The sequence below is a fragment of the Pseudomonas fragariae (ex Marin et al. 2024) genome, from assembly GCF_059621105.1.
On sequence record NZ_CM184369.1, the window covers coordinates 5,015,645 to 5,072,314 of the forward strand.

General features: G+C 59.7%; 56 protein-coding genes (2 of these 56 only partly in view). 22 read left to right on the plus strand and 34 right to left on the minus strand.

From position 1 onward, the window contains the following. Together AC54XV_RS21685 and AC54XV_RS21690 are read right to left on the minus strand one after the other, a co-directional pair. On the minus strand, positions 1–937 hold the 5' portion of the coding sequence (locus tag AC54XV_RS21685; protein ID WP_011268853.1) for a tryptophan--tRNA ligase. 413 nt of this gene lie to the left of the window's left edge; the window shows 937 of its 1,350 coding nt (coding positions 1–937); the start codon lies at positions 935–937; its stop codon lies beyond the left edge, outside the window. Positions 938–976: 39 nt separating this feature from the next. Further along, on the minus strand, positions 977–1,606 hold the full coding sequence (locus AC54XV_RS21690; protein ID WP_024651836.1) for an alpha/beta hydrolase: 630 nt from the start codon (positions 1,604–1,606) through the stop codon (positions 977–979). 145 nt (positions 1,607–1,751) lie between these two features. Here AC54XV_RS21690 and AC54XV_RS21695 point away from each other — a divergent pair, with 145 nt between their 5' ends. After that, the gene (locus AC54XV_RS21695; RefSeq protein ID WP_003406053.1) at positions 1,752–2,195 is read left to right on the plus strand and encodes a Z-ring associated ZapG family protein; all 444 of its coding nucleotides are present in this window, start codon (positions 1,752–1,754) and stop codon (positions 2,193–2,195) included. A gap of 99 nt (positions 2,196–2,294) precedes the next feature. Here AC54XV_RS21695 and cysN read toward each other — a convergent pair whose 3' ends face one another. From cysN to AC54XV_RS21715, 4 genes are all read right to left on the minus strand, one after another. Then, positions 2,295–4,193, minus strand: a complete 1,899-nt coding sequence (gene cysN / locus AC54XV_RS21700; protein WP_496717217.1) for a sulfate adenylyltransferase subunit CysN — start codon at positions 4,191–4,193, stop codon at positions 2,295–2,297. A 53-nt stretch (positions 4,194–4,246) separates the two neighbouring features. Further along, positions 4,247–4,588 (minus strand): four helix bundle protein, encoded by a 342-nt coding sequence (locus AC54XV_RS21705; RefSeq protein WP_003340660.1) that lies wholly within the window; start codon positions 4,586–4,588, stop codon positions 4,247–4,249. Between the two features lie 58 nt (positions 4,589–4,646). Then, positions 4,647–5,564: a sulfate adenylyltransferase subunit CysD gene (cysD, locus tag AC54XV_RS21710; RefSeq protein WP_003313577.1), complete on the minus strand. Its 918-nt coding sequence runs from the start codon at positions 5,562–5,564 to the stop codon at positions 4,647–4,649. 153 nt (positions 5,565–5,717) lie between these two features. Continuing rightward, positions 5,718–6,476, minus strand: coding sequence for a Nif3-like dinuclear metal center hexameric protein (locus AC54XV_RS21715; RefSeq protein ID WP_003406058.1), 759 nt, complete (start codon positions 6,474–6,476; stop codon positions 5,718–5,720). Between the two features lie 111 nt (positions 6,477–6,587). On the opposite strand from AC54XV_RS21715, the gene algW reads away from it, so the two are divergent. After that, positions 6,588–7,748 (plus strand): Do family serine endopeptidase AlgW, encoded by a 1,161-nt coding sequence (algW, locus tag AC54XV_RS21720; protein ID WP_003340656.1) that lies wholly within the window; start codon positions 6,588–6,590, stop codon positions 7,746–7,748. A 630-nt stretch (positions 7,749–8,378) separates the two neighbouring features. Here the strand turns inward: algW and hisC are convergent. From hisC to AC54XV_RS21770, 10 genes are all read right to left on the minus strand, one after another. After that, positions 8,379–9,431, minus strand: a complete 1,053-nt coding sequence (gene hisC, locus AC54XV_RS21725; protein WP_032654328.1) for a histidinol-phosphate transaminase — start codon at positions 9,429–9,431, stop codon at positions 8,379–8,381. After that, positions 9,431–10,777 (minus strand): histidinol dehydrogenase, encoded by a 1,347-nt coding sequence (hisD, locus tag AC54XV_RS21730; protein ID WP_032654326.1) that lies wholly within the window; start codon positions 10,775–10,777, stop codon positions 9,431–9,433. Before hisD ends, hisC begins: the two co-directional genes overlap by 1 nt. Before the next feature lie 123 nt (positions 10,778–10,900). Beyond that, entirely contained in the window at positions 10,901–11,536 is a 636-nt protein-coding gene (gene hisG / locus AC54XV_RS21735; RefSeq protein ID WP_005739058.1) for an ATP phosphoribosyltransferase, read from the minus strand. A 153-nt stretch (positions 11,537–11,689) separates the two neighbouring features. Then, the gene (gene murA, locus AC54XV_RS21740) at positions 11,690–12,955 is read right to left on the minus strand and encodes a UDP-N-acetylglucosamine 1-carboxyvinyltransferase (protein WP_002555078.1); all 1,266 of its coding nucleotides are present in this window, start codon (positions 12,953–12,955) and stop codon (positions 11,690–11,692) included. 22 nt (positions 12,956–12,977) lie between these two features. Then, positions 12,978–13,217, minus strand: coding sequence for a BolA family protein (locus tag AC54XV_RS21745; RefSeq protein ID WP_002555079.1), 240 nt, complete (start codon positions 13,215–13,217; stop codon positions 12,978–12,980). Positions 13,218–13,332: 115 nt separating this feature from the next. Further along, positions 13,333–13,638 (minus strand): STAS domain-containing protein, encoded by a 306-nt coding sequence (locus tag AC54XV_RS21750; protein WP_003313585.1) that lies wholly within the window; start codon positions 13,636–13,638, stop codon positions 13,333–13,335. Continuing rightward, positions 13,635–14,285 carry an MlaC/ttg2D family ABC transporter substrate-binding protein gene (locus tag AC54XV_RS21755; protein ID WP_003400251.1) on the minus strand — a complete coding sequence of 217 codons (651 nt, stop codon included), beginning with the start codon at positions 14,283–14,285 and terminating at the stop codon, positions 13,635–13,637. The genes AC54XV_RS21750 and AC54XV_RS21755 overlap by 4 nt, the downstream gene beginning before the upstream one ends. 10 nt (positions 14,286–14,295) lie before the next feature. Beyond that, positions 14,296–14,763, minus strand: coding sequence for an outer membrane lipid asymmetry maintenance protein MlaD (gene mlaD, locus AC54XV_RS21760; protein WP_003313587.1), 468 nt, complete (start codon positions 14,761–14,763; stop codon positions 14,296–14,298). Next, positions 14,763–15,560: a lipid asymmetry maintenance ABC transporter permease subunit MlaE gene (mlaE, locus tag AC54XV_RS21765; protein ID WP_003313588.1), complete on the minus strand. Its 798-nt coding sequence runs from the start codon at positions 15,558–15,560 to the stop codon at positions 14,763–14,765. The genes mlaD and mlaE overlap by 1 nt, the downstream gene beginning before the upstream one ends. Continuing rightward, the gene (locus tag AC54XV_RS21770; RefSeq protein WP_003313589.1) at positions 15,560–16,369 is read right to left on the minus strand and encodes an ATP-binding cassette domain-containing protein; all 810 of its coding nucleotides are present in this window, start codon (positions 16,367–16,369) and stop codon (positions 15,560–15,562) included. The genes mlaE and AC54XV_RS21770 overlap by 1 nt, the downstream gene beginning before the upstream one ends. 304 nt (positions 16,370–16,673) lie before the next feature. Here AC54XV_RS21770 and AC54XV_RS21775 point away from each other — a divergent pair, with 304 nt between their 5' ends. From AC54XV_RS21775 to AC54XV_RS21820, 10 genes are all read left to right on the plus strand, one after another. Further along, a complete protein-coding gene (locus AC54XV_RS21775; protein WP_003418815.1) occupies positions 16,674–17,648 on the plus strand; it encodes a KpsF/GutQ family sugar-phosphate isomerase in 975 nt (324 codons plus the stop codon). Further along, positions 17,648–18,187, plus strand: coding sequence for a KdsC family phosphatase (locus AC54XV_RS21780; protein WP_003413390.1), 540 nt, complete (start codon positions 17,648–17,650; stop codon positions 18,185–18,187). The genes AC54XV_RS21775 and AC54XV_RS21780 overlap by 1 nt, the downstream gene beginning before the upstream one ends. A gap of 8 nt (positions 18,188–18,195) precedes the next feature. After that, positions 18,196–18,768, plus strand: a complete 573-nt coding sequence (lptC, locus tag AC54XV_RS21785) for an LPS export ABC transporter periplasmic protein LptC (protein WP_003400249.1) — start codon at positions 18,196–18,198, stop codon at positions 18,766–18,768. After that, complete coding sequence (lptA, locus tag AC54XV_RS21790) at positions 18,755–19,303, plus strand: lipopolysaccharide transport periplasmic protein LptA (protein WP_002555088.1); 549 nt, start codon at positions 18,755–18,757, stop codon at positions 19,301–19,303. Before lptC ends, lptA begins: the two co-directional genes overlap by 14 nt. After that, positions 19,304–20,029 carry an LPS export ABC transporter ATP-binding protein gene (lptB, locus tag AC54XV_RS21795; protein WP_002555089.1) on the plus strand — a complete coding sequence of 242 codons (726 nt, stop codon included), beginning with the start codon at positions 19,304–19,306 and terminating at the stop codon, positions 20,027–20,029. Between the two features lie 182 nt (positions 20,030–20,211). Further along, on the plus strand, positions 20,212–21,705 hold the full coding sequence (locus AC54XV_RS21800; protein WP_003340639.1) for an RNA polymerase factor sigma-54: 1,494 nt from the start codon (positions 20,212–20,214) through the stop codon (positions 21,703–21,705). Between the two features lie 75 nt (positions 21,706–21,780). Beyond that, the gene (gene hpf, locus AC54XV_RS21805) at positions 21,781–22,089 is read left to right on the plus strand and encodes a ribosome hibernation-promoting factor, HPF/YfiA family (RefSeq protein ID WP_002555091.1); all 309 of its coding nucleotides are present in this window, start codon (positions 21,781–21,783) and stop codon (positions 22,087–22,089) included. Between the two features lie 10 nt (positions 22,090–22,099). Further along, entirely contained in the window at positions 22,100–22,564 is a 465-nt protein-coding gene (ptsN, locus tag AC54XV_RS21810; protein ID WP_003400244.1) for a PTS IIA-like nitrogen regulatory protein PtsN, read from the plus strand. A 2-nt stretch (positions 22,565–22,566) separates the two neighbouring features. Continuing rightward, on the plus strand, positions 22,567–23,424 hold the full coding sequence (gene rapZ / locus AC54XV_RS21815; protein WP_003400242.1) for an RNase adapter RapZ: 858 nt from the start codon (positions 22,567–22,569) through the stop codon (positions 23,422–23,424). A gap of 15 nt (positions 23,425–23,439) precedes the next feature. After that, the gene (locus AC54XV_RS21820; protein WP_003400240.1) at positions 23,440–23,712 is read left to right on the plus strand and encodes an HPr family phosphocarrier protein; all 273 of its coding nucleotides are present in this window, start codon (positions 23,440–23,442) and stop codon (positions 23,710–23,712) included. A gap of 24 nt (positions 23,713–23,736) precedes the next feature. On the opposite strand, the gene AC54XV_RS21825 is transcribed toward AC54XV_RS21820, so the two are convergent. The 5 genes from AC54XV_RS21825 to pmbA all read right to left on the minus strand — a co-directional run bounded on the left by AC54XV_RS21825 (position 23,737) and on the right by pmbA (position 28,570). Beyond that, positions 23,737–23,871: a hypothetical protein gene (locus AC54XV_RS21825; RefSeq protein WP_003400238.1), complete on the minus strand. Its 135-nt coding sequence runs from the start codon at positions 23,869–23,871 to the stop codon at positions 23,737–23,739. Positions 23,872–23,898: 27 nt separating this feature from the next. After that, positions 23,899–24,510, minus strand: a complete 612-nt coding sequence (locus AC54XV_RS21830) for a superoxide dismutase (RefSeq protein WP_024640785.1) — start codon at positions 24,508–24,510, stop codon at positions 23,899–23,901. Position 24,511: 1 nt separating this feature from the next. After that, positions 24,512–24,973: a DUF2753 family protein gene (locus tag AC54XV_RS21835; protein WP_003400234.1), complete on the minus strand. Its 462-nt coding sequence runs from the start codon at positions 24,971–24,973 to the stop codon at positions 24,512–24,514. Between the two features lie 850 nt (positions 24,974–25,823). Next, a protein-coding gene (locus AC54XV_RS21840; RefSeq protein WP_239987110.1) for an IS3 family transposase occupies positions 25,824–26,965 on the minus strand; the annotation gives its coding sequence in 2 pieces (ribosomal slippage) (positions 25,824–26,713 and positions 26,713–26,965; 1,143 coding nt in all). Positions 26,966–27,223: 258 nt separating this feature from the next. Then, on the minus strand, positions 27,224–28,570 hold the full coding sequence (gene pmbA, locus AC54XV_RS21845) for a metalloprotease PmbA (RefSeq protein ID WP_054091375.1): 1,347 nt from the start codon (positions 28,568–28,570) through the stop codon (positions 27,224–27,226). A gap of 107 nt (positions 28,571–28,677) precedes the next feature. Here pmbA and yjgA point away from each other — a divergent pair, with 107 nt between their 5' ends. After that, positions 28,678–29,199, plus strand: a complete 522-nt coding sequence (gene yjgA / locus AC54XV_RS21850) for a ribosome biogenesis factor YjgA (protein WP_003364101.1) — start codon at positions 28,678–28,680, stop codon at positions 29,197–29,199. Between the two features lie 48 nt (positions 29,200–29,247). Here the strand turns inward: yjgA and tldD are convergent, their stop codons facing one another. The 8 genes from tldD to mreB all read right to left on the minus strand — a co-directional run bounded on the left by tldD (position 29,248) and on the right by mreB (position 40,530). After that, entirely contained in the window at positions 29,248–30,687 is a 1,440-nt protein-coding gene (gene tldD / locus AC54XV_RS21855; RefSeq protein WP_003400228.1) for a metalloprotease TldD, read from the minus strand. Between the two features lie 2 nt (positions 30,688–30,689). Beyond that, positions 30,690–31,535 carry a carbon-nitrogen hydrolase family protein gene (locus AC54XV_RS21860; protein WP_024651012.1) on the minus strand — a complete coding sequence of 282 codons (846 nt, stop codon included), beginning with the start codon at positions 31,533–31,535 and terminating at the stop codon, positions 30,690–30,692. 48 nt (positions 31,536–31,583) lie between these two features. Beyond that, complete coding sequence (locus AC54XV_RS21865; protein ID WP_058399406.1) at positions 31,584–35,399, minus strand: YhdP family protein; 3,816 nt, start codon at positions 35,397–35,399, stop codon at positions 31,584–31,586. A 180-nt stretch (positions 35,400–35,579) separates the two neighbouring features. After that, positions 35,580–37,037: a ribonuclease G gene (gene rng, locus AC54XV_RS21870; protein WP_003364105.1), complete on the minus strand. Its 1,458-nt coding sequence runs from the start codon at positions 37,035–37,037 to the stop codon at positions 35,580–35,582. Beyond that, positions 37,034–37,636, minus strand: a complete 603-nt coding sequence (locus tag AC54XV_RS21875; RefSeq protein ID WP_003400222.1) for a Maf family protein — start codon at positions 37,634–37,636, stop codon at positions 37,034–37,036. The genes rng and AC54XV_RS21875 overlap by 4 nt, the downstream gene beginning before the upstream one ends. Before the next feature lie 67 nt (positions 37,637–37,703). Further along, entirely contained in the window at positions 37,704–38,195 is a 492-nt protein-coding gene (mreD, locus tag AC54XV_RS21880) for a rod shape-determining protein MreD (RefSeq protein ID WP_003364106.1), read from the minus strand. Continuing rightward, the gene (mreC, locus tag AC54XV_RS21885) at positions 38,188–39,261 is read right to left on the minus strand and encodes a rod shape-determining protein MreC (protein WP_003400219.1); all 1,074 of its coding nucleotides are present in this window, start codon (positions 39,259–39,261) and stop codon (positions 38,188–38,190) included. The genes mreD and mreC overlap by 8 nt, the downstream gene beginning before the upstream one ends. Before the next feature lie 231 nt (positions 39,262–39,492). Then, the gene (gene mreB, locus AC54XV_RS21890) at positions 39,493–40,530 is read right to left on the minus strand and encodes a rod shape-determining protein MreB (RefSeq protein ID WP_002555108.1); all 1,038 of its coding nucleotides are present in this window, start codon (positions 40,528–40,530) and stop codon (positions 39,493–39,495) included. Positions 40,531–40,735: 205 nt separating this feature from the next. On the opposite strand from mreB, the gene gatC reads away from it, so the two are divergent. From gatC to AC54XV_RS21920, 6 genes are all read left to right on the plus strand, one after another. After that, entirely contained in the window at positions 40,736–41,023 is a 288-nt protein-coding gene (gene gatC, locus AC54XV_RS21895; RefSeq protein ID WP_003400217.1) for an Asp-tRNA(Asn)/Glu-tRNA(Gln) amidotransferase subunit GatC, read from the plus strand. Positions 41,024–41,037: 14 nt separating this feature from the next. Then, the gene (gene gatA, locus AC54XV_RS21900) at positions 41,038–42,489 is read left to right on the plus strand and encodes an Asp-tRNA(Asn)/Glu-tRNA(Gln) amidotransferase subunit GatA (RefSeq protein ID WP_024642665.1); all 1,452 of its coding nucleotides are present in this window, start codon (positions 41,038–41,040) and stop codon (positions 42,487–42,489) included. 10 nt (positions 42,490–42,499) lie between these two features. Then, the gene (gene gatB, locus AC54XV_RS21905; RefSeq protein WP_003313612.1) at positions 42,500–43,945 is read left to right on the plus strand and encodes an Asp-tRNA(Asn)/Glu-tRNA(Gln) amidotransferase subunit GatB; all 1,446 of its coding nucleotides are present in this window, start codon (positions 42,500–42,502) and stop codon (positions 43,943–43,945) included. 378 nt (positions 43,946–44,323) lie between these two features. After that, positions 44,324–44,692, plus strand: a complete 369-nt coding sequence (locus tag AC54XV_RS21910; RefSeq protein ID WP_024641676.1) for a septal ring lytic transglycosylase RlpA family protein — start codon at positions 44,324–44,326, stop codon at positions 44,690–44,692. Positions 44,693–44,770: 78 nt separating this feature from the next. Further along, positions 44,771–45,802 carry a calcium/sodium antiporter gene (locus AC54XV_RS21915; protein WP_496717218.1) on the plus strand — a complete coding sequence of 344 codons (1,032 nt, stop codon included), beginning with the start codon at positions 44,771–44,773 and terminating at the stop codon, positions 45,800–45,802. Positions 45,803–45,835: 33 nt separating this feature from the next. Next, a complete protein-coding gene (locus AC54XV_RS21920; protein ID WP_003400208.1) occupies positions 45,836–46,219 on the plus strand; it encodes a carboxymuconolactone decarboxylase family protein in 384 nt (127 codons plus the stop codon). Here AC54XV_RS21920 and AC54XV_RS21925 read toward each other — a convergent pair. Both AC54XV_RS21925 and AC54XV_RS21930 read right to left on the minus strand, forming a co-directional pair. Further along, positions 46,216–47,157, minus strand: coding sequence for an AEC family transporter (locus AC54XV_RS21925; protein WP_003400207.1), 942 nt, complete (start codon positions 47,155–47,157; stop codon positions 46,216–46,218). The genes AC54XV_RS21920 and AC54XV_RS21925 overlap by 4 nt on opposite strands. Before the next feature lie 107 nt (positions 47,158–47,264). Next, the gene (locus AC54XV_RS21930; protein WP_003400204.1) at positions 47,265–48,848 is read right to left on the minus strand and encodes an alkaline phosphatase D family protein; all 1,584 of its coding nucleotides are present in this window, start codon (positions 48,846–48,848) and stop codon (positions 47,265–47,267) included. Positions 48,849–49,005: 157 nt separating this feature from the next. Here AC54XV_RS21930 and AC54XV_RS21935 point away from each other — a divergent pair, with 157 nt between their 5' ends. The 3 genes from AC54XV_RS21935 to AC54XV_RS21945 all read left to right on the plus strand — a co-directional run bounded on the left by AC54XV_RS21935 (position 49,006) and on the right by AC54XV_RS21945 (position 53,468). After that, positions 49,006–50,022: a class I SAM-dependent rRNA methyltransferase gene (locus AC54XV_RS21935; RefSeq protein WP_053275465.1), complete on the plus strand. Its 1,017-nt coding sequence runs from the start codon at positions 49,006–49,008 to the stop codon at positions 50,020–50,022. Positions 50,023–50,145: 123 nt separating this feature from the next. Next, on the plus strand, positions 50,146–53,130 hold the full coding sequence (locus AC54XV_RS21940) for a DUF748 domain-containing protein (protein WP_496717219.1): 2,985 nt from the start codon (positions 50,146–50,148) through the stop codon (positions 53,128–53,130). Continuing rightward, the gene (locus AC54XV_RS21945) at positions 53,127–53,468 is read left to right on the plus strand and encodes a DUF2845 domain-containing protein (protein ID WP_032654304.1); all 342 of its coding nucleotides are present in this window, start codon (positions 53,127–53,129) and stop codon (positions 53,466–53,468) included. The genes AC54XV_RS21940 and AC54XV_RS21945 overlap by 4 nt, the downstream gene beginning before the upstream one ends. A 148-nt stretch (positions 53,469–53,616) precedes the next feature. Here AC54XV_RS21945 and AC54XV_RS21950 read toward each other — a convergent pair whose 3' ends face one another. The 3 genes from AC54XV_RS21950 to rpsO all read right to left on the minus strand — a co-directional run. Next, positions 53,617–53,970 carry a BON domain-containing protein gene (locus tag AC54XV_RS21950; protein WP_003400195.1) on the minus strand — a complete coding sequence of 118 codons (354 nt, stop codon included), beginning with the start codon at positions 53,968–53,970 and terminating at the stop codon, positions 53,617–53,619. Positions 53,971–54,258: 288 nt separating this feature from the next. Next, the gene (pnp, locus tag AC54XV_RS21955; protein WP_496717220.1) at positions 54,259–56,364 is read right to left on the minus strand and encodes a polyribonucleotide nucleotidyltransferase; all 2,106 of its coding nucleotides are present in this window, start codon (positions 56,362–56,364) and stop codon (positions 54,259–54,261) included. Positions 56,365–56,539: 175 nt separating this feature from the next. Continuing rightward, positions 56,540–56,670, minus strand: the final stretch of a protein-coding gene (gene rpsO / locus AC54XV_RS21960) for a 30S ribosomal protein S15 (RefSeq protein WP_002555121.1). 139 nt of this gene lie beyond the right edge of the window; only the last 131 of its 270 coding nucleotides appear in the window; its start codon lies off the right edge, out of view — the gene reads right to left on this strand; the stop codon is at positions 56,540–56,542.

Sequence of the window (56,670 nt, forward strand, 5' to 3'; positions counted from 1 at the left end):
CGCCAGCGAGCAGGATGTCTTCGAGGTCGGCAGGACGCTCGATCAGCCCCAGATACTTTTCACGGGGCTCGCTCAGCTGCGCATCCAGCAACGTGAACAGACGATTCTTGGCTTCACCCCAACCCAGGCCCTGCAACAGGTCGGAACGGAATTCAGCGCACTGCTCGGCGGTCGAGAAGGCCTGATACAGGGTAAACAGGTGCGAGGTGTCCGGGTCTTTCGCTTCGCCCGGCGCACGCGAGTCAGTGACGATGCGCGATATCGCGCCTTTCATGTCCTTGGCAGCGCTGAACAACGGGATGGTGTTGTCGTAGCTCTTGGACATCTTGCGACCGTCCAGACCGGGCAGCGTCGCCACGCTCTCTTCGATCAGCGCCTCGGGCATGACGAAGAATTCCTTGCCATTGCCGAACAGGTGATTGAAACGCTGGCCGATGTCGCGGGCCATTTCAACGTGCTGAATCTGATCGCGGCCTACCGGAACCTGATGCGCATTGAACATCAGGATGTCGGCAGCCATCAGCACCGGGTAGCTGTACAGCCCCATGGTGATGCCTGCATCCGGGTCTTCACCACCTTCCACGTTCTTGTCTACCGACGCCTTGTAGGCGTGGGCGCGATTGAGCAGGCCCTTGGCCGCGACGCAGGTGAGCAACCAGGTCAGTTCCGGGATTTCAGGAATGTCCGACTGGCGATAGAAGGTCACACGATCAACGTCCAGCCCCGCCGCCAGCCAGGTCGCGGCGATTTCCAGACGCGAGCGCTGAATGCGCAGCGGGTCATCGCATTTGATCAGCGCGTGGTAGTCGGCCAGAAAGTAGAACGAGTCGAAATCGCTCTGACGGCTGGCGACAATGGCCGGGCGAATGGCGCCCGCGTAGTTGCCCAGATGGGGAGTGCCGGTGGTCGTGATACCGGTCAGGATACGAGTGGTCATGGCAGGTCGCTTATCAATAGGATGCAATACGGGCTGCAATCAGCTGGAAAGTCGCGGCAGGAGCAGATCTTTCAGATCAGTCAGCTTGCCGTGAAAAAAGTGTCCGCATTCTGCCACTTTCAGCAGCTCATGGGGACGTTGCAACGCGGCGGACCATGCATAGACCGTCTCGGGATCGATCACTTCGTCGTTCTCCGGCTGAATGATCGTCAGCGGGCAGGCCTTGGGCAGTACGCTCTGATCCTCAAGGCGCGACGCCGCAGCCGCAATCAGAAACAGATGGGTGAGCGTTTCACCCTGCGCTTCCAGCCTGCCACCCAGATTGGCAGCGACGTAGCCGCCAAAGGAAAATCCGAACAGGGTCATCGGCAGATCTGGATGTTGCGCCCGCAGCCATTGGGCGGCAGCCTGGGCATCATCGATCTCGCCCGGCCCGGCAACCGAGGTACCGGCACTGGCACCGACGCCGCGATAATTGAAGCGCAACGTGATCAAACCCTGATCGCGTGCGGTACGCTGCAATGTCGAGACGACTTTATTGAGCATCGTTCCGCCCTGTATCGGGTTAGGATGGCAGATCAGTGCAACACCTCGGGCGTCGGGGACGTCCTGGTACAGCGCTTCGAGCTGGCCTTCAGGGCCATCGATAAATAATGGGGTTTCACGCATGAGCAAAACAGAACTCCGTGACCTCGAAATGGGTCGACTCGTCTAGCTGATTGTCTGCGGCATGCATATCAACGATACGTCGCGGGTATACAGCGCAGGTTCGAGCCGTTAACGTAAAGCAAAGCCGTTTATAGAGGAAGGACTCGTGGAACACTCGCTCTTAGTCTGGTTGTTGCCGACGCTCGCCCTGGTGGCCGGTGTCGTCATTGGTTTTCTGGTGGCACGCCTGCTGCCCAACACCGTTCCGAACAGCACCCAGCGCCAGCTGGATGACATTCAGGAGCGTTTCGACGCCTATCAGAACGAGGTAGTCACGCACTTCAACAGCACGGCCAATCTGGTCCAAAAGCTTTCACAGAGCTATCAGGATGTTCAGGAACACCTTGCCGAGGGCGCCAACCGCCTGGCTCTCGACGAGCTGACCCGCCAACGCTTGCTGGCCGCCCTGCACCCTGAGGCCAGTCATGCGCACCGCGATCATCGCGACCGCCTGACCCCGCCACGCGACACTGAAACACCCAAGGATTACGCCCCCAAGTCGCCCAATACCCCGGGCATGCTCGATGAGCATTACGGCTTGAAGAAGTAAGCTTTCGCAGCCACACAAAAAGCCCGCCGCAGAGAGCATCTGCGGCGGGCTTTTCTGTGGATCGAAACTGCAATCCCTTGCCCCGCTAGAGGCTATGAATCAGATCGCGCCGCGGCTGCGCAGCAGCTCCAGCACCTGCCTGACGCTTTCTTCGACGTTGAGTGTCTGCGTGTCGATCACCAGATCGGCATTCAGCGGCACGTCATACGGGAAGGACTCGCCAGGAATGTTGTCGCCATCGGCGGCATACAGGCCCTGTGGATCACGCTCGCGGCAGACCGCTGGCGATGCCTGCACATAGACGGTAAGCAGACGATCCTTGCCGATCAGCGCCTTGGCGCGCTCACGCCCTTCTGCATCCGGTGCAACGAATGCCGCCAGGGTCAGCAGGCCGGCTTCGTTGAACTGACGCGCCACATGAGCGGCACGGCTCCAGTTCTCGGTACGACCGGCACGGTCCTGTGGCAAGCCCTTGTTCAGGTCATGACGCAGGTTCTGACCGTCCAGCACATAGACCGCACGGCCCATGTCGAACAGCTTGCGCTCGACGGCATAGGCCAGGGTGCTCTTGCCCGCACCGGACAGGCCGCTGAACAACACGGTGGCCGGTTGCTGGCCGAAGCGCTGCGCGCGCTCCTCAGTGGAGACGTGAGCCCGTTCGCCATGGTGCTGCGAGCCACCACCTGAAACCGGCTTGGCGATGATCATGCCTGCAGCAACGGTGCCATTGGTCAAACGATCGATGACGATGAACGAACCCGTGGTGCGGTTGCTGCTGTAGCCGTCCAGCGCGATAGGCGCATCAAGGCTGACCTTGACCCGGCCGATCTCGTTCAGCTGCAACGAGCTGGCAGGGCCTTCCTGCAGCGTGTTCACTTCGACCCGGTGGGTGATGCTGGCGATGGAGCCCGGCACATAGCTGGTGGCGCGCTTGATGTCGTACTTCTTGCCCGGCAGCATCGGCTCTTCGGCCATCCACACCAGCATGGCATCGAACGCATCGCTGACCTGCGGAACGTTGTCGGCATGCACCAGCAGGTCACCACGGGAAATGTCGATCTCGTCTTCCATGGTCAGCGTCACCGCCTGACCCGGCCCCGCCTGCTCCAGCTCGCCCTCAAAGGTGACGATGGACTTCACACGGCTGCTTTTGCCCGACGGCAGCACGACGATCTCGTCGCCCTTGTGCACGATGCCGCTGGCCAGCGTACCGGCGAAACCGCGGAAGTTGAGGTTCGGACGGTTGACGTACTGCACCGGGAAACGCAGGTCCGCATAGTTGCGGTCGCTGGCGATTTCGACAGTTTCGAGAATTTCCATCAGCGACTGGCCGGTGTACCACGGCGAACGCTCGCTCTTGTTCACTACGTTGTCGCCCTTGAGCGCCGACATCGGCACAAAAGCCATGGTGGTCGGCTTGAACGCGATGCCCTCGGCAAACTTCAGGTAATCGGCCTTGATCGACTCGAAAACGCTTTCATCGAAGCCGTTGAGGTCCATCTTGTTGATGGCGACGACGATATGCTTGATGCCCAGCAGCGAGGCGATATAGCTGTGACGACGGGTCTGGGTCTGCACGCCATAGCGGGCGTCCACCAGAATGATCGCCAGGTCACAGGTCGACGCACCGGTAGCCATGTTGCGGGTGTACTGCTCGTGGCCCGGGGTGTCGGCGATGATGAACTTGCGCTTGGCGGTGGAGAAATAGCGATAAGCGACATCGATGGTGATGCCCTGCTCCCGCTCGGCCTGCAGGCCATCCACCAGCAACGCCAGATCGACGTCATCACCGGTGGTGCCGGACTTCTTCGAGTCGCGGGTGATGGCTTCCAGATGATCTTCGTAGATCATCTTGGAGTCGTGCAGCAAACGCCCGATCAGCGTGCTCTTGCCGTCATCGACGTTGCCACAGGTAAGAAAGCGCAGCATTTCCTTGCGTTCGTGCTGGCCCAGGTAGGCGAGGATGTCCTCGCTGATCAAATCAGATTGGTGACTCATAGCGGTTGAGCTCCAAGCTGTAAGCTTCAAGCGGCAAGCTTGTCGGCGTACAGCTATTCAGAAATTTTGTTGATCAGCCCGCACAGCATTTTCGAGAGCTCGCGGGTTTCAGTAATCAATGCTGCTGCAACGGCCTCAGGGATATAACCGATTTCACTGCCGATCATGAGCTGAGTTCTCAGCTCGCCGCACGAGGCTTTCGCAATATACAAAAAGCGACATTTGTCCTTGGCAGTGAATCGCTCCATGCCCTCAGCAATATTGCTTGGTACCGACAAACCAGAGCGTGTGATCTGGCTTCTGAAAGCCAGATCAGGGCAAGACGCCGTTTGCCTGTAGAGAATGACCGCCAGCGCCTTTGCTCTTTGCCATACCAAGAGTCTCTCGAAGTCCATTTCGATCCCCTGCTTTTAATTTTCTTGTAGCTTGCCGCTTGAAGCTAAAAGCTGCTCCTTAGAAATAACCCTGACGTTTCTTTTCTTCCATCGAACCAGCGCCGTCATGGTCAATGACCCGGCCCTGGCGTTCGGAAGTTCGCGTCAGCAACATTTCCTGAATGATGTCGGTCAGGCTGGTCGCTTCGGACTCGACGGCACCGGTCAGCGGGTAGCAGCCCAGAGTGCGGAAACGGACCTTTTTCTTGACGATGCGCGACTTCTCTTCATCGGTGAGATGCTCGAGGATGCGCTCGTCGTCGATCATGATCAGCGTGCCGTTCTTCTCGATAACGTCGCGCTCGGCGGCGAAATACAGCGGCACGATCGGGATGCCTTCCAAGTAGATGTACTGCCAGATGTCCAGCTCGGTCCAATTGGAGAGCGGGAACACACGAATCGACTCACCTTTGTTGACGTTGCCGTTGTAGACGTTCCACAGCTCGGGACGCTGGTTTTTCGGGTCCCAGCGGTGCTTGCTGTCACGGAACGAGTAGACGCGTTCCTTGGCCCGGGACTTTTCTTCGTCGCGTCGGGCACCGCCAAAGGCGGCGTCGAAACCATGCTTGTCGAGCGCCTGCTTCAGGCCCTCGGTCTTCATGATGTCGGTGTGTTTGGCGCTGCCGTGGGTGAACGGATTGATGCCCTGTGCCACGCCATCGGGGTTGATGTGGGTGATCAGGTCCAGGCCCATTTCCTCGACCATCTGGTCACGAAAGCGATACATCTCCTGGAATTTCCAGCGCGTATCGACGTGCATGACCGGGAATGGCAGTTTACCGGGGAAGAATGCCTTGCGCGCCAGGTGCAGCATCACGGCCGAATCTTTGCCGATCGAGTACAGCATCACCGGGTTATCGAACTCGGCGGCGACCTCGCGGATGATGTGGATGCTTTCCGCCTCCAGCTGTTTCAGATGCGTCAGTTTGTCAACCATGGCTACTCACGGATTGCGTTCGTTATGGACCGGGAAACCCCGGGGCGGCCAGCGGGCCGTATTCGAGCCGCGCACTTTAACATGCGTGATATCGCTAATCAGCGATGCAACTAGATCGAAACGATCTATGCATATGCCCTGCTGTTTGATCGTTCAAATCGGGTTCGGGCAGTCGATAAAGATATGTTCGAGCGCAAACCGCCGCGCCAGATAATCGCCCAGCGCCTGCACGCCGTAGCGCTCGGTGGCATGATGACCGGCGGCAATGAAGCTGATGTCATTCTCGCGTGCACTATGAAACGTCTGCTCCGACGCTTCGCCACTGAGGAACAGATCGACGCCTTCCAGCACCGCCTGATCGATATAGTTCTGACCACCGCCCGTGCACCAGCCGACACGGCGAATCATCTGACTGCCTTCAATGAGCAACGGCTCACGACCCAGCGCATCCTGCACGCGGCGGGCGAAATCCCGCGCAGTCACGGGCTCGGACAATGAGCCGATCAGCCCGACCACACGCGGGTTTTCAGGGTCCAGAGGGCCTTCGACCGTGATGTCCAGTTGACGCGCCAGTTGCACGTTATTGCCCACCTCGGGGTGCACATCCAGCGGCAGGTGATAGGCCAGCAGGCTGATGTCATGCTTGAGCAAGGTTTTCAGGCGACGCTGCTTCATACCGACGACGCACGGGTTTTCGCCCTTCCAGAAATAACCGTGGTGGACCAGAACCAGATCAGCCTGAGCGTCGACTGCCGCGTCCAGCAGGGCCTGACTGGCCGTCACGCCGCTGACGATGCGCATGACTTGCGGGCGCCCTTCGACCTGCAGGCCATTGGGGCAGTAATCCTGAATCCGGGCACTGTTCAGATAGCGGTCGGCTTCTTCGACCAGGGTGCTCAGGGCAACAGCCATAAAAGACTCCTAAATATGCAGTTCAGAGCTGCGTTGTACTCGTATAATGCCCGCCATTATGGCGCACCCGTGGCAAAACTTTCTGCGCCCGCAACCATCAGGACTTGTTAAATGTTCAAGGCACTGCGTTTTTTCGGCTGGCCATTGCTGGCTGGCGTGCTTATCGCCATGCTGATTATTCAGCGCTATCCGCAGTGGGTCGGTCTGCCGAGCCTGGATGTCAATCTGCAACAGGCTCCACAGACCACCAATGTCATGCAAGGTCCGTCTTCCTATGCCGACGCGGTCATTGCCGCAGCGCCCGCGGTGGTCAACCTCTATACCACCAAGATGGTCAACAAGGGCAACAACCCGCTTTTCGAAGACCCGCAGTTCCGACGCTTCTTCGGCGACAACACGCCCAAGCAGAAGCGTATGGAATCGAGCCTGGGTTCTGGCGTCATGATGAGCCCCGAAGGCTACATACTGACCAACAACCACGTCACCACCGGCGCTGACCAGATCGTGGTCGCGCTCAAGGACGGCCGTGAAACCATTGCCCGGGTCATCGGCAATGACCCGGAAACCGACCTGGCGGTGCTCAAGATCGACTTGAAAAATCTGCCGGCGATTACCATCGCGCGCTCTGACAGCATCCGCATCGGCGACGTGGCACTGGCGATCGGCAACCCGTTCGGGGTCGGCCAGACCGTGACCATGGGCATCATCAGTGCCACCGGGCGCAATCAGTTGGGCCTCAACACCTATGAAGACTTCATTCAGACCGATGCGGCCATCAACCCGGGTAACTCGGGCGGCGCACTGGTCGACGCCAGCGGCAATCTGATCGGTATCAACACCGCGATCTTTTCCAAGTCCGGCGGCTCGCAGGGCATCGGCTTCGCCATTCCGACCAAGCTGGCCATGGATGTCATGAAGTCGATCATCGAGCACGGTCAGGTCATTCGTGGCTGGCTGGGCATCGAAGTTCAACCCCTGACTCAGGAACTGGCCGAATCCTTCGGACTGAAGGATCGTCCAGGCATCGTTGTGGCGGGCATCTTCCGCGACGGCCCGGCGCAGAAAGCCGGACTGCAACTGGGTGACGTGATCCTGAGCATCAATGGCGAACCTGCCGGCGACGGGCGTCGTTCGATGAACCAGGTGGCGCGCACCAAACCCAAGGACAAGATTGCTATCGACGTGATGCGCAACGGCAAGGAAATGCGCCTGAGCGCCGAAGTCGGCCTGCGTCCACCGCCCGCCCCTACCCCGGTCGCAGCGCCGGAGTGATGCGCCAGTACCTCAAAATGAGGTACAGCACAGATCAGTGACGCCCGAAATAAAGGGCGTCCAGGCTTCTGCCCAAAGGACGTGGGAGCCAACTGCTCGCGAAGGCGTAGTCACGGATATAGATTTTCAGCGACTGCCCCGGCCTCTTCGTGAGCAAGCTCACTCCCACAGGTCCGGCGTGTTTTCAAGCCCTGTGGATCACTCCCGCAGGTCGGGGGTGTTTTCGAGCCACGTAGATGTTCTGCAGCAGCGCTGATCTTGTGAGAGCGAGCTTGCTCGCGAAGGCTTAGTCACGGATATATAGATTTTCAGCGACTGCCCCGGCCTCTTCGTGAGCAAGCTCACTCCCACAGGTCCGGCGTGTTTTCAAGCCCTGTGGATCACTCCCGCAGGTCGGGGGTGTTTTCGAGCCACGTAGATGTTCTGCAGCAGCGCTGATCTTGTGGGAGCGAGCTTGCTCGCGAAGGCGGTGTTTCAGTCGATGCATTTTCGGCGTTTGTGCAGACCCTTTCGCGAGCAAGCTCGCTCCCACAGGTCCGAGGTGTTTTCGAGCCATGTGGATTACTCACACAGGTCGGCGATGAGTGACGGCGCAGAGTCAGCCCGTTTTCGGGCTGACCGATCCACTTCTCAGAGGTCGCTCAGGCCTTCCAGCAATGCCTGATGCTGCTCTGGCGTGCCGATGCTGATGCGCAGGAACTGGGCGATTCGCTGCTGTTTGAAGTGGCGGACGATGACGCCCTGCTCGCGCAGTCTGGCAGCCAGTGCTGCGGCATCGTGTTGCGGGTGGCGGGCGAAGATGAAGTTGGCTGCCGATGGCAGCACCTCAAAGCCTTTGCCCTGCAGTTGCTCGACCAGTGCCTCGCGGCTTTCGATGACTTTGTTGCGGGTCGTCTCGAAGTGCTCGCGATCCTCGAAAGCGGCCGCCCCGCCCACATTGGCCATACGGTCCAGCGGATAGGAGTTGAAGCTGTTCTTGACCCGCTCCAGCGCCTCGATCAGGTCAGGATGCCCCACCGCCAAGCCGACGCGCAGGCCGGCCAGCGAGCGCGACTTGGACAGGGTCTGGGTGACCAGCAGGTTCGGGTAACGATCGACCAGCGTAATGGCCGTCTCGCCACCAAAGTCGATATACGCTTCATCGACGACCACCACCGAATCCGGGCTGGCCTTGATGATCTGCTCGACCTTGTCCAGACCGAGCAGGCAACCGGTCGGCGCATTCGGGTTGGGGAAGATGATCCCGGCATTCGGTCTGGCGTAGTCTTCGGCACGAATCTGGAACTGTTCGTCCAGCGGGACCGTTTCATAGTCGATGCCATACAGGCCGCAATACACTGGATAGAAGCTGTAGCTGATATCCGGGAACAGCAGCGGAGCATCGTGCTGAAACAAGGCATGGAAAATGTGCGCCAGCACTTCATCCGAGCCGTTGCCCAGGAATACCTGACTGGGCTGCACCTTGTAGTAATCGGCGACAGCGTGCTTGAGCAGATCGCTGTTGGGGTCCGGGTACAGGCGCAAATCGTCGGTCAGCGCAGTGCGCATGGCGTCGATGGCCTTTGGCGAAGGGCCATACGGGTTTTCATTGGTATTGAGCTTGACAAGTCGGGTCAGTTTCGGCTGTTCGCCCGGCACATAAGGCACCAGATCGCTGACAAAAGGGCTCCAGAATTTGCTCATTATTTGCCGTCCTCTGTGTTGCCTGCTGTCCAGTCAGGGTCAGTGATTCGATATTCGGCACTGCGCGCGTGGCCGCTCAGGGATTCGCCACGAGCCAGCACGGACGCGGTCTTGCCCAGCTCGGACGCACCTTGCGGCGAGCAATAGATGATCGACGAGCGCTTCTGGAAATCGTAGACGCCCAACGGCGAAGAGAAACGTGCCGTGCCAGAGGTCGGCAGCACGTGGTTGGGGCCGGCACAGTAATCGCCCAGCGCTTCGGAGGTATGACGCCCCATGAAGATCGCACCCGCATGGCGAATCTGCGGCAGCCAGACTTCCGGATCGGCGACCGACAGTTCGAGGTGCTCGGGCGCAATGCGATTGGCGACTTCGATGGCCTGGGCCATGTCAGCCACCTTTATCAGCGCGCCGCGACCGTTGATCGACGTTTCGACGATGGCCGCCCGCTCCATGGTCGGCAGCAGACGGGTAATGCTGGCCGCCACCTTGTCGAGAAATTCGGCATCCGGACTGACCAGAATGGCCTGGGCATCTTCGTCGTGTTCGGCCTGGGAGAACAGGTCCATGGCAATCCAGTCAGGATCGGTCTGACCGTCACACACCACCAGAATCTCGGAAGGACCGGCGATCATATCGATCCCGACTTGGCCGAACACGTGACGCTTGGCGGTGGCCACATAAATGTTGCCAGGGCCGACCACTTTGTCGACTTTCGGCACGCTTTCAGTGCCATAAGCCAGCGCTGCAACAGCCTGCGCCCCGCCGACGGTGAACACCCGGTCGACACCTGCAATGCAGGCAGCGGCCAGCACCAGCTCGTTGATTTCACCACGCGGCGTCGGCACGACCATCACCACCTCGGTCACACCTGCCACCTTGGCCGGTATGGCATTCATCAAAACCGACGACGGGTAGGAAGCCTTGCCACCCGGCACGTACAGGCCTGCACGGTCCAGCGGCGTGACCTTCTGGCCCAGCACTGTGCCGTCGGCCTCGGTGTAGCTCCAGGAGTCCTGCTTCTGCTTTTCGTGGTAGCTGCGCACACGCTCGGCGGCCTTTTCCAGGGCTTCGCGCTGAACCGGGGTAATGCGCGTCAACGCAAGTTCCAGACGCTCGCGAGGCAGGATCAGGTCGGCCATCGACGCGACCTGCAGCCCGTCGAACTTCTGGGTGAACTCGACCAGCGCCGCGTCGCCACGCTCACGCACCGCCTTGATGATGTCGAGCACGCGCTGGTTGACCGAATCGTCAGACACACTTTCCCAGCTCAGCAGATGATCCAGATGTCGTGCGAAATCCGGGTCAGCAGCGTCGAGTCGGCGAATTGCAGTGGGAGTGGTCATAGCGGGGCCTCAATAATTGGCGGATGCTCAGGAGCCTAAAGCTACCAAGCTATCCGCGCAGGCACCTGAGAAATCTGGCTATGACACGGATAGCTGGACGCAACTCAACGTTGCGTGAATGAATCAGCTACGGTGTCGCGACTCCACTGCCTTGCGCAGGGTGTCGATGAGGGCCTGAATGCGTGCGTGCTGCATCTTCATGGAGGCCTTGTTCACCACCAGACGCGAGCTGATGGTCGCGATCAGTTCCTGAGGCTCGAGGCCGTTGGCGCGCAAGGTGTTACCGGTGTCGACCACGTCGATGATCTTGTCTGCCAGACCAATCAGCGGCGCCAGCTCCATGGAGCCGTACAACTTGATGATATCGACCTGACGCCCCTGCTCGGCGTAGTAACGCTTGGCAACGTTGACGAACTTGGTCGCTACGCGCAGACGGCCCTTGGGCTCGACCGCCCCGATGGCACCCGCAGTCATCAGCCTGCATTTGGCAATCTGCAGGTCCAGCGGCTCATACAGGCCCTGACCGGTGTATTCCATCAACACATCCTTGCCCGCGACGCCCAGATCGGCGGCACCATGCTCGACATAGGTCGGCACGTCGGTGGCGCGCACGATCAGCAGGCGCACATCGGCCTGAGTCGTGGGGATGATGAGCTTGCGGCTCTTGTCCGGATTCTCGGTCGGCACGATGCCTGCTTCAGCGAGAAGCGGCAGGGTGTCGTCAAGAATGCGGCCCTTGGACAGTGCGATGGTCAACATGGGAAACGTAAGTCCTTATCAGGAAACTTTTATCACGACGCAAGCGGCGCATGACAACCCTCAGGCCTGTTGACCTGAAGTGAAACGAATCAGAAATCACACCCGCGACAGAACAGGCGGCCCCGATGCCAGCGGCATCAGGGCCGCGTGCTGCTAGCCCGGAACGCGGCGGATCTTGGCACCCAGCATTTGCAGCTTCTCTTCGATGCACTCGTAACCACGGTCTATGTGGTAGATGCGGTCGATCAGCGTGTCACCCTGGGCAACCAGCGCCGAGATCACCAGACTGGCCGATGCACGCAGGTCGGTGGCCATGACTGGCGCGCCCTTGAGTACTTCGGTGCCGGTAACAATAGCGGTATTGCCTTCGACCTGAATCTGAGCGCCCATGCGGTGCATTTCATACACGTGCATGAAGCGGTTTTCGAAGATGGTCTCGATGACCGCCCCCGTGCCTTCGGCAATCGCGTTGAGCGAGATGAACTGCGCCTGCATGTCGGTCGGGAACGCCGGGTAAGGCGCGGTACGCACATTGACCGCCTTCGGACGCTTGCCGTGCATGTTCAGCTCGATCCAGTCTTCACCGGTCGTGACTTCTGCACCCGCTTCCTGAAGCTTGAGCAGCACAGCTTCGAGGATGGTCGGATCGGTGTCCTTGACCTTGACGCGACCGCCGGTAACGGCAGCGGCCACCAGGTAGGTGCCGGTCTCGATACGGTCAGGCATGACCTTGTAAGTGGCCGGGCCCAGACGCTTGACGCCATCAATGGTGATGGTGTCGGTACCTGCGCCGTGAATCTTGGCACCCATTGCGATCAGGAAGTTGGCCAGATCGACAACCTCTGGCTCGCGCGCGGCGTTCTGCAGCACGCTGCGACCGTTGGCGAGGCTGGCAGCCATCATGATGTTTTCGGTACCGGTCACGCTCACGGTATCGAAGAAGAAGTTGGCACCGCGCAAGCCACCCTCAGGTGCCTTGGCCTTGATGTAGCCACCTTCTACGTCGATGATCGCGCCCATGGCCTCAAGACCGCGAATGTGCAGGTCTACCGGGCGCGAACCGATGGCACAGCCACCCGGCAGAGCGACTTCAGCCTCGCCGAAACGAGCGACCATCGGGCCCAGCACCAGAATCGACGCGCGCATGGTTTTCACCAGCTCGTACGGGGCGACCAGGGTCTTGATGGTGCGCGGGTCGATCTCGACACTGAGCTTTTCGTCGATCACAGGCTCGATGCCCATGCGACCGAACAGCTCGATCATGGTCGTGATGTCGTGCAGGTGCGGCAGGTTCTGAACGGTGACGGGTCCGTCCGCCAGCAACGTGGCGGCAAGGATCGGCAGGGCAGAGTTCTTTGCCCCGGAAATGCGAATTTCGCCATCAAGACGAACGCCGCCGGTAATAATCAGTTTATCCATTAGAGTCTCGACACCAATTGGCTCAGGAACGCTCGGCCCATGCAGCGCGGCTGAAAAATTTCATGGTCACCGCGTGGATGCTGCCATCGGCAATCCAGGGGTTCAGATGGGTATAAATCTGTTGCTGACGCTTGACCGGGCTCAGGCCGGCCAACTCGTCGCTGATGATATTCAGCTGGAAGTTACAGCCTTCGCCTTCGACTTCCACTTTGATTTCCGGCAGCTTTCCTTCAAGGAAGCTTTTAACTTCTACGGCCTGCATGCTTAACCTCGATCGGCGCTGTACGCGCGCGGGTCTGGCATCATACAAAAAAAGCCCATGTTATGCGAAGCCCGACAAGCAGGTCCCGGATAAAGGGCTTTTTCGATAGTGCCTTTCAGTGGGCGTCCAGCAGCTCGGTCAAACCTGATACGCGAGCTATCTGGCGCATGTCTTCGGGGAGCGAGCGGAGGGTCATCGACTTTCCCGCATCCCGGGCATCGCGCATGAACGCCAGCAACAAGGCCAGGCCGACGCTGCTGGACTTCTCGACCCCCGAGCAGTCAAGCGTGAGGTCTGCCAGATCACCGGATTTGATCAGTGCCGCACCCTGCTTGCGCAGTTGCGGCCCTGTGCGGTAATCCAGCACCCCGATCAGCCTGAGCTCACCCGGCCCGACAAGGCGAACGGCAGATTCGGTCATTGCACCGGCTTCTGCGTGGCATCAACGGTAGATTTGGTCTTGGCCACTTCGCCAGCCCAGTTGTTGATGGTGGTGTCCAGGTTGTTGCCGTTGCGCTGCATGGCATCGGCGAACTGGTCACGGAACAGCTTGCCGATATTGATGCCGTTGATGACGACGTTACGCACTTTCCACTCGCCGTTCAGCTTGACCAGCGTGTAGGAGACCGGATAGACCGCGCCGTTATTGCCCTTGACCTGCATGTCCACGCTGGTGCGGTCATCGCCTTCATCCTTGGCAGGTGCGACGGTGATGCCCTGGTTGTTGAATTCAAGCAACGCATTGCCATAGAACTGCATCAGGCTGCGCTTGAAGTTTTCCTCGAAACGCTTCACCTGTTCAGGGCTGGCCTTGCGGGAATACTTCACGGTCATGATGCTTTTGGAGATGCCGTCGGCATCCACGACAGGACCGACGATGCGGTTCAGGGCATCGTAGAACGCGCTTGGGTTGGATTTGTACTGCTCGCGATTGGTCGCCAGGTCACTCAACAGTTCCTTGGTGGTGCGCTCCACCAGGTCATGAGCCGACGGGGTCGCCGCGGCATTCGCCAGCATTGGCAGAGTGGCCAGCAATACCAGCAGACCACGGCGCAGAATAGAGATCATTTGAAGCTCCTCACTTGGCGTCTTTACTAACAGTATTGAGCAGGAATTTTCCGATCAGGTCTTCCAGCACCAGCGACGACTGCGTGTCATGGATAGTCCCGCCATCCTTGAGCAGCTTGTCATCACCACCGACGCTGAGACCGATGTATTTTTCACCCAGCAAACCAGCCGTCAGAATCGACGCAGTCGAGTCCGAAGGCAGGTTATCGACCTTCTTCTGAATCTCCAGCGTGACGCGACCGGTGAAGGTATCGCGATCCAGATCGATCGCCGTCACCTTGCCGATCGTGACGCCAGCCATGCTTACCTTGGCTCTGACAGTCAAACCGGCGATATTGTCGAAGTAGGCATAAAGTTTATAGGTGTCGGTGCTCGCGCTTGTGCTCAGACCACTGACTCGCAGGGCCAGCAGGAGCAGAGCCAGTATCCCCGCCAGCAGGAACAGACCGACTCCGGTTTCGATGGCACGGTTTTGCATCAGAAATCTCCAAACATCAAAGCGGTCAAAATAAAGTCCAGTCCCAGCACGGCCAACGAGGCGTAAACGACGGTTCTGGTCGTCGCGCGACTGATCCCCTCGGAAGTAGGCTCGCAATCGTAACCCTGGAAAACGGCAATCCATGTCACCACGAAGGCAAATACGACGCTTTTGATCACCCCATTGAGCACATCGTTCGTGAAAGAAACGCTGTTCTGCATGTTCGACCAGAAAGAACCGTCATAGACTCCCAGCCAATCGATCGCCACCCAGGAAGCGCCCCAGATACCGACCACGCTGAAGATCATCGCCAGAATCGGCAGCGAGATGAACCCGGCCCACAGACGCGGCGCCACGATGTACTTGAGCGGATCGACACCGATCATTTCAAGGCTCGACAGCTGCTCGGTGGACTTCATGTTGCCGATCTCGGCGGTCAACGCAGAGCCTGCACGACCGGCGAACAGCAAAGCCGTCACCACAGGGCCGAGTTCACGCAACAGCGTCAGGGCAACCATCTGGCCGACCGCCTGCTCCGAACCGTATTTGGTCAGGATGCTGAAGCCCTGCAGCGCCAGCACCATGCCGATGAACATGCCGGACACCACAATGATGACCAGCGACATGACGCCAACCGAATACAGCTGCCTGACCAGCAGTTGGAAACTGCTGCCCGCACCGCCACGACCGAGCAAGGCATGCACCAGAAACAGACCGGAACGCCCCAGAACAGTAACAATATCAATGGCCGAGCGCCCCAGCAGGCGAACCCGGTCCATGAGTGACTTATTGCGCATCAGCGCTTCCCCAATAGATCTTCGCGAAAATCCGGCGCCGGATAGTGGAACGGTACAGGGCCGTCCGGTTCGCCGGTCATGAATTGACGAATACGTGGATTGTCCGAGGACATCAGTTCCTGAGGCGTACCCTGCCCCAGCACCTGCCCGTCGCCGACAACATAGAGATAGTCGGCAATGCTCGCCGTCTCGCTGAGGTCATGGGACACCACGATACTGGTGATACCCAGCGCGTCGTTGAGCAGGCGGATCAGACGCACCAGCACCCCCATCGCAATCGGGTCCTGCCCGACGAAGGGCTCGTCATACATGAGAATCTGCGGATCGAGAGCGATTGCGCGCGCGAGCGCGACACGACGCTTCATGCCGCCCGACAATTCGTCCGGCATCAGTTCCACCGCACCGCGCAGGCCCACGGCCTGAAGCTTGAGCAGAACGATGTCGCGGATCATTTCTTCCGGCAGCTCGGTATGCACGCGCAGGGGAAAGGCGACGTTTTCGAAAACATCCAGATCGGTAAACAGCGCACCGCTCTGAAACAAAACGCCCATCTGCTTGCGGGCATCGAACAGATCACTGCGCGATAGCTCAGGCAGATTCTGGCCATTGACCCACACCTGCCCTTCGCTCGGGCGCAACTGGGCACCCATCAGGCGCAGCAGGGTCGTCTTGCCGCAGCCTGACGGCCCCATGATCCCGGTGACCTTGCCGCGCGGAATACGAATATCAACGTTATTGAAAATGCTGCGCGCACCGCGTTTGAAAGACACACCTTTCAACTCGACCGCATAGGCGTCATCAGGACTCATCTAAACTCCTTGCGATACAGCTTCCACCCCGAGCCGCCGGTTTTTGAACACCGACAGGCTGCCCAGGCGTGCCGAACAGGCCGCGAACTATATCACCGCAGCCACCCGCCCCCAAGAAGAGAACCGAGCGGTTCAGGTATTCGCTGAATTATTCTGTACCACAATGTTATGGCCACAGGCTTGAATACAGACCCGCAGGTGCGTAGGAAATTCGTTTAAAAACAACACAACGACGATCAGACGTGAGGGAATCGTTCATTACCGCTATAATCGCCGCCTTTCAGCAGGCTGACCCTCTCCAGACATGAACCAATCCAGTGACCTGATCCAATCGGCGCAACGCACCATTCGCCTTGAGATAGAAGCCATACAAGGCTTGCTTGAACGTCTTGACGGCGATTTCGTGCGCGCGTGCGAAATGATCCTCGCCAGCAAAGGGCGTGTGGTCGTGGTCGGCATGGGCAAGTCCGGACACATCGGCAACAAGATCGCCGCCACGCTGGCGAGCACCGGCACCACCTCGTTTTTCGTGCATCCGGCCGAAGCCAGCCATGGCGACATGGGCATGATCACCCGTGATGACATCATCCTGGCCCTGTCGAACTCCGGCAGCACCAACGAAATCGTCACCCTGCTGCCACTGATCAAGCGCCTGGGCATAAAGATGATCAGCCTGACCGGCGACCCCGAGTCCATTCTGGCCAAGGCTGCCGACATCAACCTCAACGCGCATGTCGTGCATGAGGCCTGCCCGCTCAACCTGGCACCGACGTCCTCGACAACCGCCGCACTGGTCATGGGCGACGCCCTCGCCGTGGCGCTGCTCGACGCGCGCGGTTTCACTGCCGAAGATTTCGCATTCTCCCATCCGGGCGGCGCACTGGGTCGCCGCCTGCTGCTCAAGGTCGAGAATGTGATGCACTCCGGCGAATCACTGCCCAGCGTGCAACGTGGCACCCTGTTGCGCGACGCACTGCTTGAAATGACTCGTAAAGGTTTGGGCATGACGGCCATCGTCGAAGCCGACGGCACACTGGCCGGCATCTTCACGGACGGTGACTTGCGCCGGACACTGGACCGCCCCGTCGATATCCGCCAGACCATCATCGACGAGGTCATGACGCTTCATGGCAAGACCGCCCATGCCGAGATGCTCGCCGCCGAGGCGCTGAAAATCATGGAGGACAACAAAATCAGTGCGCTTGTTGTCGTAGACCAGAACGACCGGCCGGTTGGCGCATTCAACCTGCAGGATCTCCTGCGCGCAGGCGTCATGTAATGGAAACCGAAATAATGACCCAGGATCTCATGCAACGCGGCAAGGCCATCAAGCTGGCAGTCTTCGATGTCGATGGCGTGCTGACCGATGGCCGCCTTTACTTCATGGAAGACGGCAGCGAGATCAAGACATTCAATACTCTCGACGGCCAGGGCATTAAAATGCTGATAGCCTCGGGCGTCACCACGGCGATCATCAGTGGCCGCAAGACCGCGATAGTCGAGCGCCGGGCAAAGAGCCTGGGCATTGAACACCTGTTTCAGGGACGTGAAGACAAACTGGTGGTACTGGACAAGTTGCTGGCAGAACTCAACCTGAGTTACGAACAGGTCGCCTATCTGGGTGATGATCTGCCAGACTTGCCCGTCATCAGACGCGTCGGTCTGGGCATGGCAGTGGCCAATGCTGCCGGCTTTGTACGCGAGCACGCACACGGGATAACCAGGGCGCGAGGCGGCGAAGGTGCAGCGCGCGAATTCTGCGAACTGATTCTGAGTGCGCAAGGCAACCTTGAAGCGGCTCACTCCGCCTATTTATAGAAGCCATTATGTTCACTAAAAAAATTCGCAAGTTCCTGCTTCTCGGGGTACTGGCGCTGCTGCTGGCAGCGGTCGGTTACTGGAACATCAGCCCGGAAAGCTTCATGGACCAGCCTGATGCGTCGCTTGACGACACGGCGATCGACTACTATGCGATCAATACTCGCAGCGTGCAGTACCTGCCAGACGGCACACTTCAGTACGACATGACCTCCGACAAGGTCGAGCATGTGAAGGCCACAGATGTGAGCCTGCTGACGACACCCAATCTGAACATGTACCGCGGCGGAGCATTTCCGTGGCACGTGCAAAGCAAACGAGGTGAAGTTTCGTCCGACGGCGATCAGGTCGAGCTGATGGATTCCGTTCGTGTTGAACGCACCGATGAAAAACAGCGCACGACCATTATTACCAGCAGCCGCATGACCGTATTTCCTCAGAAGGAATATGCGCAGACCGACCAAGACGTTAGAATCGACGGCGCGGGCGGTGTCACTACGGCCAAGGGAATGAAAGCGTATTTGAAAGACAGCAGGATGGACCTGCTGTCCAACGTAAGAGGACAGTATGAGGCTCGTTAAAACTCTTCCTTTATTGCTCGGCCTGGGCGCAGCACTGGGAAGCGCGAGCGCCTGGTCCCTGCCAACCGACCGAGATCAGCCTATCCACATCCAGTCTGACGATGCTCAGCTCGATGACAAGAAAGGCGTGGCGACTTACAAGGGCAATGTCATCATCACTCAGGGCTCGATGAAAATCACGGGCAACACCGTGACGATCACGCGTAATGCCCAGGGCGAAGTCGACGTATTTACCTCCGTCGGCAACCTGGCCTACTACGAGCAGAAGCCTGCCGTGGACAAGCCGATCGTGCAGGCCTATGCCGTCACCATCCAGTATTACGCCGGCCAGGACCGTATCGTCCTGATCGACAAGGCCAAGGTCATCAATGACGGCAACACCTCGGAAGGCGAGAAAATCGTCTACGACACGGTCAGACAGGTCGTCAGTGCCGGTCGGGCCAATGGCGGCGCCAAGGTGACCACGCCACGTCCGCGTATCGACATGGTCATCCAGCCGAAAAAGAAAACCGATCAACCTCAGAAGGCCCAGTAAATGGCGACGCTCAAAGCCCAGCATCTGGCTAAAAGCTACAAAAGCCGGCAGGTCGTGCGCGATGTGAGCATCTCCATCGACAGCGGCCAGATCGTCGGCCTGCTGGGCCCGAACGGCGCCGGCAAGACCACCTGCTTCTACATGATCGTGGGTCTGGTCCAGGCTGATCAGGGGCGCGTGCTGATTGACGATCTGGATGTCAGCCATCAACCCATGCACGGTCGCGCCCGCGCAGGCATCGGCTACTTGCCTCAGGAAGCCTCGATCTTCCGCAAGCTGTCGGTGTCCGACAACATCATGGCGATTCTCGAGACCCGCAAGGAGCTCGATGCCGGTGCTCGCCGCAAGGAGCTGGAAAGCCTCCTGCAGGAGTTCCACATCACCCATATCCGTGACAACCTGGGCATGAGCCTGTCGGGTGGTGAACGTCGCCGTGTGGAAATCGCCCGGGCTCTGGCCACCGCGCCTAAATTCATCCTGCTGGATGAACCGTTTGCAGGTGTCGACCCTATTTCGGTAGGCGACATCAAGCAGATCATTCACCATCTCAAGGCCAAGGGTATCGGTGTACTGATCACTGACCACAACGTCCGGGAAACGCTGGATATCTGCGAAACAGCCTACATCGTCAACGATGGACAGCTGATTGCGGAAGGCGATTCGGAGACCATTCTGGCGAATCAGCTGGTGAAAGAGGTCTACCTCGGCCACGAGTTCCGCCTTTAATCGACTGCCCTTTGCGCTTCGCAGCCGATTGATGCCTACGCAGTGTATTGACAACATTTTATTTGTCATATCACTCTAGGCAAACGCACAGGTTTCAGGCATATAATTTGCTTAAGTTGGCGCCACGGCGCCTGTAGTAGATGGCGCATGCGCGCCGGCGAATAAGGTGTTTAGCCCCTGCCATGAAACCATCGCTAGTCTTGAGAATGGGCCAGCAGCTGACGATGACACCGCAGCTGCAACAGGCAATCCGCTTACTTCAGCTTTCCACTCTGGATCTCCAGCAGGAGATCCAGGAGGCGCTGGAGTCAAACCCTATGCTGGAGCGGCAGGAAGAAGGCGACGACTTCGACCATTCCGACCCGCTTGCCGACAACATCGAACAAAAGCCCAACCCCGACGTTCAGGAACCGACCTATCAGGAATCCGCGCCTACCGTGGACAACCTTGAAGAAGGTGAATGGAACGAACGCATTCCCAACGAGCTGCCCGTCGATACCGCATGGGAAGACATCTACCAGACCAGCGCCAGCAGCCTGCCAAGCAACGATGACGACGAGTGGGACTTCACCACGCGCACCTCTGTGGGCGAAAGCCTGCAAAGCCACCTGCTGTGGCAACTGAATGTCGCGCCGATGTCCGACAAGGACCGTCTGGTAGCGGTTACGCTGATCGACTGCATCAACAACCAGGGTTATCTCGACGAGACGCTCGATGAGATTCTCGAGTCCTTCGACCCCGAACTGGACATCGAGCTCGACGAGATCGAAGCCGTACTGCACCGCATCCAGCAGTTTGAACCTGCCGGCATCGGCGCTCGCAACCTGAGCGAATGCCTGCTGCTGCAACTGCGCCAGCTGCCAGCAAAAACACCCTGGCTGACAGAAGCACAACGCCTGGTCAGCGACTACATCGACCTGCTCGGAAGCCGCGACTACGGCCAGCTGATGCGACGCATGAAGCTCAAGGAAGACGAGCTGCGTCAGGTCATCGAACTGGTGCAGAGCCTCAACCCGCGTCCAGGCTCGCAGATCGAATCCACAGAAGCCGAATACGTCATTCCGGATGTGATCGTGCGCAAGGACAATGAACGCTGGCTGGTCGAACTCAATCAGGAGTCGGTGCCGCGCCTGCGCGTCAATCCGCAATACGCGGGCTTCGTACGGCGCGCCGATACCAGCGCAGACAACACCTTCATGCGCAATCAGTTGCAGGAAGCGCGCTGGTTCATCAAGAGCCTGCAAAGCCGCAACGAAACGTTGATGAAGGTCGCCACGCAAATCGTCGAACATCAGCGCGGCTTTCTCGAGTACGGTGACGAGGCCATGAAGCCGCTCGTCCTGCACGACATCGCCGAGGCAGTGGGCATGCACGAGTCGACCATCTCGCGCGTAACCACCCAGAAATTCATGCACACCCCACGCGGCATTTACGAGCTGAAATACTTCTTCTCAAGCCATGTGAGCACCTCCGAGGGCGGTGAATGCTCGTCCACGGCAATTCGCGCAATCATCAAAAAACTGGTTGCGGCGGAAAATCAGAAAAAGCCGTTGAGTGATAGCAAGATCGCTGGTTTACTGGAGGCACAAGGCATTCAAGTAGCCCGTCGCACAGTCGCCAAGTACCGTGAGTCTCTCGGGATCGCCCCTTCCAGTGAGCGTAAGCGGCTGATGTGATGCAGGCCGAGCCACAGCGTCCCAGAGGCATGCGCCATGCCTGCCTCTTTATGCACTGGCAAAGGAGAAAGCTGTATGCAAGTCAACATCAGTGGACACCAACTGGAAGTGACCAAACCCCTTCGTGAATACGTTGAGCTCAAGCTCAAGAAGCTCGAGGGGCATTTTGACAAGATTACCAACGTGCAGGTCACGATGACGGTCGAAAAGCTCAAGCAGAAGATCGAAGCCACGTTGCACATCCATGGTGGAGAGGTCGTTGCCAATGCTGAACATGATGACATGTATGCTGCCATCGACCTGCTCACTGACAAGCTAGACCGACAATTGCTCAAGCATAAGGAAAAGCAGCAAAGCATCCTCAAAGGTGCGGCCGCTCGCTAACGCCCATTTAATGATCCGAATCGAAAATATCCTGACCCCCGGCCGCTCCCTTGTGAACGTGCCGGGCGGCAGTAAAAAGCGTGTACTCGAAGAAATTGCCAACCTGATCGGCCGTGAAGTGCCGGGCATGGTGTCGGACACAGTATTCGCAAGTCTCGTCGCCCGGGAAAAACTGGGCTCGACCGGTTTTGGCAACGGTATTGCCATCCCCCACTGCCGCCTCGCTGACTGCAGCGAGCCTGTCAGTGCAGTGATTCACCTCTCCACCCCTGTGGATTTCGACGCCATCGATGGTGCGCCGGTCGACCTGCTGTTCGTCTTGCTGGTCCCGCAAGCTGCCACCGATGAACACCTGGAGCTGCTGCGCCAGATCGCCAGCATGCTCGACGACAAAGATGTGCGTAAGCGCCTGCGCAGTGCCGAAAGCGCTGAGGCGCTTTATCAAGTGGTGCTGGACGTGCAGAACGGAAACTGACCATGCGCATGATCATCGTCAGCGGTCGCTCCGGCTCAGGCAAGAGTACGGCGCTCGATGTGCTGGAAGACAACGGCTTTTACTGTGTCGATAACCTGCCGGCCGGCCTGTTGCCGGAGCTGGCCGAACGCGCGCTGATCAACACCGAACTCGCCGAACCCTTGCTGGCGGTTTCGATAGATGCCCGCAATCTGCCCAGCCACCTGACCCGTTTTCCGCAGATGCTGGATGAAGTACGCTCGCGCAATATTCAGTGCGACGTGCTGTATCTGGATGCAGACGAAGCCACCCTGCTCAAGCGCTTCTCGGAAACCCGGCGCCGCCACCCGCTGAGCACGGCAGATCGTTCGCTGGCCGAAGCGATACGTGATGAAACCGCACTGCTTGGCCCGATCATCGATCTGGCCGACCTGAAGATCAACACCACCCACCTGAATCTCTATCAGTTGCGCGACGCGCTCAAGCTTCGTCTGCTGAACAAGCCCGAGCCAGGCACTGCATTTCTGATCGAGTCCTTTGGTTTCAAGCGCGGCATGCCTGTCGATGCAGACCTGGTATTCGATGTGCGCTGCCTGCCCAATCCGTACTGGAAGCCAGAACTGCGCGACCACTCGGGGCTTGAACAACCCGTTATCGACTACCTGTCGGTGCAGCCTGACGTCGAAGAAATGTTTCAGGACATCTTCGCTTACCTGAACAAATGGCTACCCCGGTTTGCAGCCAGTAACCGTTCTTACGTTACCATTGCCATCGGCTGTACCGGCGGACACCATCGTTCGGTCTACCTGACCGAGCGGCTTGGTCAGGTCTTGCAACAATCACTCAAGAACGTTCAGGTCCGCCACCGCGACCTCAGCTGAAGGATTTTCACTGCGATGCCCGCTCGTCAAATCACCATCATCAACAAACTGGGCCTGCACGCCCGCGCTGCCGCCAAATTCGTCGGGGTCGCAGGCAAGTTTCCCTGCAAGATCAGGGTCGGCCGCACTCCGGAGAGCATGGTCGACGGTAAAAGCATCATGGCCGTGATGATGCTGGCTGCCGGCAAGGGCACCGAGATCCACCTGCACACCGAAGGCGAATTCGAACAGGAAGCGCTTGATGGCCTGATCGAGCTGATCGACAACCGGTTTGATGAGGGCGAATAAGCCCTCGTACAAACGCGGTATCCGTCACCACCAGCCTTGCACGCGCATCCAGCTCAGCCCGTGGGCAATCAGTAGCGCCATACCCGCCAACAGCAGCACGCTCCCGACTGCCAGACGAAATAACCGCACATTGCTGAGCGTGAGGAATCCGGAGCGCATACGCCGCCTTGGGTCCGGCTGCCAGGCTCAGGCCAGAGCGGCCTGATAACGGCGGGACACCTCATCCCAATTGATCACGTTGTAGAACGCATTGATGTATTCGGGACGACGGTTCTGATAGCGCAGGTAGTAAGCGTGCTCCCACACGTCCAGCCCCAGAATCGGCGTATTGCCGTTCATCAGCGGGCTGTCCTGGTTACCACTGCTTTCCACCACCAGCTTTTTGTCAGGCGTGACGCTCAGCCATGCCCAGCCACTGCCGAAACGGGTCAATGCGGCCTTGGTGAATGCCTCCTTGAAGCTTTCGTAGCCACCCAGTTGCTCATTGATGGCAGACCCGACAGCGCCCGTGGGCAAGCCGCCGCCGCCCGGCACCATGACTTCCCAGAACAACGAGTGATTGGCATGGCCGCCACCCTGATTGATCACCGCTGGACGGAGGTTTTCAGGCAACTGCTGGACACTGGCCACCAGCTTCTCCACCGACCAGTCGGCGAACTCCGTCCCTTCGACCGCGGCATTGAGGTTATTGATGTACGTCTGGTGATGCTTGGTGTAGTGGATTTCCATGGTTTGCGCATCGATATGTGGTTCAAGGGCATCGTATGCGTAAGGCAGTGCAGGCAAGGTGTATGGCATTTCAATGTGCTCCGTAGAAAAGTCCGGAAGGGCTTGCCGAATGGCGCTGTAGCGATGAACGGGTGTGCTCGCTGCCGCTGTTCAGCAACCGATGAGTGCGCGGGTATTCGCCGTGTTCGCTGATGAAACTCAGCAGCTCGGCGTATGTTTTGCTGCTGTGGCGCAAGGCTGCCTCGCGTAACGCGGGCGGGAGGCGTTGATTCTGCATGGTCTGCAACAGGTGCTGGTGGATGGCACACAGGTACTCGGCGCTCTCCTCCGGCTGGCCCAGACTCAGGTGCAGATCCGCCAGGTTATGGTGAGAAATCACACAGGCCGCGACCGCTTCATCGACATCCGCCCAGCGCTCGAACAAGACCTGCGCCAACGCCAGCGCCTGAAGGTACAACTCGCGAGCTTCGACCCAATCGCCAAGATTGAAACAGCGATTGGCCAGCTCGATGGTGCGTTTCCAATGCTGCATGAGGTACCTCCAGGAACATTGACTGGGCAGCGACCATGGGCCGGGGCGGGGCGCTCAATCGCGCCAGGGACGCCTCTTGGCGAGGTAATGCTCGATCAGCAGAGGCTCGTCGGTTTCAAGCGCACAACGAATCCGCAGACTCAAGCCACGCTGGTTTCCAGATAAGACAACTCGTGCAGAACAGACCCCATGATCGCAGTTCATTTTAGAAATGATATTCATTATTAAATGAGATACAGAATCAACACAAGCCCGATCGCTGCACGGCCTTGCACCGGTGAGCGTGAACATGCTTTGAGGGAGACGTAACACGCGGGTTCGGACGAAGGTTATGGGCGGCCAAAACCGGAGGTGGATGGGTGACGCAGAGCGTCACGAACGGCATTCCCACGCGGGAGCGTGAGGAACGATCAGCCTGACTATCGTGCGGCGCTCCGCGTCGCATGCCTTTCCGGACGCTCTGCGCCCTCTTGACGACGCAGAGCGTCGTGAACTGCATTCCCACGCTGGAGCGTAGGGAACGATAACCTCAACTATCGTGCGGCGCTCCGCGTCGCATGCCTTTCCGGACGCTCTGCGTCCTCTTGACGACGCAGAGCGTCGTGAACTGCATTCCCACGCTGGAGCGTAGGGAACGATAACCTCAACTATCGTGCGGCGCTCCGCGTCGCATGCCTTTCCGGACGCTCTGCGTCCTCTTGCGACGCAGAGCGTCGAGCACTGCACTCCCACGCTGGAGCGTGCGGAACGACCATCGCAACTATCGTGCGGCGCTCCGCGTCGCATGCCTTTCTAGAAGCTCAGCGTCATCCTTGATCTGGTCAACTGATTCCGGACACAGTTATAGAAGCTACGCCGCCATTTTTTCCTGATCCACTGGCGTGCGGTATTCGTTGTAGCTGTGCAGCCTGACCTGATTGTAGTGATGGATTACGTAACGAAGCACATCAGGGCGTGCTTCCTCCTCGTTCCGATAGCCCTTTTTCGGTATCCATTCGGACTTCAGGCTGCCGAAAAAGCGTTCCATCGGGGCATTGTCCCAGCAGTTTCCGCGACGGCTCATGCTCTGCTGCATACCGAGCGACTCAAGTTTAGTGCGGAACATCTCGCTACTGTACTGGCAGCCTTGGTCGGAGTGAAACATGACCTTGTGTGGCTTTCCTCGAGCTTCATGAGCCAATGCCAGCGCCTTGCAAGTCAACGTTGAGTCTGGTGTGCTGGAAATCGCCCAACCCACTATCCGCCTGGCGTACAGGTCAAGCACAGCCGCCAGATATACCCAGTGCGTACCAGCCCAGATATACGTTATATCTCCGCACCAGACCTGATTGGGGGCTGATACTTCAAATTGGCGTTCCAGCAAATTCTCGGCGAATCGGGATTGCACGACGCTATGCCGATAAGGCCTCGGTCGACGCTGACAGCTTTGCAAACCCGCCTCGGCCATCAGACGACCAGCCAAAAACCTGCCAACCTGCTCACCCCGGGCTTTCAAGGCCGCTGACAAACTGCGAGCTCCCATTGATCGGCGACTTTGAGTGTGCAATTGAATCGCCTCGACCTTGAGCCGTTCTCTGTCGGGATCAACTCGATCCCGCTGCTTCAGATAGTCGTAATACCGGCTGCGGTTCATTCCAAACACACGGCACAAGTCAGTCACAGTAAAACGCTCACTCAACTTCTCGATCAGAATCACCGATCGAGGGAATCGGACATCAAGAGAGCGGTAGCCTTTTTTAGGATTTCCTTCTCGATTTCAAGCTTGCGAATTTTGGCATGCAGAGCCTGGATCTGTTGTTGTTCAGCGGTCATGGCATTAGCCGTTTCAGGCGTTACTCCCCCGCGCTCCTGCCTTAACTGTTCAACCCAGCGGCGCAGTGCTGTTGCCCCGACACCCATAGCCTCGCAGGCCTGAGCGGTTGAATAATTGGCATCAAGAACAAGGCGGGCAGCCTCAAGTCTGAACTCGGTTGGAAACTGACGTTTTGACATAGGACACCTCATCGTTGAGCGGTAGGGTACCGCTCCTTTGGGTGTGTCCGGAATGATTAGGCCACATCACCTGGCGACGCAGAGCGTCGTGAACTGCATTCCCACGCGGGAGCGTAGGGAACGATAACCTCAACTATCGTGCGGCGCTCCGCGTCGCATGCCTTTCCGGACGCTCTGCGTCCTCTTGACGACGCAGAGCGTCGTGAACTGCATTCACACGCGGGAGCGTGAGGAACGATAGCCTGAATCGGGGATCTGTCAGCTCCCCGCCACCATCATGCGCTCGATCAGTACCGAGCCGGTGCGGATGTTGCTGCGCAGCTCAAGATCGCTGCCAACGGCGACGATCTGCTTGAACATGTCGCGCATGTTGCCGGCAATGGTCACTTCCTGAACCGGGAACTGAATCTCGCCGTTCTCGACCCAGAAGCCTGCCGCGCCGCGTGAATAGTCGCCGGTGACCATGTTCAGACCGCTGCCCATCAATTCGGTCACCAGCAGGCCACGTCCCATACGCCGGATCAGCGCAGCCTGGTCGTCCGAGCCATGGCTAACGAACAGGTTGTGCACACCGCCCGCGTTGGCGGTGCTCGGCATGCCCAGCTTGCGGCCGGAATACGTGCTCAACACATAGGAAACCAGATCGCCACCTGCCACGAACGGTTTGGCGAAGGTCGCCAGACCATCGCTGTCGAACGCTGAGCTGCCCATCGCATGCCTGAGGTGCGGGCGCTCATCGATGGTCATCCACTCAGGAAACAGGCGCTCACCCAGCGCGCCTTCGAGGAACGACGACTTGCGATACAGGGTTCCCCCGGAAATGGCGCCGAGAAAGCTGCCGAACAGGCCGCCTGCCAGCTCTGCAGCAAACAGCACCGGCACTTCACAGGTCGGCACAGGACGCGCGCCCAGACGGCTCGCTGCACGCAACGCCGCCTTGCGACCAATGCTCTGCGCATCGGCCAGCAGCTCGCCCTGGCGGTTGACGTCATACCAGTAATCGCGCTGCATCTGACCTTCGCCCTCGGCGATCATCACACAGCTGAGGCTGTGCCGCGTTGACGCATAGCCACCGATGAAGCCATTGCTGTTGCCGTACACACGGCAGCCCTGATGGGTATTGAGCGTGGTGCCGTCGGCATTCTTGATGCGGCTGTCGGCATCGAAGGCCGCCGCTTCGCAGAGCAGCGCTTTCTCGATGGCCTGCTCGGGCGTGATGTCCCAGGTGTGATAAAGGTCAAAATCCATAACCTCTTTGGCCATCAGCGCAGCGTCGGCCAGCCCGGAGCTTTCATCCTCGGAGGTGTGTTCGGCAATCGCCAGTGCAGCGGCGACCGTTTCACGAATCGCATCGGCGCCGGTTGCCGACGTGCTGGCCGAGCCCTTGCGCTGTCCGACATACAGGGTGATACCAAAGCCCTGATCGCGGTTGAACTCGACGGTTTCGACTTCACGCTGACGGACCGAGGTCGACAGCCCCTGATCCACCGACACGGCGACTTCGCAGGCGCTGGCGCCCTGACGCCGGGCTTCGGCGATGATCTGCTCGACCTGTTCCTGCAGCTCGGGCAAGGCTTGTGGGCCGACGCTTTGGGTTGCACTCATGACTTTCTCCATCAAATTCTTCTTTCAGCACAGGCCGAATACCGACCGGGCCGGACAAGCGGCCCATGACTGGTTATCATGGCGGCGTTTCTTTGCGGACTGCCCCCATGGTTGATTCTTACGACGACTCCCTCGACGGAGAGAAAAGCAAAACCCAGGTCAAACGAGAGCTGCATGCTCTGGTCGACCTCGGCGAGCGACTGACAACACTCAAAGCCGATGTGCTGGCCAAGCTGCCGCTGACCGACGCTTTGCGCAAGGCCCTGGCCGAAGCGCCCAAGCACACGGCGAACATCGCGCGAAAGCGGCACATTCTGTTCATCGGCAAGCTGATGCGCGATCAGGACCAGGAAGCCATTCTGGTGTTGCTGGACCAACTCGATGCCTCCACTCGCCAATACAATGAACGTTTCCACAATCTGGAGCGCTGGCGTGATCGCCTGATCGCGGGCGATGACGCCGACCTCGAGAAGTTCGTTGTCGAATACCCCGATGCCGACCGTCAGCAGCTGCGTTCGCTGATCCGTCAGGCGCAACACGAAGTTGCACGCAACAAACCGCCGGCTACCAGCCGCAAAATCTTCAAATACATCCGTGAGCTGGACGAACTTCAACGCGGTCTGCGTTGACTTCGCCCTCGGGGCCGGCGGCAGCAAGCAGCCGGCCCCGACTCACTTTCAGCTACCGGTGCCACCCACGGTAATCGCGTCGATTTTCAGCGTAGGCTGACCCACACCGACCGGCAGCGACTGGCCATCTTTCCCGCATGTGCCGACGCCACTGTCCAGCGACAGATCGTTACCCACCATCGATACCCTGCTCATGGCTTCCGGCCCGTTACCGATCAAGGTCGCGCCTTTGACCGGCGCAGTGATCTTGCCGTCTTCGATCAAATAGGCCTCACTGGTCGAAAACACGAACTTGCCGCTGGTGATATCCACCTGACCACCGCCCAGGTTGGCGCAATAGATGCCGCGCTTTACTGAGGCGATGATTTCCTGCGGATCGCTCTGCCCGCCCAGCATGTAGGTGTTGGTCATGCGCGGCATCGGCAGGTGGGCATAGGACTCGCGACGGCCGTTGCCGGTGCGCGCCACACCCATCAGGCGCGCATTGAGTTTGTCCTGCATGTAGCCCTTGAGTACGCCGTTCTCGATCAGCGTAGTGCATTCGGTCGGTGTGCCTTCGTCATCGACGCTCAGCGAGCCACGACGCCCCGCCAGGGTGCCGTCGTCGACGATGGTGCAGAGTTTCGACGCAACCATCTCGCCCATGCGCCCGCTGTAGGCCGAGCTGCCCTTGCGGTTGAAGTCACCCTCAAGGCCGTGACCGACCGCTTCGTGCAGCAGCACACCGGACCAGCCGGAGCCGAGTACCACCGGCAAGGTGCCTGCCGGTGCAGGAATCGCTTCCAGGTTGACCAGTGCCTGACGCAGGGCCTCACGGGCGTAACCCATGGCGCGATCGTCGGTCAGGAAATAACGGTAGTCGGTACGCCCGCCGCCACCATGCCCGCCCCGCTCGCGGCGGCCATTCTGCTCGACGATGACACTGACGTTGAAACGCACCAGCGGGCGCACATCGGCGGCCAGGCTGCCATCTGCGGCGGCCACCAGGATGCGCTCCCAGACGCCGGCCATGCTCACCGAAACCTGCTGGATACGCGAGTCAAGCGCACGCGTCGCAACGTCGATGCGCTTGAGCAACTCGACTTTCTCGGCGCGGCTCAGTACTTCCAGGGGGTTATCCGGGGCATACAACTGTGCCACGTCCTGCGAGGTGAAAGCCTGCACGCGACCATTCTGGCCTGCGCGGGAAATAGAACGCGCGGCCTGTGCGGCGGTGCGCAGGGCCTCGGCGGTGATCGCGTTGCTGTACGCAAAGCCGGTTTTCTCACCCGACTGGGCACGCACGCCAACGCCTTGATCGAGATTGAAACTGCCTTCCTTGACGATCCCGTCTTCGAGCGACCAGGACTCGGAGATCATGCCCTGAAAATACAGATCGGCCGCGTCGATGCCTGGTCCGGCCAGATCGCCCAGCACGGACTGCAGGCTGTCGAGGTTCAGGCCGCCGGGTGCCAGAAGGTGTTCGCTGACTGAGGACAGATCACTCATATTCACTCCGAAGCAGGCCGCATGGCGTCCTGCGAAAAAAAGCGCCGGTGACTGGACACCGGCATCCGCGCCCGTATGGACGCCTGTTCTTCACTGTCACGTGTGCCCAGCAGTACCGCTTCACCCTGTGCCTGCTCGGCCAGTACGCGGCCCCATGGATCAACGATGGCCGCGTGTCCGTAAGTCTCGCGAGGTCCCGGATGGACCCCGCCCTGTGCCGCCGCCAGCACGTAACACTGGGTTTCGATGGCACGCGCGCGGATCAGAATGTCCCAGTGCGCGGCCCCCGTTACCGCAGTGAAGGCTGACGGCGCGGTAATCAGTTCAGCACCGGCTTCACGCAGCGCGGTGTACAGTTCGGGAAAGCGCAGGTCATAACAGACGGTCAGCCCCAGACGCCCCACCGGCGTGTCGGCCACCACCACCCTGCTCCCATGAGCATAGTCATCCGATTCACGATAGCGGCCACGGTTGTCAGCGACATCCACATCGAACAGATGCAGTTTGTCATAACGGGCCACCTGCTCACCGTGCTCATCGATCAACAGCGAACACGCCGTCACCTTGCCATCCGGCCGCTCATCCGGCGGCAGTGGCAAGGTTCCGGTAACAATCCATAACTTGAGGTCGCGAGCGGCCAGTTTCAACCATGGCAGGATCGGTCCGTGCCCCTGAGCCTCGGCACGCCCGATATCGGCGACGTCACGGCGCCCCATCGCGACGAAGTTTTCGGGCAGTACCGCCAGCCGCGCGCCACCGTCGGCAGCCTGTTCCAGCAGACGTCGGGCGCTGGCCAGATTGGCCAGGACATCGCTTTGGCTGACCATCTGAATCACCGCGAAGGACATGGCAACCCGCTCCTGAATGAGATGGCCACCACTGTACTCCATGAGACGCTATTGGGGCTTTTCAAATGGCTTGTCGAAGGTGATCTTCGGCTCTTTCCAGGGCCCTTCGACCTTGTATTGCACGCTGGCGAAACGCGCAACCCGGTCGCCCAGCAGCTTGTCGACCAGAAACAGCGCCCCGCCAATGGCCGGCGCGCCGACAATCAGTGCAGCAATAGGCAGGTTATTGGTGACCGGCAAGGTCACCAGCAGCTTCGCATCGACACGATCGCGGACCATGTCCAGCGTACCGTTGAGCTCCAGATTGCTCGACGGCCCGGTCAGGGTGATCGGGTTGCGCGTCACATAGACACCGTCGCTGGCGACCAACAGCCCTTTGACCCGGTCGTAGCTCAGGCCTTTGCCCAATAGGTCGGAGAAGTCCAGACGCAGACGCCGGCCGATGGAGTTGAAATTCAACAGCCCGAACACCCGCAATGCCTGAGCACCGCCCTCGACTTCGACGAACTGGCCTCTGTTCAACGTGGCATCCAGACTGCCGGAATAGCGCTTCAGACCAACCCAGGCAGGCGAACCCGGCCAGCGCCCGTCCACGTTCATCTCGAAGCGTTCACTGGTAACAGTGGGTGCGAAGTTCCACGCCTTGAGCACATCCGCGAGGTTCTTGCCCGCCAGACGGCCTTTGAACGAACTGCTGCTGGCCCCGGGCGTACCCTCCCAGGTAGCGTCACCCTCCAGCAGAATACCTTTGAGCCCCAGGCTCATGTCCGACATGCGCATGCCGGCAGGCGTCGGCCGGGTTTTCAATGCCCAGGCCCCGAGCAACTGATCGCCCTGAAACAGCTGGGAGATCTTCACGTCCAGCGCAGGGATATTGTGCGGGTCGATATCCGCCAGAGGATCAGGCGCGTTTTCCACAACGGTCGCTGTCGGATCTGATGCAGGCAGTCGAACGTAGAGCATGTTGACGCCGATCGGTGCAGACTTGGCGTCGGGCAGCGTTGCCGTGCCTTTGGCCATTGCGCTGTCCAGCGACAGGGCCCAGGCTGCCGAGTTGCGCTGCAACTGGACACGCACGTCATTGAGTGTGGTGCCCATCGCGGTCAGCTTGCCGATCTGCAGATCAACGCTGTTAAGCAGTTGTTTTGCGTTGCCGCCCGGATCATTCCCGATGTAGCGAGCGGCCAGTTCCTGCCAGGGCGCGATGTCCAGTTCGGACAACTCCCCACGGATCCGCAAGCCCTTGGCGTCCGGCACGATCGCCCCGCCGCGCCCCAGATAAAGCTCGCCACGACCTTCGGCAAACTTGCCATTCGGTGCTGCGAACGCAAAGTTGGCCTGATCGTTATAGGCCGCGCCGAGCCTGCGCTCCGCGCCTTGCAGGGTCATGCGGAATTCGCTGGGACGCTCCTGCTCGGCGGTCTTGCCAAACGGTGCGGGCAAATCGATCGCCACGCCCTTGAGCGTGGAGTTGATTACCAGCGGGCTGTCCTTGCTGTCCAGAATCAGCTGCAACTGATACGGCAAGTCGCCGGAGACCGGCAGCGGTTGGGTCACGTTCAGCCAGTCGGTGAGCCGCTTCACGGTGATTTGTCCGTTCGCCATAATGCGCGTCACGTTGTCACCAGGCTTGCCCTCGGCGGCGATCTCTGCGGTCACAGGGCGATCGAATGCCTGGGCCTTGATGCCCTTGCCACTCAGCCCGCTGGAGCTGTCAAAACGGAAGTCGCCTTTCAGGCGAGTCAGCTCCAGCACCGGGTCGGCCAGTTTCAAGCGCGCATTGTCGGTGCTGAAGTCCACCACGACCTTTGGCTCGACGCCCTTGGCCAGCGGGATATCCAGCTTCAGCTTACCGTCCAGCGGGCCCTCGCCCTGCCATCCGGCAAACGTGCTGCCCGTACCGATGGGCGCCTGCTGGAGAATCTTCAGGCCGTCGATCAGGTTTCCGGAGAAATTACCGTCCACCAGCAGGTGACTGTCCTGACCTGACGGCACATGGGGAATATTGACCAGCACGTTGCTGACCTTGGTATCCAGCAACTGGCCTTTGCTCGCCTTGACACGTACACCGCTGTTTTCGACGTAGACCTTGCCATCCACTCCGGTCAGCGACGGCCAGCCCGGCTGGAACGCCAGCGTTGCGTTGCTGACGTCGAAGAACAGGCTGATGACACGCGCCGTATCGGGCGAGTTCTTGTTCAGCGACCCTTGATACTGGAAGAAACCCTGCTTGACCGCGCCACTGACCACGGCGGTGCGCAACCAGTGATCAAGCTCCGGACTGAGCGCGGTCGGCAGGTACTTGCTGGTGTAACGGCCGTCGCCGTCGACCATACCGACCCGCAGGTCCATGTAGTCTTCCTGATCATGATTGAGATGAATCTTGATCAGAAAGTCCGCCGCAATTTTGCCTTCGTCGCCGAGCACCTTGATGTACGGGGCAATCAGCGTGAACGCCTGGTCATCCAGTTTCCAGGTCAGACGGGCATTGGCCTTCCGGTAACGCCAGGGTTTGGCGAAGATCGGGTCCAGGTGCAGCATGAAGTCATCGGTGTCGAGGCGCAGCTCGCCCTGCCCCAGATCACCGCTGATGGCACCGGTGACGTTTCCGGCCGCCGGCGCCCCGCGATACGCGTTGAAACCGACCTTGTCCAGATTGGCGGCAAAGCTCAGGCGCTGGTCACCGATTGCCTGTGGCCGGTAGTCGAGCAGTACGTTACGCAGCCCGCCTGTCACCTTGAGGCCGTCGACCACTGCCATGGCCTTGTCAGGCAGGGGCGCGAGCGAGTCGATCAGCGGCGTGACGGGGGTCAGGTCCAGACGATCCGCCTGCACGTGCCAGAGCTCTTCGCTGTCAGGCGTCGCGGCGGTTTGCGTCAGTTGCACACGGCTTTCCCAACGCGCGTCGCCAAGGCTCATCGCCAGTGAATCGAGGTTCAGGTCGAAACCTGTTTCAGTGCGTGCAAACCATGCGTTCAGCGCAAGGTTATTGATCGTCGACGGTTTGCGACCGGCATAAACGCCTTTGACCTGTGGTGCATTGAGGCGCGTGGTCGCGCTTTGCACGGTGCCCTTGCCCCAACTCAACCAGACCTCGCCGCCGGCCTGCAGCTTCGCCAGCGTCCATTCGCGCGTAAGGCTTTTCGGCAGCCACCTGGCCCAGTCGCTTTGCGGCAGGCTGGCGTAGATATCGGCCTCGCCGTCCTTCCACTGACTGGCCTGGATGCGCGAGCGCACGTTCAGCGCGACCGGCTGACCATCCGGCAGAGTCAGGCGTGCGTCAAGTCGCTGGGCATAGCTGCCGGTGTCCAGGCTGAGGTTTACATAGGTGAGGGTCAGCGGCGCAGCGTCAAACGGTTGCACCGTGACCTGGCTGTCGAGCAACGACACATGCGCGACCATCTGCATCTGCTTGAGCGCCTGCTCGGGATCGAACGGGCTGTCGTTGTGCACCGGCAAGCCCTGAATCGACCACGCGCCGTCCTTGTCCTGCCTGAGGCTGAACTGCAGGCCGTCCACTTCAAGATGAGCGATGCGCACGTCACGCGCCAGCAGGCTTTCCCAAAGGTCGGGAACCACCCTTACGCGATCCAGACGCAGAGCACTGGCACCCTCGCCGACCATCACGTCGTGGGCCAGCAGTACCGGGGCAAAGCGGCTCCAGCTACCTTCCAGACTGCCGATGCTCAGCGGTATGCCCAGCGCGCTGCTGGCACGGGTTTCCACATCGACACGGTATTCGGCAACCAGCGGCGTCAACTGACGGCCGAGGCTCACGTACAGCGCCGCAAGCACCAGAATCAGTGCGCACAGGCTCAGCCCCCAGCGGGTCAGGGTTGCGACGAGGCGAGGAAGACGTCCCATCTCAGGAGGTCCTCCACTGCGGGATGCAAGGAGCAGAATCGGCGAACGGATTCCGGCTCAGGTGTGCAGGTGCGGTCAGGTACAGGTTTTGCTCATTTGCCACGCATCATTCTCGATAAAACGGCATACCTGCCAGAAACCCGTAGGGCACTTGTCATAGATTTCAAACGATCAGCACCCTCAGAGCAGCACCACGTCGTATTGTTCCTGCGAGTACATGGTTTCTACCTGAAAACGGATAGTGCGGCCAATAAAGCTCTCCAGTTCAGCCACGTTGCCGGACTCCTCGTCGAGCAGACGATCCACCACGCGCTGATTGGCCAGAACCCGATAGCCGACTGCCTGATAGGCCCTGGCCTCGCGCAGGATTTCCCGGAAGATTTCATAGCAGATGGTCTCGGGGGTCTTCAGCTTGCCCCGCCCTGCGCAGCAATGACACGGTTCGCACAGCACCTGTTCGAGACTTTCGCGGGTGCGCTTGCGGGTCATCTGCACCAGACCCAGCTCGGTGATGCCGATGATGTTGGTCTTGGCGTGATCGCGTTCCAGCTGTTTCTCCAGCGTGCGCAGCACCTGACGCTGGTGTTCACCGTCTTCCATGTCGATGAAATCGATGATGATGATGCCGCCCAGATTGCGCAGGCGCAGCTGCCGGGCGATGGCCGTGGCAGCTTCCAGATTGGTCTTGAAGATGGTTTCTTCGAGGTTGCGATGCCCTACGAACGCGCCGGTGTTGACGTCGATGGTGCTCATCGCTTCGGCTGGATCGATTACCAGATAGCCGCCCGACTTGAGCGGCACCTTGCGCTCGAGGGCCTTCTGGATTTCGTCCTCGACCCCATAGAGGTCGAAGATCGGGCGCTCGCCCGGATAGTGCTCGAGCCTGTCGGCGATTTCCGGCATCAGCTCGGCGACGAACTGGGTGGTTTTCTGAAAGGTTTCCCGCGAGTCGATGCGGATCTTCTCGATACGCGGGCTGACCAGATCGCGCAAGGTGCGCAGCGCCAGGCCCAGGTCTTCGTAAATCACCGTGGGCGGGCTGACCGTCTTGATCTGCTCGCCGATCTGATCCCAGAGCCTGCGCAGATAGCGGATGTCCATGAGGATTTCATCAGCCCCGGCGCCTTCGGCAGCGGTGCGCAGAATGAAACCTCCGGCTTCCTTGATGCCTTCCTGGGCAACACAATCACTGACCACTTTCTTGAGTCGTTCGCGCTCGGCTTCGTCCTCGATTTTCAGCGAGATGCCCACATGCGCCGTGCGCGGCATGTACACCAGATAACGCGACGGAATGGAGAGTTGCGTGGTCAGCCGTGCGCCCTTGCTGCCGATCGGGTCTTTGGTGACTTGCACGACAAGGCTCTGGCCATCATGTACCAGCGACGCAATGCTCTCGACCGCCGGCCCTTCACGCATAGATATTTCCGACGCATGAATGAACGCCGCGCGATCCAGACCAATGTCGATGAACGCCGCCTGCATGCCGGGAAGCACCCGCACAACCTTGCCTTTGTAGATATTGCCGACGATGCCGCGACGCTGGGTACGCTCGACATGCACTTCTTGCAGAACCCCGTTTTCCACCACGGCCACGCGCGATTCCATCGGCGTGATGTTGATCAGAATCTCTTCACTCATGACTTGTCACCTTCCAGGCATTGCCAGCAGGGTATGCCGAAATGGCCAAGCAGTTCTGCGGTTTCGCACAGGGGCAGACCCACCACCCCAGAATAGCTGCCTTGCAGGCCCTCGACGAAAATCGCTGCCAACCCCTGGATGGCATAGCCGCCAGCCTTGTCGGCGGGCTCGCCACTGGTCCAGTAGGACTGAGCTTCATGGATTTGAATCGGGCGAAAGCGCACACGACTGGTAACAATACGGGTTTCGCTGCGTTGCCGATCACTGAGCGCGACAGCGGTCAGCACTTGATGCTCGCGCCCGGACAGGGCCATCAGCATGGCAAGAGCATCCGCTTCATCGACCGGCTTGCCGAGAATGCGTCCATCGAGCACCACCGCCGTGTCAGCGCCCATCACGCAGGCCTGTTGTTCGGCTGGCAACACGGACAGCCCGGCCTGAGCCTTGCCCAGCGCAAGACGCTCGACATAGGCAGCCGGGGTTTCATGGTCGAAGGGGGTTTCGTCGATCTGAGCGCTCAGTACGTTAAAGGGCACACCGATCTGAGTCAGAAGTTCGCGGCGGCGCGGCGAGCCAGAAGCCAGATAAAGCGAGGGCATAAGGACATCTCCGTGTCTGTGCGGGTGAGCGCGAACAACGCAGCGGGGCGTCGCGCTCACCTTGCGCTTAATTGATTTTCAAACGTTTGCGCAATCCACGCAGGCCATAACTGATCCAGGGCCACAACAGAGCGCTGACCAACGCGGGCAGCACCAGCGCCAGCGTTGGCTGACGGTTGCCGGTCAGCGCGCTGAGCCAGAGTTGCGCAAGCTGTGCCAGACCGAATACCACCAGCAGCACCAGGCATTGTTGCCACATGGGAAACATGCGCAGGCGCTGCTGCAGGGACATCACCAGAAAGGTGATCAGACTGAGGATCAGGGCGTTCTGGCCGAGCAAGGTGCCGTACAGCACATCCTCCATCAGGCCCAGTATCCACGCGGTGGTCATGCCGTATTTGTGCGGCAGCGCCAGAACCCAGAAGGTCAGCAGCAGGGCCAGCCACAGTGGCCGGAAGATTTCCATGAATTGCGGCAGCGGCGAAACGCTCAGCAGCAGACCGATCGCAAACGTCAGCCAGACCACCCAGCCATTGCGCCCGGAAACATGACTAACCATCGATAGGCTCCCGGGCAGTGGAAGGTCGTGAAGCAGGCGGCTGTGACGCCGCAGGCCGGGCAGCAGGCCTTGCCGGTGTCGCGGGCGTTGCCGCCGGTGCAGGTGCAGGTGTTGCCGATTGCGCTGCAGGCTTGTGCGTCAGCGTACTGCCCGGAAAGACCGGAACGACGGCCTGCGGCCACATAGGGAAGGCGGGTGTCGGCGGCGGCAGTGTCGCCATCACGGAGGGCTCGACGCCCTTGTCGAGGGATTCCTGTGCTTGCGCGGCATCGGCAGCGCGCTCTTCCGGCGAGCGCCCGTCGGAGAACACCAGCAACAGATAGCGACTGCGATTCAGCGCAGCGGTCGGCACTGCACGAACGATCGCAAACGGCTGGCCGGAGTCGTGAATCACTTCCTTGACCGTCGCCACCGGGTAACCGGCCGGGAAACGCTGCCCAAGGCCCGAACTGACCAGCAGGTCGCCTTCCTTGATGTCTGCGGTGTCCGCCACATGCCGAAGCTCCAGACGTTCCGGGTTACCGGTGCCGCTGGCGATGGCACGCAAACCGTTGCGGTTGACCTGCACCGGGATGCTGTGGGTGGTGTCAGTCAGCAACAAGACACGTGAGGTATAGGGCATCAACTCGACCACCTGCCCCATCAGGCCGCGCGCATCGAGCACAGGCTGGCCGAGCACCACGCCGTCGCGTTCGCCCTTGTTGATGATGATGCGATGGGTGAAGGGGTTCGGGTCCATGCCGATCAGCTCGGCGACCTCGACCTTTTCGTTGACCAGCGCCGAGGAGTTCAGCAACTCACGCAGCCGAACGTTCTGCTCGGTCAGTGCCGCCAGCTTTTGCAGGCGACCTTGCAGGAGCAGGGCTTCGGTCTTGAGTTTTTCGTTTTCGGCGATCAGCTCTGTGCGGCTGCCGAACTGACTGGCGACGCCTTGATACAGACGCTGTGGCAGGTCGACGATCCAGTAGGACTGCATGAGCACCATCGACATCTGGCTGCGCACGGGCTTGAGGATCGTAAAGCGGGCGTCGACAACCATCAACGCAACCGACAGAACGGCCAGCACCAGCAGACGTACACCCAGCGACGGGCCTTTTGAGAAAAGCGGTTTAATAGGCCGCTCCTCCGGGGCATGCGATCGTTGGATCGAACTTCGATTGGCAATTATTCATGCGGTATGTAACCGGCCTGGACAAATGAAAGAGATAGGCACCCTGTTTCGGCGTCAGCCTGAAGCATACAGGTAGCATATCCGCCACCTGCATACAAAAGACTCCGTGAAAGGCACCCCGGCGAATTATTCGCTGGAGAGCAGATCCATGGTGTGCTTATCCATCATTTCCAGCGCACGGCCACCGCCACGCGCTACACAGGTCAGCGGGTCTTCGGCGACGATCACCGGCAGACCGGTTTCCTGAGCCAGCAACTTGTCCAGATCACGCAGCAGCGCACCACCACCGGTCAGGACCAGACCACGCTCGGCGATGTCCGAGGCCAGTTCCGGAGGCGATTGCTCCAGAGCGCTCTTGACCGCCTGAACGATGGTCGCCAGCGACTCCTGCAGTGCCTCGAGCACTTCGTTGGAGTTCAGGGTGAACGCACGTGGAACGCCTTCAGCCAGGTTGCGGCCACGCACGTCGACTTCACGTACTTCACCGCCCGGATAGGCAGTACCGATTTCCTGCTTGATGCGCTCGGCAGTCGATTCGCCGATCAGGCTGCCGTAGTTGCGGCGCACATAGGTGATGATCGCTTCGTCGAAACGGTCACCGCCAACCCGGACGGATTCGGCATACACCACACCGTTCAGGGAGATCAGGGCAATTTCGGTAGTGCCGCCGCCGATGTCGACAACCATCGAACCGCGAGCTTCTTCCACCGGCAGACCGGCGCCGATTGCAGCGGCCATCGGCTCTTCGATCAGGAAGACTTCGCGTGCGCCTGCACCCAGGGCCGACTCGCGAATCGCGCGACGCTCAACCTGGGTGGATTTGCACGGAACGCAGATCAGCACACGAGGGCTGGGCTGCAGAAAGCTGTTTTCATGAACCTTGTTGATGAAGTACTGCAACATTTTTTCGCAGACGCTGAAGTCGGCGATAACGCCGTCTTTCATTGGACGAATGGCTGCGATGTTGCCTGGAGTACGGCCCAGCATGCGCTTGGCTTCGGTACCGACGGCCACGACACTCTTCTGGTTGCCGTGAGTACGAATGGCAACGACAGAGGGTTCATTCAGAACGATACCGCGCTCACGCACGTAAATAAGGGTGTTGGCAGTGCCCAGGTCGATGGATAGATCACTGGAAAACATGCCACGCAGTTTCTTGAACATGGGAAAGGGACCCTAGGGAACGCGTGGTAAAAAAAGTGCGGCAAACTCTAACAACGACAGGGATTTTGGGCAAGGAGCCAATATGCTAAATTGGCGGTTTTCCGAACACCACCCTCGACGTTAGCGGCTTGAGACAGTAATAACGCGATAGTGTTCCGCAATTGGCAACAAAGCAAATCCATAAGCATTCCACTGGAGATACCCCATGGCGCTTGAACGCTCCGACGTGGAAAAGATCGCTCATCTGGCCCGACTGGGTCTCAATGACGCCGATATCCCGCGTACCACCGAAGCACTGAACAGCATTCTTGGGCTGGTCGATCAGATGCAAGCGGTCGACACCGCTGGCATCGAGCCGCTGGCTCACCCGCTGGAAGCCACCCAGCGCCTGCGCGAAGACGCCGTCACCGAGCGAAATCGCCGTGACACTTACCAAGCCATCGCACCAGCGGTCCAAGACGGCCTCTATCTGGTTCCGAAAGTCATCGAGTAAGGGAAAGCGCCTGCATGCACCAAATGACTCTGGCCGAGATCGCTCGCGGACTCGCCGATAAAAAGTTTTCTTCCGAAGAGCTGACTCGTGTTCTGCTGTCGCGCATCGCGACGCTCGACCCGCAGCTCAACAGCTTCATCAGCCTCACCGAAGACCTGGCCATCACCCAGGCGCAGGCGGCAGACGCGCGCCGTGCCGCCGGTGAAAACGGCCCGTTGCTCGGTGCTCCGCTGGCCCACAAGGACCTGTTCTGCACCCAGGGCATCCGCACCAGTTGCGGCTCGCTGATGCTCGACAATTTCAAGGCACCCTACGACGCCACGGTCGTGTCGCGTCTGGCATCGGCCGGCACAGTGACGCTGGGCAAGACCAACATGGACGAATTCGCCATGGGTTCGGCCAACGAATCCAGCCATTACGGCGCGGTGAAAAACCCGTGGAACCTGGAATGCGTCCCTGGTGGCTCTTCGGGTGGTTCGGCAGCCGCGGTCGCTGCACGCCTGTTGCCTGCCGCAACCGGCACCGACACCGGCGGCTCGATTCGCCAGCCTGCAGCACTGACCAACCTCACGGGCCTCAAGCCGACCTACGGCCGCGTATCGCGCTGGGGCATGATTGCCTACGCGTCCAGCCTCGATCAGGCGGGGCCGATGGCACGCACGGCCGAAGACTGTGCGCTGCTGCTGCAAGGCATGGCCGGTTTCGACCCGCAGGACTCCACCAGCATCGACGAACCGGTTCCGGACTACTCCGCCAGCCTCAATACCTCGCTCAAGGGCCTGCGTATCGGTGTGCCGAAAGAGTATTTCAGCGCAGGCCTTGACCCGCGCATCGCGCAACTGGTGCATGAAAGCGTCAAGGAGCTGGAAAAACTCGGCGCGATCGTCAAGGAAGTCAGCCTGCCGAACCTGCAACACGCGATCCCGGCCTACTACGTCATCGCCCCGGCTGAAGCCTCGTCCAACCTGTCGCGTTTCGACGGTGTGCGTTTCGGCTACCGCTGCGAAGACCCGAAAGACCTGACCGACCTGTACAAGCGCTCGCGCGCCGAAGGCTTCGGCCCGGAAGTGCAGCGACGCATCATGGTCGGCGCCTACGCGCTGTCGGCGGGTTACTACGACGCCTACTACCTGCAGGCGCAGAAAATCCGTCGCCTGATCAAGAACGATTTCATGAACGCGTTCGCCGATGTCGACGTGATTCTCGGTCCGACCACGCCCAACCCGGCCTGGAAAATCGGCGCCAAGACCCACGACCCGATTGCCGAATACCTGGAAGACTTCTACACCATCACCGCCAACCTGGCGGGCCTGCCCGGCTTGTCCATGCCTGCGGGCTTCGTCGACGGCCTGCCGGTCGGCGTGCAGCTGCTCGCTCCGTATTTCCAGGAAGGCCGCCTCTTGAATGTGGCGCATCAGTATCAGCAAGTCACCGACTGGCACACTCGCGCACCTGAAGGCTTCTGAGGAGAAACACATGCAATGGGAAGTCGTCATCGGGCTGGAGATTCATACCCAGCTTTCGACCCAATCAAAGATTTTTTCCGGTAGCGCGACCACGTTCGGCTCCGAGCCCAACACGCAGGCCAGCCTCGTCGACCTGGGCATGCCCGGCGTATTGCCGGTGCTGAACAAGGAAGCCGTGCGCATGGCCGTCAAGTTCGGCCTGGCCGTCAACGCCGAAATCGGCCAGCACAACGTGTTTGCCCGCAAGAACTACTTCTACCCGGACCTGCCCAAGGGCTATCAGATCAGCCAGATGGAGCTGCCGATTGTCGGCAAGGGCCACCTGGACATCCCCCTTGAAGACGGCACCGTCAAGCGCATCGGCATCACCCGTGCGCACCTGGAAGAGGACGCGGGCAAGAGCCTGCACGAAGACTTCCAGGGCATGACCGGTATCGACCTGAACCGTGCCGGCACCCCGTTGCTGGAGATCGTTTCCGAGCCGGACATGCGCAACGCCAAGGAAGCCGTGGCTTACGTCAAGGCCATCCATGCGATTGTCCGCTACCTGGGCATCTGTGACGGCAACATGGCCGAAGGTTCGCTGCGCTGCGACTGCAACGTATCGATTCGCCCCAAGGGTCAGGTCGAGTTCGGCACGCGTTGCGAGATCAAGAACGTCAACTCGTTCCGCTTCATCGAAAAAGCGATCAACAGCGAGATTCAGCGCCAGATCGACCTGATCGAAGACGGTGGCAAGGTTATCCAGCAGACACGCCTGTATGACCCGAACACCAACGAAACCCGCGCCATGCGCAGCAAGGAGGAAGCCAACGACTACCGTTACTTCCCCGACCCGGATCTGTTGCCGGTGATCATCGAGGACTCGTTCCTCGAAGAAACCCGCGCCACCTTGCCGGAGCTGCCACCGCAGAAACGCGAACGCTTCCAGAGCCAGTTCGGTCTGTCGACCTACGACGCCAGCGTACTGGCTTCTAGCCGCGAGCAGGCTGATTACTTCGAACAGGTGGTGAGCATCAGTGGTGACGCCAAACTGGCAGCCAACTGGGTCATGGTCGAGCTGGGCAGCCTGCTCAACAAGCAGGGCCTGGAAATCGACCAGTCGCCGGTCAGTGCCGAGCAGTTGGGCGGCATGCTCAAGCGCATCACCGACAACACCATTTCCGGCAAGATCGCGAAAATGGTCTTCGAGGCGATGGCCAATGGTGAAGGCAGCGCCGATGAAGTCATCGAAAAGCGCGGCCTGAAGCAGGTCACCGACAGCGGCGCCATCGAATCGATGCTCGACGAGGTACTGGCAGCCAACGCGGAACAGGTCGAACAGTATCGCGCCGCCGATGAAGCCAAGCGCGGCAAGATGTTCGGCTTCTTCGTCGGTCAGGCGATGAAAGCCTCCAAAGGCAAGGCCAACCCGCAGCAGGTCAACGAACTGCTGAAGGCCAAGCTGGAGGGCTGATCCTCGTCACTCTCGTTCCCACGCTATGCGATCAGCGTTATACACGAGTCTTGTGGGAGCGAGCTTGCTCGCGAATAGGCCGGTACAGCCTCTAGAGACAGGGCGTTTGGACCAAGGTCTTCGTGAGCAAGCTCACTCCCACAGAGGTCTTTATTCACATCGCGATTAGGGTCAAAGACCCCGCCTTCTGGGCTCTTCATGACTTGTGTATAACGATGAGCGCTCTGCGTGGGAATGCAGTTCTGGACGCTCTGCGTCCGCTGTCGAGTACGCACTGCAACACCGAGTTGCGACGCGGAGCGTCACGAAATGCATGCCAGCATGGAGGATTGGCACGAGCGTCAACCACAACTACTCCGGCACTCAGGAACCCACCCCATGCGCCGCCTTATTTTTACCTGCAGCCTGCTGACCTTACTGGCAGGGTGCGCCAATCACATCATCGACCCCCATGGTTATGACGAGACCGGCACCGCCGCCTATTACGGCGCCCGCCATCACGGCAACCGCACTGCCAGCGGCGAGCCGTTCAATCAGAACGCGCTGACCGCTGCACATCGCCAACTGCCCTTCGGCACGCGCGTCAAGGTCACCAACCTCGACAACGACAGGTCGGTAGTCGTGCGCGTCAACGATCGCGGCCCTCACACCCGTGGTCGTCTGATCGATGTCTCTCGCGAAGCGGCCGAACAACTGGGTATGCTGCGCAGCGGGACAGCGCCAGTCCGTGTGCAGGCCCTGGATTAAACCCAACCCCCGATCACCGCCAACAAGGACACTCGTATTCTCCAGCTATCGGCCCTGCCCGCCCCCGCGCTTATCCAGATGCTCAGTGGCTTGCTATTGCTGCTGATCGGGGCAGAACTGTCAGTGCGTACAGCGGTGCATCTGGCAGCGATTTTCAAGGTCCGGCCACTGATCGTCGGCCTGACCGTCGTGGCAATGGGCACCAGCGCGCCGCAGATGGCAGTAAGCCTGCAAGCCGCGTTTGCCGATAACACCGACATCGCGGTGGGCAGTGTCATCGGCGGTAACATTTTCAATGTGCTGGTGATCCTTGGCCTGTGCGCACTGATCATTCCTTTACGCGTTGCCCGTCAGGTGTTGCACGTCGACATTCCGCTGATGATCGGTGCCTGCGTGCTGGCTATCGGCCTGTCGTGGAGCGGCGAATTCAGCAAGCTTGACGGCGCACTGCTGCTCGCCGGGTTGCTGTTCTGCCTGATCGTCATCATCCGTCAGGGCGGTCATGCGCCGCGTCACGGACATGCCGAGACAACCGCAAAACCTCGTACCTTCACGCGTATCCTCATGCTTGCCACTGGCTTGCTGCTGTTGACCGCTGGCGGACACCTGCTGGTCGACGCGTCAGTGGTGATTGCCATCCATCTTGGGCTGTCCGAACGCATCGTCGGCCTGACCATCATTGCCATCGGCACATCACTGCCAGCACTGATGACCTCGCTCATCGCAGCGTTTCGTGGTGAGCGCGATATTGCCGTGGGCAACGTGATCGGCAGCAACCTGTTCAATCTGCTGGGCGTGCTGGGGCTGACCGCACTGGTCGCCCCGGTGCCGCTGACGATCTCGCCAAATGCACTGGTGTTCGACCTGCCGATCATGCTCGGCGTGTCGCTGCTGTGCGTGCCGCTGTTCTATTCCGGTTACCGGATAGACCGCCTGGAAGGTCTGTTTCTGCTGTCGTTGTACCTGACCTACGGGCTGCATATCCTGTCGATCAGCACCGGTATGGCGCTGGCTGAACGGCTTGAAAGCAAAATGCTCACGCTGGTGTTACCTGTGCTGGGCGCTGTGGTTGTCTGGGGCACGATCCGCGCCTGGCGACGCCAGCACTGACCTCCACCCCGCATCGATACAAGGAGCAAGGCCATGACAGACAAGACGATCAGTGACGGCGAACAGATCCGTCGCCAGGTGATGGGCGATGTCTACGTCGACCGCGCGCTGGGCAATGCCACCGAGTTCAGCCAGCCACTGCAGGATTTCGTCAACGAGCACGCCTGGGGCAGCGTCTGGAGTCGCGAGGGCCTGCCATTGAAAACCCGCAGCCTGATCACCCTGGCCACTCTCACCGCCCTGAAATGCCCGCAAGAACTGAAGGGCCACGTTCGTGGCGCACTGAACAATGGCTGCACGGTCGAGGAGATTCGCGAAGCGCTGCTGCACTGCGCGGTGTACGCCGGCGTGCCAGCGGCCATCGACGCGTTTCGTGCGGCGCAGGAAGTGATCGACAGCTACGTCAAAGCGGATTAGATCCAGCCGCCCCATTGCAGGATGAAAATCCCCACGTTGGTCGTGACCGCGGCAGCCAGCGTGGTGATGACAATGATCGCGGCAGCCAGCTCGTAGTTGCCGTTGGCCGTGCGCGCCATGATGTAGCTGGCAGCCGCCGTCGGGCTGCCGAAATACAGGAACAGAATCCCCAGTTCAGCGCCGCGAAAACCGGCCAGCCAGGCGGCCAGCGTGCATAGCACTGGCAGCGTGATCATTTTCATGACGCTGGCACTGACAGCCAGTTTCCCACTCTTGCGCAACGAGGCCAGCGACAATGTGCCACCGATGCAGATCAGTGCCAGCGGCAGAGTCATCTGGGCCAGGTAGCTGCCGGAGGTTTCCAGCCATTTGGGCAGGCCGATGGCAAAGTAAGCGAAGGGTGAGGCGATGATCACGCTGATGATCAGCGGGTTGGCCAGCACGCTTTTGAAGATGCTCCAGGGATCGGACTTGATCACCGGGCTGTAAACCGCCAGTACCACCGTCGATAACGTGTTGTAGAAGACGATGACCAGCGCGGCGAGAATCGCGCCCAGTGAAATGCCATCAGGCCCGTACATGCTGGCCGCCAGGGCCAGACCGATGACCCCGTTATTGCCACGAAACGCGCCCTGGACGTAGATCCCGCGCTCTTCGTGCGGGCAACGCCAGATCGCCCAGCACCAGGCGAATGCGAAACTCAAAAGTGTGGCGATGCTGAAAAAAACCAGCAGTTTGGGCTGCAGGGCGGTGCGCAGGTCGGCGTGAATAATGCCCAGAAACAGCAGCGCAGGCATGGTGACGTTGAACACCAGCCCGGAAGCCGCAACGATGAAACCATCATTGATCGCGCCGATACGCCTGAGGAACACGCCCAGAAACAGCATGGCAAACACCGGGGCGGTGATGTTCAGGGTTTCGAGAAAAATAGCCAGCATGCAACGCATCCGGTCCCGTCGTTAGGTAGCTCATAATAGGCCACCGAGGACGAGCATGTTGCACGGAATTTCCGAAACCCTGATCACCGCGCCGCGTCTGTTGTTCATCAGACGATGCGGCTGACTTCCTTCACAGGCTGGAGCTTGCGCTCGAAGACCGAGACCCCGTCCAGATCGCGCAGCGCCACGGTCATCTCACCGGTCTGCCCGTCGATATTCACTTCGCCAAAAAACTGAAAACCCGCGAACGGCGAGGTGTTCTGCGCAGGTGGCGCTTTCTGGAACACCAGCTCGGGACCAAAGGTCTTGTCCAGCACGTTGGGACCATAGCTACCGGCGTTCAATGGCCCGGCGACGAACTCCCAGAACGGGTCGAAGTCCTGAAACACGGCCAGGTCCGGCTGGTAATGATGCGCCGCGCAGTAATGCACATCGGCCGTCAGCCAGACGCAATCGCGAATCTTCTGCGCGCGCAGGTACGCCAGCAATTCGGCGACCTCCAACTCACGCCCCAACGCCGGACCGTCATTGCCGTTGGCGATGGCCTCCCAACGCGGTACGCCGGGGCTGACCTCGCCATCCGGCACGCCCAGGCCAATGGGCATGTCGGCCGCGATGACTTTCCACTGCGCGCGCGATGCATTGAGCTCGCGCTTGAGCCAGTCCAGTTGCTCACGGCCCATGAATGCGGTGGTCGGGCCGGGTTTGTCGGCCAGGTTGGCATCGTTGCCGGCGCGGTAGCTGCGCATATCGAGGACGAAGACGTCGAGCATCGGACCGTAGGGGATCTTGCGATAAATGCGCCCGCCGTTGTCGGCTTCCTGCAAGCGCAGCGGCGCGTATTCCAGATAAGCCTGGCGGGCACGCGAGGACAGCAGGCCGATGTCCTTGACCTTGTAGCGATCATCGAGCTGTTTGCTGGGTGACCAGTTGTTGGTCACTTCGTGATCATCCCACTGCCAGATCTGCGGGACTTCGGCGTTGAAGCGGCGCAGGTTTTCATCCATCAGGTTGTAGCGGTAATTGCCCCGGTATTCGTCGAGGGTCTCCGCCACCTTGCTCTTCGCCTCGGTGGTGATGTTGCGCCAGACGCGCCCGCCCTCCGTGGTGAGCTGCTCCGGCACCGGGCTGTCGGCGTAGATGGTGTCACCGCTGTGGATAAAAAAGTCCGGCAAGCGCAAACGCATGGCTTCGTAGATACGCATGCCGCCAATATCGGGGTTGATGCCAAAGCCCTGCCCTACCGTGTCGCCGCTCCAGACGAAGCGGATGTCGCGGCGCTGCTGCGGTGTGCTGCGCAAATGACCGAACCACGGCTCACCGGCGACACCGCTCTGCGCATCCTCGAAAGACACCCGGTAGAAAATCGCCTGATCGACAGGCAGCCCGCTCAACTCGACCCGCGCGGTAAAGTCGCTACGCTGATCGGCCAGCGCCGACACCACGCGGCGTGGCTGGGTGAACATGCTGCGCGTGTCCCACTCGACGACCATGCGCGAAGGCCGGTCGCTGCGGCTCCAGACGATTGCCTTGTCGCCGAACACATCGCCGGACTGCACGCCATCCATCATCTTCGGACGATCCTGCACCGAGGCGATGACCGCCGGTGCAACACCCGGTAACAGCAGACCGGCACCTACCGTTCCGACGGCCTGGATGACACGGCGACGCTTGAGATCGAACTGGCTCACGGTTATCCCCTCGCTGACAGGCAAAAAAGCACCGTAGCAGGGGAATATTGGCGCTGTATGACAACGCAGGAGATCAAGCGCATGGCAGACGCCAAAAACCCCCGGCGCCCGGTAACTGGTAAACTCCCGCGCCTTATTCCAGCCCGAGGCGCTCAGCATGTCTTCCTTGAATCAGGCGCTCAGCGTCGCCCTCGACAATCGCCAGGCGTTGCTTGACCAATTGCATGGACAGGGCACGGACTGCTATCGACTGTTTCACGGCAGCCAGGAGGGTACCAGCGGGCTGACCATCGACCGCTACGGCCCGCAATTGCTGGTACAGAGCTTTCACACCCGCCTGGATCGCGATGCCCTGCTGGCGCTGCATGAACGGGTCAACACGCGCCTGGGCCTGGACACCCTGCTGGTCTATAACGATCGCTCGCAAGGCAACTCGCGCGTCGATCGCCACGACACCGTGTACAAGGCTGAAGACGCGGCTCTGGCCGATCATGTCGGCCACGAATGGGGGCTCAATTACCGGGTCCGCGGTCGGCATGCAGGCCAGGACCCGCTGTTGTTTCTGGACCTGCGCAACACCCGCGGCTGGGTCAAGCAGCACAGCGCCGGCAAAAGCGTGCTGAACCTGTTCGCCTACACCTGCGGCGTCGGCCTGAGTGCGGCGGCCGGTGGCGCGAGTGAAGTGTGCAATCTCGATTTCGCCGAGGGCAATCTGGCGGTGGGTCGCGAGAATGGTGCGCTCAACCCGCAACTGCCACCCATGCAATTCATCCAGTCGGATTATTTTCCGGCGATCCGCCAGTTGGCCGGGTTGCCCATTGCCGCGCGCCGCAGCCAGCAATTGCCCAGCTACGTGAAATTGCAACAGCGCCAATATGATCTGGTCCTGCTCGACCCACCGGCCTGGGCCAAGAGCGCGTTCGGCACCGTTGATTTGCTGCGCGACTATCAAAGCCTGCTCAAACCTGCGCTGTTGACCACGGCAGACGATGGTGTGCTGATCTGCTGCAACAATCTGGCGAAAGTCAGCATGCAGGACTGGCGTGAGCAGGTGCTGCGCTGCGCCACCAAGGCCGGGCGTCCGGTGCGCGACTGCCAGGAAATGCGTCCCGCCGCAGACTTCCCGTCTCAGGATAATCAACCACCGCTGAAAACGCTGATTCTGCAACTCTGACTCGGCGCCTGATATCGTCAAGCGCAACCGGAAAATTCCTACAAGCCGCGAGGGCAGTGCCTTGGGAACCGAACAGGCATGCCATACTCCAAGGGCTTCCAAAAGAGAGAGACGCCGCTGCCCATGTCCAGAGGATTGAAACGCACACTCGGCTCCCTGCTGGCTGTGATCGCGCTCTACAGTTTGCTGGGGTTTTTCATTCTTCCCGGCGTCGCTCTGCGGATCGCCAACCAGCAACTGGCCAATTACGCCACGGTGCCGGCAAAGCTCGAACGCCTGGAGTTCAACCCCTTCACCCTGGAGCTGACACTCTGGGGCCTGAACATCGGCACGCCAGGCAAGGAGCAGGTGGCGTTTGAAAAGCTTTATGCCAATCTGCAAATCAACAGCCTGTGGACACGGGCCCTGCATCTGCAACGCGTCGAGCTTATCAAACCGCGCACCGAGCTGCTGTTCGACAAACAGGGCAAGCTCAATCTGGCGCAGCTGTTCAAGCTGCCCGCCAGCGAACCGGCACAGGACCAACCCGCCAGCAAGCCATTCCCGCTGCGTATCGACGAAATCAAACTGGCGGGAGGCTACGTTCACTTCCAGGACCTGCGTCCCAGCCAGCCCATCGAGTTTCTCTACGACGCGCTGGATTTCGAGCTCAAGAACCTCAGCACACTGCCTGAAGACAATGCCGATATGACCCTGGTCGCGGCGGGTCCGGACGGTGGGCAGATCGACTGGGTCGGCCGTATCAGCCTGATCCCGATCACCTCTGAGGGCACGTTGAAAGTCACCGACAGCAAGATGAAACTGTGGTGGCCTTATGTGCGCGATGCCTTGCCACTGGCGCTCGAGGACGGCGTGCTGAATTTCAGCACGGCCTACACATTGAACCTGTCCAGGGAAACCGAACTGAAGTTGACCAACGTCTCGGCCAGTGTTGCGCCGTTCGCGCTCAACGCTCCCGACGGTCGCCCCCTGGTACGCCTGCAACGCCTGGACGTCAGCGAAACATCGGTCGACCTGGCAAAGCAGCTGGTTACCGTAGGCAAGGTCCGCAGCCAGAAACTGGAAACCTGGGCCGCGCGTGAAGCCGACGGGCAACTGGACTGGCAAAAACTGTTCGCCAGCCAACCGGGCAAGCCCGCAGCGCCGCACACCCCGGCCGTGGACGAAAAAGCCGCCGAGCCGGCGCCTGCCACCGAGGCCTCAGCCAAAGTCAGCGCTCAACCCGTGGCGCAGAGCAAACCCTGGCAGGTCCTGTTGCGGGATGTGCAATTGCGCAACTACATGGTCCATCTGGCAGATCGCGTGCCTCAAGAGCCGGTCGCGCTGGACGTTGGCCCGCTGAATCTGGACATCCAGAATTTCGACAGTCTGAACAAGGCGCCCTTCACGCTCAAGCTGGATACCGGGCTGGGCAAACAGGGCAATCTCACTGCCGCCGGTGACGTGAACCTCAATCCGGTCAGCGCACGACTCAACGTAACCACCCGCGACATCGACCTGCGCCTCGCCCAGGCCTACATCAGCCCGTTCATTCGTCTGGAGCTGCGCAGCGGCATGCTCGGCAGCGATCTGGCGGTCGACCTGAAAAGCACCGAGCCACTGGCGTTCAGCGTCACCGGTAAAGCACAGGTCAATCAGTTGCACACGCTGGATACACTCAAACAGCGCGACTTCCTGAAATGGCAGCAATTGGCGCTGGAGGGCCTGGACTACCAGCACGGCAAGGGCCTGTCGATTGCCAAAGTGAACATGGATCAGCCTTACGCGCGCTTCATGATCAATGAGGACCGGACCACTAACATCGACGATCTGTTGATCCCGCAGCCAGCCGACGCAGCTACTGGCAAGACCGCCAGCCAGCCAAAGGCAGCCAGAACCCAAGCCGCAGGCAAGAAGGAAAACCCGCTGGCGATCTACGTGGGTGAAGTGAATATCAACGATGGCTCGGCAAACTTTGCCGACATGACCCTGACCCCAAACTTCGCCACCGCCGTGCAGCAGCTCAACGGTCGTATCGGCACCATCGACAACCGCAAGCCTACACCGGCCCCGGTGAACATCGAGGGCAAGGTCGACCGCTATGCGCCGGTGACCATCAAGGGCAGCCTAAACCCGTTCGACCCGATGGCCAGCCTGGATATCACCACCAGCTTCAAGCGCGTCGAGCTGACCAATCTGACCCCCTACTCCGGCAAGTTCGCAGGTTTCCGGATCCGCAAGGGCCGGCTCAATCTCGACCTGCACTACCTGATCACCAAGGGCCAGCTCAAGGCCCAGAACAAGGTGCTGGTGGAGCAGCTGCAACTGGGTGAACGGGTCGACAGCCCGGATGCGCTGGACCTGCCTATTCGTCTGGCGGTCGCGCTGCTCAAGGATACCCAGGGGCGTATTTCCCTTGAGCTGCCCATCGAAGGCGACCTGAACAACCCGCAGTTCAGCGTCATGCCGATTGTCTGGCAGACCCTGCGCAATCTGGTGCTGCGTGCAGCACAGGCCCCGTTCAAGATGCTCGGCGGGCTGGTCGCCGGTGGAAGCTCCGAGGACCTCGGCAGCGTAAGTTTCGCGCCAGGCTCCAGTGACTTGTCGGCAGAGGCGCAAAATGCCCTGGACAAGCTCTCGGTAGCGCTCAAGGAGCGTCCGGACCTGAAGCTGGAGATCGAAGGCACCAGCGCCGCCAGCAGTGACGGTCCATTGATCGCCCAGCAAAGGCTGGAACGCGAATACCAGTACACGTATTACAAGATCCTCCAGCGACGTGGCGACAAGGTTCCAGCCAGGGCCGGTTTGGTACAGGTCCCGGAAGAGGAAAAGGCGCCTATGCTCGAGGGTATCTACAGGACACGCCTGAAACAGCAACCGCCCGCTGAATGGGCGAGTCTGGGCAAGGAGCAACGTGCTGCCCAGATGCGTGCCGCCGTGCTCAAGTTCTGGAGCAGCAATGAGGTGCTGCTGCGCGAACTGGGCCAGAGCAGAGCCAGTAGCATCAAGGATTACCTGGTGGACAAGGGCAAGCTCGAAGACGCTCGCGTGTACTTCGTCGATGCCCGCCTGGGCCAGGCCCAACCGGATGGTAAAGTCATCAGCCCTCTGCACCTCGACAGCGAATGAAGCCTTTGGCACACACCCGGATCAAACGACTGATCAACCTGACCCTCGCCGCCATGGCCGGGTCAATTGTCGCCTCGGCATATGCCAGCTCAACCCTGCGTTGCGGCAGCCAACTGGTCAGCACCGGTGACCGGGCGTTCGAAGTCCAGCAGAAATGCGGCGAACCGGTCAGCCAGGAGGTGCTCGGCACTCAGGAAACCTTCAATAGCAACAATTATCGAAGGTCCGAAGCCGTGAGGATCGAGGAGTGGATATACGGTCCTGATAACGGCATGTATCAGTACCTGCGCTTCGAAGGCGGGCGCCTGGTGGGCATCGAGAGCAAACGCCGCAACTGATCCCCTGCTTCCCTGCCCTTCATCTTTTTCGTCACCCCATAGAAAAGGCCCCGACTCTTCAGTCGGGGCCTTTAATGGCTACATCCTTGTAGCCTCGCATGAACCTTCCATCAATCAATGACTGCGGCTGTTCATGAGCAGTATTCGATTACTCGGCTTTCAGGCCAGCAGCCGATACGTCTTTAACGCCTTTGATTTTCTTGGCGATAGCGACGGCAGTAGTTTTCTGAGCTTCAGTCACTTTTACCATGGAGGACAGGGAAACCACGCCTTTGTTGGTCTCAACCTTGATGTCGGTACCAGGGATGCCTTTCTCGGTTACCAGATCAGCTTTGACTTTGCCGGTGATCCAGGAATCGGACACGTCTTCTTTGACTTCTTGAGTAGTGGTGTTAGCTGCCAGAACCATTGGCGCTTGGGCCGAGGTCTGTGCGAAAGCAGCATTGGCCATGGTCAGAGTCAGGGCAGTAGCGGTAGCAGCGGCAATAGCAAACTTCTTCATACGATAACTCCTGTTTTTCTCAAAATCTGCACCAGCATGTGGTGGCAGGGTTAACAGGTGTATCGCAAGCGGTGTGCCAAAAATGAGACAGTCAAAATAACCTTTATAATCAATAGCTTATGTTTTTCGCTATTTTGCTGAGTCGTGCAGATTGCCCGTTCGCTCAAACCCGGGGTTGCAAGATGCATGTTTGCACCGGGCAGTTTGCATGCTCCATGTGTAAGCCTTTAATTGCGCTCATAAAAAAAGGACTCCGAAGAGTCCTTTTTCACATGCCGCTCAGATCAATCAGACGCCCGACGCTTTCGCTGCGGCTACGTCCTTGATCGACAGCTTGATACGGCCGCGGTTGTCCACGTCCAGTACCAGTACTTCGACCTCCTGACCTTCCTTGAGGATGTCGGTCACTTTCTCTACGCGAGCATCGCTCAGCATCGAGATGTGAACCAGACCATCCTTGCCCGGCAGGATGTTGACGAATGCGCCGAAATCGACGATGCGCTCAACCTTACCGATGTAGATCTTGCCGATTTCCGCTTCTGCGGTGATGCCCAGAACGCGCTGACGTGCAGCCTCAGCCGCTTCCTTGGACTCGCCGAAGATCTTGATCGAGCCGTCGTCTTCGATGTCGATCGAAGCCTTGGTCTCTTCGCAGATGGCACGGATGGTTGCGCCGCCCTTGCCGATCACGTCACGGATCTTGTCGGTGTCGATCTTCATCGCGATCATGGTCGGAGCGTTGGCCGACAGTTCGTTACGCGACTGACCGATGATCTGGTTCATCTGGCCGAGGATGTTCAGGCGAGCTTCCAGGGCCTGGCCCAGGGCGATCTCCATGATTTCTTCGGTGATGCCTTTGATCTTGATGTCCATCTGCAGCGCGGTAACACCTTTGGAGGTACCGGCTACCTTGAAGTCCATGTCGCCCAGGTGGTCTTCGTCACCCAGGATGTCGGTCAGAATCGCGAACTTCTCGCCTTCCTTGACCAGACCCATGGCGATACCGGCAACCGACGCCTTCATCGGCACACCAGCGTCCATCAGAGCCAGGGAAGCACCGCAGACCGAAGCCATGGAGCTGGAGCCGTTGGACTCAGTGATTTCCGACACGACACGGATGGTGTACGGGAACACGTCAGCGCCTGGCAGCATGGCCTGGACACTGCGACGGGCCAGACGGCCGTGACCGATTTCACGACGACCTGCGCCGCCCATGCGACCACACTCGCCCACCGAGAACGGAGGGAAGTTGTAGTGCAGCATGAAGGGGTCTTTTTTCTCGCCTTCGAGGGTGTCGAGCAGCTGTGCGTCACGTGCAGTACCCAGCGTGGCAACCACCAGCGCCTGAGTTTCGCCACGGGTGAACAGTGCCGAACCGTGAGTCTTCGGCAGAACGCCGACTTCGATGTTCAGAGGACGAACGGTGCGCGTGTCACGACCATCGATACGCGGCTTGCCGTTAACGATGTTTTCGCGAACGGTGCGGTATTCGATTTCGCCGAAAGCCGCTTTGACTTCGCTGGCAGACGGGCTGCCGTCATCGACAGCGAGCTTGGCAACGACCTGATCTTTCAGCTCGCCCAGACGCGCATAGCGGTCGGCTTTGACGGTGATGGTGTAAGCCTGGGAGATCGCGTCGCCGAACTCGGCACGGATAGCGCCCAGCAGTGCAGTCGCTTCAGGCTTTGGCTGCCAGTCCCAGGTAGGCTTGGCGGCCTCGGCAGCCAGTTCCTTGATGGCGTTGATCACGACCTGGAACTCGTCATGCGCGAACAGCACGGCGCCCAGCATCTGGTCTTCGGTCAGCTCTTTGGCTTCCGACTCGACCATCAGAACGGCTTCGGAAGTACCGGCAACGACCATGTCCAGGCTCGAAGCCTGCAGCTGCTCGTAAGTCGGGTTCAACAGGTAGCCGGTGCTTTCGTGGAAAGCAACGCGGGCAGCACCGACCGGACCGTCAAACGGGATACCGGAGATGGCCAGGGCAGCCGAAGTACCGATCATCGCAGCGATGTCCGGATCGATTTTCTTGCTGGTGGAGACGACGGTGCAGACGACCTGCACTTCGTTCATGAAGCCTTCTGGAAACAACGGGCGGATCGGACGGTCGATCAGGCGCGAAGTCAGGGTTTCTTTCTCGGAAGGACGGCCTTCACGCTTGAAGAAACCACCAGGAATCTTGCCGGCAGCGTAGGTTTTTTCCTGATAGTGCACGGACAGAGGGAAGAAGCCTTTGCCAGCGTCAGCCTGTTTGGCGCCGACCACAGTCACGAGTACGCTGACGTCGTCGTCAACGGTGACCAATACTGCACCAGAGGCTTGACGGGCGATACGGCCTGTCTCGAGGGTTACGGTCGATTGACCGAACTGAAACTTTTTGATTACCGGGTTCACGGTTTCCTACCTTTCTTTGTGGCTCTTGGGGAACTGGTTTCTTGCGAATTCTTGGGCAGCGTGGGGAATCGGCCCCTTCCACAGCCCAGATAAAACTTGAGGCTGGGAGCCTGCCAGAACCACCGGGCAAACCCGACGGATCGTGACAGACAACCAACCTCTAGCAACGTCGTTATTAGCGACGCAGACCCAGACGACCGATCAGGGCGCTGTAACGGCTAACGTCCTTACCTTTCAGGTAATCCAGCAGCTTGCGACGCTGGTTTACCATACGGATCAGACCACGACGCGAGTGGTGGTCCTTAC

Excerpts from the sequence above, each read along its gene's own strand:
- AC54XV_RS21690 (WP_024651836.1), bottom strand. The coding sequence starts at position 1,606 with ATGCGTGAAACCCCATTATTTATCGATGGCCCTGAAGGCCAGCTCGAA.
- cysN (WP_496717217.1), bottom strand. The coding sequence starts at position 4,193 with ATGAGTCACCAATCTGATTTGATCAGCGAGGACATCCTCGCCTACCTG.
- AC54XV_RS21705 (WP_003340660.1), bottom strand. The coding sequence starts at position 4,588 with ATGGACTTCGAGAGACTCTTGGTATGGCAAAGAGCAAAGGCGCTGGCG.
- cysD (WP_003313577.1), bottom strand. The coding sequence starts at position 5,564 with ATGGTTGACAAACTGACGCATCTGAAACAGCTGGAGGCGGAAAGCATC.
- AC54XV_RS21715 (WP_003406058.1), bottom strand. The coding sequence starts at position 6,476 with ATGGCTGTTGCCCTGAGCACCCTGGTCGAAGAAGCCGACCGCTATCTG.
- algW (WP_003340656.1), top strand. The coding sequence starts at position 6,588 with ATGTTCAAGGCACTGCGTTTTTTCGGCTGGCCATTGCTGGCTGGCGTG.
- hisC (WP_032654328.1), bottom strand. The coding sequence starts at position 9,431 with ATGAGCAAATTCTGGAGCCCTTTTGTCAGCGATCTGGTGCCTTATGTG.
- hisD (WP_032654326.1), bottom strand. The coding sequence starts at position 10,777 with ATGACCACTCCCACTGCAATTCGCCGACTCGACGCTGCTGACCCGGAT.
- hisG (WP_005739058.1), bottom strand. The coding sequence starts at position 11,536 with ATGTTGACCATCGCACTGTCCAAGGGCCGCATTCTTGACGACACCCTG.
- murA (WP_002555078.1), bottom strand. The coding sequence starts at position 12,955 with ATGGATAAACTGATTATTACCGGCGGCGTTCGTCTTGATGGCGAAATT.
- AC54XV_RS21745 (WP_002555079.1), bottom strand. The coding sequence starts at position 13,217 with ATGCAGGCCGTAGAAGTTAAAAGCTTCCTTGAAGGAAAGCTGCCGGAA.
- AC54XV_RS21750 (WP_003313585.1), bottom strand. The coding sequence starts at position 13,638 with ATGACCGAATCTGCCGTTCGCCTTGTCGGGCCGGGTGAGCTCAGGCTG.
- AC54XV_RS21755 (WP_003400251.1), bottom strand. The coding sequence starts at position 14,285 with ATGATCTCTATTCTGCGCCGTGGTCTGCTGGTATTGCTGGCCACTCTG.
- mlaD (WP_003313587.1), bottom strand. The coding sequence starts at position 14,763 with ATGCAAAACCGTGCCATCGAAACCGGAGTCGGTCTGTTCCTGCTGGCG.
- mlaE (WP_003313588.1), bottom strand. The coding sequence starts at position 15,560 with ATGCGCAATAAGTCACTCATGGACCGGGTTCGCCTGCTGGGGCGCTCG.
- AC54XV_RS21770 (WP_003313589.1), bottom strand. The coding sequence starts at position 16,369 with ATGAGTCCTGATGACGCCTATGCGGTCGAGTTGAAAGGTGTGTCTTTC.
- AC54XV_RS21775 (WP_003418815.1), top strand. The coding sequence starts at position 16,674 with ATGAACCAATCCAGTGACCTGATCCAATCGGCGCAACGCACCATTCGC.
- AC54XV_RS21780 (WP_003413390.1), top strand. The coding sequence starts at position 17,648 with ATGGAAACCGAAATAATGACCCAGGATCTCATGCAACGCGGCAAGGCC.
- lptC (WP_003400249.1), top strand. The coding sequence starts at position 18,196 with ATGTTCACTAAAAAAATTCGCAAGTTCCTGCTTCTCGGGGTACTGGCG.
- lptA (WP_002555088.1), top strand. The coding sequence starts at position 18,755 with ATGAGGCTCGTTAAAACTCTTCCTTTATTGCTCGGCCTGGGCGCAGCA.
- lptB (WP_002555089.1), top strand. The coding sequence starts at position 19,304 with ATGGCGACGCTCAAAGCCCAGCATCTGGCTAAAAGCTACAAAAGCCGG.
- AC54XV_RS21800 (WP_003340639.1), top strand. The coding sequence starts at position 20,212 with ATGAAACCATCGCTAGTCTTGAGAATGGGCCAGCAGCTGACGATGACA.
- hpf (WP_002555091.1), top strand. The coding sequence starts at position 21,781 with ATGCAAGTCAACATCAGTGGACACCAACTGGAAGTGACCAAACCCCTT.
- ptsN (WP_003400244.1), top strand. The coding sequence starts at position 22,100 with ATGATCCGAATCGAAAATATCCTGACCCCCGGCCGCTCCCTTGTGAAC.
- rapZ (WP_003400242.1), top strand. The coding sequence starts at position 22,567 with ATGCGCATGATCATCGTCAGCGGTCGCTCCGGCTCAGGCAAGAGTACG.
- AC54XV_RS21820 (WP_003400240.1), top strand. The coding sequence starts at position 23,440 with ATGCCCGCTCGTCAAATCACCATCATCAACAAACTGGGCCTGCACGCC.
- AC54XV_RS21825 (WP_003400238.1), bottom strand. The coding sequence starts at position 23,871 with ATGCGCTCCGGATTCCTCACGCTCAGCAATGTGCGGTTATTTCGTCTG.
- AC54XV_RS21830 (WP_024640785.1), bottom strand. The coding sequence starts at position 24,510 with ATGCCATACACCTTGCCTGCACTGCCTTACGCATACGATGCCCTTGAA.
- AC54XV_RS21835 (WP_003400234.1), bottom strand. The coding sequence starts at position 24,973 with ATGCAGCATTGGAAACGCACCATCGAGCTGGCCAATCGCTGTTTCAAT.
- pmbA (WP_054091375.1), bottom strand. The coding sequence starts at position 28,570 with ATGAGTGCAACCCAAAGCGTCGGCCCACAAGCCTTGCCCGAGCTGCAG.
- yjgA (WP_003364101.1), top strand. The coding sequence starts at position 28,678 with ATGGTTGATTCTTACGACGACTCCCTCGACGGAGAGAAAAGCAAAACC.
- tldD (WP_003400228.1), bottom strand. The coding sequence starts at position 30,687 with ATGAGTGATCTGTCCTCAGTCAGCGAACACCTTCTGGCACCCGGCGGC.
- AC54XV_RS21860 (WP_024651012.1), bottom strand. The coding sequence starts at position 31,535 with ATGTCCTTCGCGGTGATTCAGATGGTCAGCCAAAGCGATGTCCTGGCC.
- AC54XV_RS21865 (WP_058399406.1), bottom strand. The coding sequence starts at position 35,399 with ATGGGACGTCTTCCTCGCCTCGTCGCAACCCTGACCCGCTGGGGGCTG.
- rng (WP_003364105.1), bottom strand. The coding sequence starts at position 37,037 with ATGAGTGAAGAGATTCTGATCAACATCACGCCGATGGAATCGCGCGTG.
- AC54XV_RS21875 (WP_003400222.1), bottom strand. The coding sequence starts at position 37,636 with ATGCCCTCGCTTTATCTGGCTTCTGGCTCGCCGCGCCGCCGCGAACTT.
- mreD (WP_003364106.1), bottom strand. The coding sequence starts at position 38,195 with ATGGTTAGTCATGTTTCCGGGCGCAATGGCTGGGTGGTCTGGCTGACG.
- mreB (WP_002555108.1), bottom strand. The coding sequence starts at position 40,530 with ATGTTCAAGAAACTGCGTGGCATGTTTTCCAGTGATCTATCCATCGAC.
- gatC (WP_003400217.1), top strand. The coding sequence starts at position 40,736 with ATGGCGCTTGAACGCTCCGACGTGGAAAAGATCGCTCATCTGGCCCGA.
- gatA (WP_024642665.1), top strand. The coding sequence starts at position 41,038 with ATGCACCAAATGACTCTGGCCGAGATCGCTCGCGGACTCGCCGATAAA.
- gatB (WP_003313612.1), top strand. The coding sequence starts at position 42,500 with ATGCAATGGGAAGTCGTCATCGGGCTGGAGATTCATACCCAGCTTTCG.
- AC54XV_RS21910 (WP_024641676.1), top strand. The coding sequence starts at position 44,324 with ATGCGCCGCCTTATTTTTACCTGCAGCCTGCTGACCTTACTGGCAGGG.
- AC54XV_RS21915 (WP_496717218.1), top strand. The coding sequence starts at position 44,771 with ATGCTCAGTGGCTTGCTATTGCTGCTGATCGGGGCAGAACTGTCAGTG.
- AC54XV_RS21920 (WP_003400208.1), top strand. The coding sequence starts at position 45,836 with ATGACAGACAAGACGATCAGTGACGGCGAACAGATCCGTCGCCAGGTG.
- AC54XV_RS21925 (WP_003400207.1), bottom strand. The coding sequence starts at position 47,157 with ATGCTGGCTATTTTTCTCGAAACCCTGAACATCACCGCCCCGGTGTTT.
- AC54XV_RS21935 (WP_053275465.1), top strand. The coding sequence starts at position 49,006 with ATGTCTTCCTTGAATCAGGCGCTCAGCGTCGCCCTCGACAATCGCCAG.
- AC54XV_RS21940 (WP_496717219.1), top strand. The coding sequence starts at position 50,146 with ATGTCCAGAGGATTGAAACGCACACTCGGCTCCCTGCTGGCTGTGATC.
- AC54XV_RS21945 (WP_032654304.1), top strand. The coding sequence starts at position 53,127 with ATGAAGCCTTTGGCACACACCCGGATCAAACGACTGATCAACCTGACC.
- AC54XV_RS21950 (WP_003400195.1), bottom strand. The coding sequence starts at position 53,970 with ATGAAGAAGTTTGCTATTGCCGCTGCTACCGCTACTGCCCTGACTCTG.